This window comes from Parasutterella sp. St.1A3 (genome assembly GCF_059728705.1).
The window spans coordinates 1,093,993-1,151,663 of record NZ_BAAGFK010000001.1 but is presented as its reverse complement, the minus strand read 5'-3'; the positions used below and the strand labels follow the sequence as shown (position 1 = coordinate 1,151,663).

Annotated in this window: 44 protein-coding genes and 1 CRISPR repeat array (1 of these 45 running past the window's edge); of the genes, 26 read left to right on the top strand and 18 right to left on the bottom strand. The window is 48.5% G+C overall.

The window, feature by feature from the left end; genetic code table 11:
* The first annotated feature begins 329 nt into the window (after window positions 1–329).
* Together AC6I1F_RS05370 and AC6I1F_RS05365 are read left to right on the top strand one after the other, a co-directional pair.
* Window positions 330–3,362 carry a DUF3427 domain-containing protein gene (locus tag AC6I1F_RS05370; protein WP_289168142.1) on the top strand — a complete coding sequence of 1,011 codons (3,033 nt, stop codon included), beginning with the start codon at window positions 330–332 and terminating at the stop codon, window positions 3,360–3,362.
* 2 nt (window positions 3,363–3,364) lie between these two features.
* Complete coding sequence (locus AC6I1F_RS05365; protein ID WP_160335162.1) at window positions 3,365–3,766, top strand: (deoxy)nucleoside triphosphate pyrophosphohydrolase; 402 nt, start codon at window positions 3,365–3,367, stop codon at window positions 3,764–3,766.
* A gap of 33 nt (window positions 3,767–3,799) precedes the next feature.
* Here AC6I1F_RS05365 and AC6I1F_RS05360 read toward each other — a convergent pair whose 3' ends face one another.
* Window positions 3,800–4,039, bottom strand: a complete 240-nt coding sequence (locus tag AC6I1F_RS05360) for a hypothetical protein (protein ID WP_160335161.1) — start codon at window positions 4,037–4,039, stop codon at window positions 3,800–3,802.
* Window positions 4,040–4,163: 124 nt separating this feature from the next.
* On the opposite strand from AC6I1F_RS05360, the gene AC6I1F_RS05355 reads away from it, so the two are divergent.
* The 3 genes from AC6I1F_RS05355 to AC6I1F_RS05345 all read left to right on the top strand — a co-directional run bounded on the left by AC6I1F_RS05355 (window position 4,164) and on the right by AC6I1F_RS05345 (window position 6,730).
* A complete protein-coding gene (locus tag AC6I1F_RS05355; protein WP_160335160.1) occupies window positions 4,164–4,748 on the top strand; it encodes a LysE family transporter in 585 nt (194 codons plus the stop codon).
* A 63-nt stretch (window positions 4,749–4,811) separates the two neighbouring features.
* Window positions 4,812–6,320 (top strand): Y-family DNA polymerase, encoded by a 1,509-nt coding sequence (locus AC6I1F_RS05350; RefSeq protein WP_251450394.1) that lies wholly within the window; start codon window positions 4,812–4,814, stop codon window positions 6,318–6,320.
* Complete coding sequence (locus AC6I1F_RS05345; protein WP_251450392.1) at window positions 6,317–6,730, top strand: YolD-like family protein; 414 nt, start codon at window positions 6,317–6,319, stop codon at window positions 6,728–6,730. Before AC6I1F_RS05350 ends, AC6I1F_RS05345 begins: the two co-directional genes overlap by 4 nt.
* 60 nt (window positions 6,731–6,790) lie before the next feature.
* Here the strand turns inward: AC6I1F_RS05345 and AC6I1F_RS05340 are convergent, their stop codons facing one another.
* The 6 genes from AC6I1F_RS05340 to AC6I1F_RS05315 all read right to left on the bottom strand — a co-directional run bounded on the left by AC6I1F_RS05340 (window position 6,791) and on the right by AC6I1F_RS05315 (window position 12,455).
* Window positions 6,791–8,350: an FGGY-family carbohydrate kinase gene (locus tag AC6I1F_RS05340; RefSeq protein WP_251450390.1), complete on the bottom strand. Its 1,560-nt coding sequence runs from the start codon at window positions 8,348–8,350 to the stop codon at window positions 6,791–6,793.
* Window positions 8,351–8,665: 315 nt separating this feature from the next.
* On the bottom strand, window positions 8,666–9,328 hold the full coding sequence (locus AC6I1F_RS05335; RefSeq protein ID WP_497801630.1) for an EamA family transporter: 663 nt from the start codon (window positions 9,326–9,328) through the stop codon (window positions 8,666–8,668).
* Between the two features lie 21 nt (window positions 9,329–9,349).
* Window positions 9,350–9,523, bottom strand: a complete 174-nt coding sequence (locus AC6I1F_RS05330; protein ID WP_251450386.1) for a hypothetical protein — start codon at window positions 9,521–9,523, stop codon at window positions 9,350–9,352.
* A gap of 15 nt (window positions 9,524–9,538) precedes the next feature.
* A complete protein-coding gene (gene queC, locus AC6I1F_RS05325; protein ID WP_251450384.1) occupies window positions 9,539–10,234 on the bottom strand; it encodes a 7-cyano-7-deazaguanine synthase QueC in 696 nt (231 codons plus the stop codon).
* Window positions 10,235–10,349: 115 nt separating this feature from the next.
* Complete coding sequence (locus AC6I1F_RS05320) at window positions 10,350–10,751, bottom strand: peptidase dimerization domain-containing protein (RefSeq protein WP_251450376.1); 402 nt, start codon at window positions 10,749–10,751, stop codon at window positions 10,350–10,352.
* 9 nt (window positions 10,752–10,760) lie between these two features.
* A complete protein-coding gene (locus AC6I1F_RS05315; protein WP_497801629.1) occupies window positions 10,761–12,455 on the bottom strand; it encodes a zinc-binding metallopeptidase family protein in 1,695 nt (564 codons plus the stop codon).
* Between the two features lie 318 nt (window positions 12,456–12,773).
* On the opposite strand from AC6I1F_RS05315, the gene AC6I1F_RS05310 reads away from it, so the two are divergent.
* Complete coding sequence (locus tag AC6I1F_RS05310; protein ID WP_497801628.1) at window positions 12,774–14,672, top strand: IS1634 family transposase; 1,899 nt, start codon at window positions 12,774–12,776, stop codon at window positions 14,670–14,672.
* Between the two features lie 267 nt (window positions 14,673–14,939).
* Window positions 14,940–16,049 (top strand): hypothetical protein, encoded by a 1,110-nt coding sequence (locus AC6I1F_RS05305; RefSeq protein WP_251450372.1) that lies wholly within the window; start codon window positions 14,940–14,942, stop codon window positions 16,047–16,049.
* Between the two features lie 499 nt (window positions 16,050–16,548).
* On the opposite strand, the gene AC6I1F_RS05300 is transcribed toward AC6I1F_RS05305, so the two are convergent.
* Window positions 16,549–18,345: an IS1634 family transposase gene (locus tag AC6I1F_RS05300; RefSeq protein WP_497801627.1), complete on the bottom strand. Its 1,797-nt coding sequence runs from the start codon at window positions 18,343–18,345 to the stop codon at window positions 16,549–16,551.
* 163 nt (window positions 18,346–18,508) lie between these two features.
* Window positions 18,509–18,877: a hypothetical protein gene (locus tag AC6I1F_RS05295; RefSeq protein WP_497801626.1), complete on the bottom strand. Its 369-nt coding sequence runs from the start codon at window positions 18,875–18,877 to the stop codon at window positions 18,509–18,511.
* Window positions 18,878–19,040: 163 nt separating this feature from the next.
* Between AC6I1F_RS05295 and AC6I1F_RS05290 the strand changes: the two genes are divergently transcribed.
* Together AC6I1F_RS05290 and istA are read left to right on the top strand one after the other, a co-directional pair.
* Window positions 19,041–20,159, top strand: coding sequence for an IS1634 family transposase (locus tag AC6I1F_RS05290; RefSeq protein ID WP_497801625.1), 1,119 nt, complete (start codon window positions 19,041–19,043; stop codon window positions 20,157–20,159).
* A 123-nt stretch (window positions 20,160–20,282) separates the two neighbouring features.
* Window positions 20,283–21,308 carry an IS21 family transposase gene (istA, locus tag AC6I1F_RS05285; protein WP_497801624.1) on the top strand — a complete coding sequence of 342 codons (1,026 nt, stop codon included), beginning with the start codon at window positions 20,283–20,285 and terminating at the stop codon, window positions 21,306–21,308.
* Here istA and AC6I1F_RS05280 read toward each other — a convergent pair.
* Window positions 21,294–22,706, bottom strand: coding sequence for an ISAs1 family transposase (locus AC6I1F_RS05280; protein WP_497801576.1), 1,413 nt, complete (start codon window positions 22,704–22,706; stop codon window positions 21,294–21,296). The genes istA and AC6I1F_RS05280 overlap by 15 nt on opposite strands.
* Window positions 22,707–22,823: 117 nt before the next feature.
* Here AC6I1F_RS05280 and AC6I1F_RS05275 point away from each other — a divergent pair, with 117 nt between their 5' ends.
* The 3 genes from AC6I1F_RS05275 to AC6I1F_RS05265 all read left to right on the top strand — a co-directional run bounded on the left by AC6I1F_RS05275 (window position 22,824) and on the right by AC6I1F_RS05265 (window position 25,352).
* On the top strand, window positions 22,824–23,414 hold the full coding sequence (locus tag AC6I1F_RS05275) for a Mu transposase domain-containing protein (RefSeq protein WP_497801790.1): 591 nt from the start codon (window positions 22,824–22,826) through the stop codon (window positions 23,412–23,414).
* On the top strand, window positions 23,386–24,171 hold the full coding sequence (gene istB / locus AC6I1F_RS05270; RefSeq protein WP_281523620.1) for an IS21-like element helper ATPase IstB: 786 nt from the start codon (window positions 23,386–23,388) through the stop codon (window positions 24,169–24,171). Before AC6I1F_RS05275 ends, istB begins: the two co-directional genes overlap by 29 nt.
* 308 nt (window positions 24,172–24,479) lie before the next feature.
* Complete coding sequence (locus AC6I1F_RS05265; RefSeq protein ID WP_497801623.1) at window positions 24,480–25,352, top strand: IS1634 family transposase; 873 nt, start codon at window positions 24,480–24,482, stop codon at window positions 25,350–25,352.
* A 69-nt stretch (window positions 25,353–25,421) separates the two neighbouring features.
* Here the strand turns inward: AC6I1F_RS05265 and AC6I1F_RS05260 are convergent, their stop codons facing one another.
* The 3 genes from AC6I1F_RS05260 to AC6I1F_RS05250 form a co-directional block, all read right to left on the bottom strand.
* Complete coding sequence (locus AC6I1F_RS05260; RefSeq protein ID WP_497801622.1) at window positions 25,422–26,285, bottom strand: hypothetical protein; 864 nt, start codon at window positions 26,283–26,285, stop codon at window positions 25,422–25,424.
* 638 nt (window positions 26,286–26,923) lie between these two features.
* On the bottom strand, window positions 26,924–28,717 hold the full coding sequence (locus tag AC6I1F_RS05255) for a [FeFe] hydrogenase, group A (protein WP_289163791.1): 1,794 nt from the start codon (window positions 28,715–28,717) through the stop codon (window positions 26,924–26,926).
* 2 nt (window positions 28,718–28,719) lie between these two features.
* Entirely contained in the window at window positions 28,720–30,717 is a 1,998-nt protein-coding gene (locus AC6I1F_RS05250; protein ID WP_289163793.1) for an FAD-dependent oxidoreductase, read from the bottom strand.
* Between the two features lie 268 nt (window positions 30,718–30,985).
* On the opposite strand from AC6I1F_RS05250, the gene AC6I1F_RS05245 reads away from it, so the two are divergent.
* Window positions 30,986–31,867, top strand: coding sequence for a patatin-like phospholipase family protein (locus tag AC6I1F_RS05245; protein WP_251450364.1), 882 nt, complete (start codon window positions 30,986–30,988; stop codon window positions 31,865–31,867).
* A 204-nt stretch (window positions 31,868–32,071) separates the two neighbouring features.
* Here AC6I1F_RS05245 and AC6I1F_RS05240 read toward each other — a convergent pair whose 3' ends face one another.
* On the bottom strand, window positions 32,072–32,908 hold the full coding sequence (locus AC6I1F_RS05240) for a formate/nitrite transporter family protein (RefSeq protein WP_289163795.1): 837 nt from the start codon (window positions 32,906–32,908) through the stop codon (window positions 32,072–32,074).
* A gap of 233 nt (window positions 32,909–33,141) precedes the next feature.
* Here AC6I1F_RS05240 and AC6I1F_RS05235 point away from each other — a divergent pair, with 233 nt between their 5' ends.
* Genes AC6I1F_RS05235 through AC6I1F_RS05225 form a run of 3 tightly spaced genes read left to right on the top strand, consistent with a single transcriptional unit; the run spans window position 33,142 to window position 35,381 of the window.
* The gene (locus AC6I1F_RS05235) at window positions 33,142–33,597 is read left to right on the top strand and encodes a hypothetical protein (RefSeq protein WP_160336268.1); all 456 of its coding nucleotides are present in this window, start codon (window positions 33,142–33,144) and stop codon (window positions 33,595–33,597) included.
* A 14-nt stretch (window positions 33,598–33,611) separates the two neighbouring features.
* Window positions 33,612–34,586, top strand: a complete 975-nt coding sequence (locus tag AC6I1F_RS05230; RefSeq protein WP_289163796.1) for a homoserine kinase — start codon at window positions 33,612–33,614, stop codon at window positions 34,584–34,586.
* A gap of 48 nt (window positions 34,587–34,634) precedes the next feature.
* Complete coding sequence (locus tag AC6I1F_RS05225; protein WP_289163798.1) at window positions 34,635–35,381, top strand: BPSS1780 family membrane protein; 747 nt, start codon at window positions 34,635–34,637, stop codon at window positions 35,379–35,381.
* 232 nt (window positions 35,382–35,613) lie between these two features.
* Here AC6I1F_RS05225 and AC6I1F_RS05220 read toward each other — a convergent pair whose 3' ends face one another.
* On the bottom strand, window positions 35,614–36,360 hold the full coding sequence (locus AC6I1F_RS05220; RefSeq protein ID WP_289163800.1) for a 4Fe-4S binding protein: 747 nt from the start codon (window positions 36,358–36,360) through the stop codon (window positions 35,614–35,616).
* Window positions 36,361–37,165: 805 nt separating this feature from the next.
* Between AC6I1F_RS05220 and AC6I1F_RS05215 the strand changes: the two genes are divergently transcribed.
* A complete protein-coding gene (locus AC6I1F_RS05215; RefSeq protein WP_251450354.1) occupies window positions 37,166–37,582 on the top strand; it encodes an META domain-containing protein in 417 nt (138 codons plus the stop codon).
* A 70-nt stretch (window positions 37,583–37,652) separates the two neighbouring features.
* On the opposite strand, the gene polA is transcribed toward AC6I1F_RS05215, so the two are convergent.
* A complete protein-coding gene (gene polA, locus AC6I1F_RS05210) occupies window positions 37,653–40,463 on the bottom strand; it encodes a DNA polymerase I (protein ID WP_289163801.1) in 2,811 nt (936 codons plus the stop codon).
* 237 nt (window positions 40,464–40,700) lie between these two features.
* Between polA and AC6I1F_RS05205 the strand changes: the two genes are divergently transcribed.
* Together AC6I1F_RS05205 and AC6I1F_RS05200 are read left to right on the top strand one after the other, a co-directional pair.
* Entirely contained in the window at window positions 40,701–41,015 is a 315-nt protein-coding gene (locus AC6I1F_RS05205) for an H-NS histone family protein (RefSeq protein WP_160335953.1), read from the top strand.
* 326 nt (window positions 41,016–41,341) lie between these two features.
* Window positions 41,342–42,544, top strand: a complete 1,203-nt coding sequence (locus AC6I1F_RS05200) for a M20 metallopeptidase family protein (protein WP_289184796.1) — start codon at window positions 41,342–41,344, stop codon at window positions 42,542–42,544.
* A gap of 55 nt (window positions 42,545–42,599) precedes the next feature.
* On the opposite strand, the gene AC6I1F_RS05195 is transcribed toward AC6I1F_RS05200, so the two are convergent.
* Complete coding sequence (locus tag AC6I1F_RS05195) at window positions 42,600–42,785, bottom strand: hypothetical protein (protein WP_251450348.1); 186 nt, start codon at window positions 42,783–42,785, stop codon at window positions 42,600–42,602.
* 213 nt (window positions 42,786–42,998) lie between these two features.
* Here AC6I1F_RS05195 and AC6I1F_RS05190 point away from each other — a divergent pair, with 213 nt between their 5' ends.
* Complete coding sequence (locus tag AC6I1F_RS05190; RefSeq protein ID WP_160335950.1) at window positions 42,999–44,189, top strand: Fic family protein; 1,191 nt, start codon at window positions 42,999–43,001, stop codon at window positions 44,187–44,189.
* Between the two features lie 1,079 nt (window positions 44,190–45,268).
* On the opposite strand, the gene AC6I1F_RS05185 is transcribed toward AC6I1F_RS05190, so the two are convergent.
* Window positions 45,269–47,626: an ATP-dependent helicase gene (locus AC6I1F_RS05185; RefSeq protein WP_289163873.1), complete on the bottom strand. Its 2,358-nt coding sequence runs from the start codon at window positions 47,624–47,626 to the stop codon at window positions 45,269–45,271.
* Window positions 47,627–47,869: 243 nt separating this feature from the next.
* Between AC6I1F_RS05185 and leuS the strand changes: the two genes are divergently transcribed.
* The 6 genes from leuS (at window position 47,870) to AC6I1F_RS05155 (ending at window position 55,840) form a co-directional block, all read left to right on the top strand.
* Entirely contained in the window at window positions 47,870–50,503 is a 2,634-nt protein-coding gene (gene leuS, locus AC6I1F_RS05180) for a leucine--tRNA ligase (RefSeq protein ID WP_289163875.1), read from the top strand.
* A 60-nt stretch (window positions 50,504–50,563) separates the two neighbouring features.
* Window positions 50,564–51,127: an LPS-assembly lipoprotein LptE gene (locus tag AC6I1F_RS05175; RefSeq protein ID WP_251450342.1), complete on the top strand. Its 564-nt coding sequence runs from the start codon at window positions 50,564–50,566 to the stop codon at window positions 51,125–51,127.
* Window positions 51,127–52,137 (top strand): DNA polymerase III subunit delta, encoded by a 1,011-nt coding sequence (gene holA / locus AC6I1F_RS05170; protein ID WP_251450339.1) that lies wholly within the window; start codon window positions 51,127–51,129, stop codon window positions 52,135–52,137. Before AC6I1F_RS05175 ends, holA begins: the two co-directional genes overlap by 1 nt.
* Window positions 52,138–52,142: 5 nt before the next feature.
* On the top strand, window positions 52,143–53,426 hold the full coding sequence (locus tag AC6I1F_RS05165) for a glutamate-5-semialdehyde dehydrogenase (protein ID WP_160335946.1): 1,284 nt from the start codon (window positions 52,143–52,145) through the stop codon (window positions 53,424–53,426).
* 82 nt (window positions 53,427–53,508) lie between these two features.
* The gene (locus AC6I1F_RS05160; RefSeq protein WP_289077628.1) at window positions 53,509–54,723 is read left to right on the top strand and encodes a THUMP domain-containing class I SAM-dependent RNA methyltransferase; all 1,215 of its coding nucleotides are present in this window, start codon (window positions 53,509–53,511) and stop codon (window positions 54,721–54,723) included.
* Window positions 54,724–54,733: 10 nt separating this feature from the next.
* A complete protein-coding gene (locus AC6I1F_RS05155; protein ID WP_289163877.1) occupies window positions 54,734–55,840 on the top strand; it encodes a M20 peptidase aminoacylase family protein in 1,107 nt (368 codons plus the stop codon).
* A 254-nt stretch (window positions 55,841–56,094) separates the two neighbouring features.
* Window positions 56,095–57,671: direct repeats of the CRISPR family, unit length 29 nt; unit sequence CGGTTCAACCCCGCTTGCGCGGGGAACTC; it runs 1,630 nt beyond the window's last position.

Sequence of the window (57,671 nt, the reverse complement as noted above, 5' to 3'; positions counted from 1 at the left end):
CTTTCTCCAATTTAAGGGACCAATATAAATCGTTCCGTTACATTTTAAGATTTGCATCTTTAGATACACTTCTCACGTCGAACCATTCAACAGGAATTTGAGAGTATCTCTTTTATTTCAATGCAAAACACCTCTGTTAAAAGGCTCTCCTCAAGGATCTTATATGCAAAATATCCCACCCAGCGGATCATACAATTCTAGTCTCATAGCTTTTTTAGACTATTAAGGCGACTTCATTTTATCCAATTAAAAAGCCACCAATAACCTTGTCATCGGGGTTTTACCACCTCTTTCCGGTTAAGATATGAAAAAAGCTGAAAGACCTTCGTATGCCAAAAATCAAACTATCCGACAATGATTTAGTAGAGGCACTTAAGACCTCTTTTATCTCAAAGGGATTTATTGATTCCGATCCCCTTTTACGCGTTCAATTACTGTTTAACCAAAAAGGTGATCAGACTCATTCTGTAAAAAAAATAGTTTCTGAAATCATTAAAGAACTTGAGGGCTGCGAGTCTTTTGACTTCAGCGTAGCGTTCATCACGGATGCCGGAAGGCAACTTCTTTATAAAACTCTGAGAACTCTTGAAGAAAAGGGAGTGCCTGGGAGAATTCTCACAACGGACTATAACCTCTTTACACAACCATCCGCCCTAGGCAGGCTATCCGAATTCAAGAATATAAAAATAAAAATGTTCCGATGCGAGGAGCAACAAAAGTTCCATACAAAAGGCTTTATCTTCCACCATAAAGATAAAACCACAGCCATTATTGGAAGCTCCAACCTTACCCAGGACGCTTTATCTTCAACAAAAGAATGGAACGTTCGACTGGTATCTAAAAAGGACGGCGAGTTTATCAGCAGCTTGGAGCACGAATTTAATGAGTTATGGAACTGTTCCCAAAGCCATGACCTTGAAAAGGTGTTAGACGACTACACGGTCGAATACGAAAAAAAGAAAAAGGACGAACGCGCAGCTCGCGAATTGCTGAAAAATTCTGGAAATGCTGAGCCTACGACTCGGCTTTATCCAAATACAATGCAGAAGCCTTTCATTAAGAACCTAACCAACTACTACATCCACGGCGAAACCAGAGCCATGCTCATTTCTGCCACAGGCACGGGTAAAACCTTTGCAGCGGCATTTGCGATTCGCCATTTAATGAACTTGAAACCTTCAGATTGGCCAAAAGATTCCGTTATCCGTAAGTCTCCCAAAAAAATATTGTTTGTCGTGCATAGAGAACAAATTGCAAAGCAAGCGTTGCGGAGCTTCAAAAGAATAAACGGTGCCAATAAGACATATGGCTTGTTAACCGGCAATGGGAAAAAGCTAGACAACGATTTCACGTTCGCTACCATCCAAACAATAAGTCAGGATATTGTTTATAAAAATATCGATGCTAACTATTTTGACGTCATCATCATTGATGAGGTTCACAGAGCTGGCGCTAAGTCCTACAAAAAAATCATGGAGCACTTTAAGCCCGAATTTTGGTTAGGCATGACTGCAAGTCCTGATAGAACTGATGGTGAAGATATTTACAGTCTGTTTGATCACAACATCGCCTATGAAATTCGTCTGCAAGATGCCTTGAACGAAGATCTCCTATGTCCCTTTCACTACTACGGAATATCGGATCTCACAGTTAATAACAAACCTTTCTCAGAGCTCTCCGAATTTAATTGTCTCGAATTTAAGGAGCGAGTTAAGCATGTTCTACGAGCTGCGCACGACTACGGATTCTCCGGAAAACGAGTTAAAGGGCTAATTTTCTGTTCCAGAAACGATGAAGCAAAAGCCCTAGAAATTGAACTGAATAAACAAGGGAAACGAACCCTTGCACTCTCGGGGAAAAACTCGCAGCAAGAACGCGATATTGCTATTCAGAGACTGGTAAGTGATGTAGATGACCAGTTAGCGCTGGATTACATTATTACTGTCGATATTTTCAACGAAGGTATCGACATTCCTGAAATCAACCAAGTTTTGCTGTTACGCCCGACCGAAAGTTCAATTATCTTCATCCAGCAATTAGGTCGTGGATTGAGAAAGGCGAAAGATAAAGATTATGTTGTCGTTATCGACTTCATCGCAAACTACGAAAAGAACTACCTCATTCCCATCGCACTTTCTGGTGATAACTCTTATCAGAAAGAGTCAATGCGCAAATACATTGGTAGTGGTACAAAGATCATCCCTGGTGCCTCAACCGTAGAATTCGAAGAGCAAGTCAAACAACAAATTCTCAATTCAATTGATAGAGCCAAAACAAATTCAATTGGATTGATAAAAGAATCCTACAACATTCTGCGCCATAAGCTCGGTCGAATTCCTCGTCTTGTTGAATTTGCCGAGCATAACGCAATCACTCCATTAAAAATCTTTCAAAATAAGCAGTTGCTGTCTTATTACAACTTCCTTGTCCACGCAGCGAAAGAAAATCTTCCTTTTGTGCTGGATCAGGAACAAATCGAGTTCTTAAATTTCTTGTCCATCCGTGTAGCCGACGCAAAACGCATCGCCGAAGCTGTTCTTCTTGAACTTGTAGTTGAAGCCAAGCCAGGAGAGAAGTTACGCTCAGGATTAACGTCTAAGCTAAAAGATCTCTGGAAAATTGACGCATCCGACGATCTAATCAACAACGTATTTCTTGTGCTCTCTGGTCAGTTTGCGATTACAGAAGCCGAAAGAAACCAAACTGTTAATTGGGCTGTCGTTGAACGAACGGGTTCTGATGATTTTTCTGTAACTGAGAAATTCAGGCGAGCCTTAGAGCAAAGTAAAGAGTTTAATGATCAAATCCAGCAGATAATCGACTTTGCCAAGCAACGTTATTTGGCTAAATTTAAGTATCGCTACAAAGATACAAGTCTGGTCCTCTATGAAACCTATTCATATGCAGATACTTGCCGCTTGTTAAATTGGCCAAAGAACCTAAATGGTCAAAACATCGGTGGCTATAAGTACGATGCCGCCACTAAAACTTTCCCCGTATTCGTCAACTATCGCAAAGATGACGATGCAATCGCCTACGAAGATCATTTCGAATCCGATCGGCTACTGGTAGCGATCTCCAAGACAAAACGATCGGTAGACTCCCCAGATGCGGATCGCATTTACAAGAGAAAGCCAGAAAACAAGGATAATCGGATTTTCTTGTTCGTTAGGAAGAACAAAGAAGATCAAGAGGCAAAATTGTTCTATTTCCTTGGTGAAATTGAAGCTGAAGGTCAACCTGAGAAGATCCTACTTCAAAGCAAATCTCAACCAGAAAAAAAGGACAATGCGTTTAAAATCAGGTACAAGTTAGAGACAGCCGTAAGAAGTGATATCTACGACTACATCACTGGAGAATAGTTTTGAAGACAATTGAAGTAGTTGCCGCGATCATCCATCACGATGGCAAGATTCTAGCCACACAACGTGGCTATGGTGAATTCAAAGACGGCTGGGAGTTCCCCGGCGGCAAAATGGAACCGGGCGAAACCGCTGAAGACGCAATCATCCGCGAAATCAAAGAAGAACTCGAGGTAGAAATCAAACCCGAAAAACTGCTGGTCACCGTGGATTACGATTACCCGAAATTCCACTTAACCATGCACTGCTTTATCTCGTCTATCGTCTCTGGACACATCCTCCTCACCGAGCATGAAGCGGCTAAGTGGCTGCTGCCTAGTGAACTGGAAACCGTGGATTGGCTCCCCGCTGACGTCGAAGTCGCGGAAAAACTCAAAGAGTACCTTGCAGGAAAAAATCACTAAAACGATTCGGGCCGCACTTATGCGGCCCTTTCATCAGGCTTCAGAGGCGTAACTCAGAACTGTCGGACTTTCAATGTCGACGCCAAACTGTTTGGCACGCTTGAGAATCGCTTTGGCAAGCTTAGGCTTAAGCTCCTCGGGACAATATCTGAAATACGCTTCCGCGGCGCGTACATGCGCCGCATCCGGCATCGGATATTCTCTTCTTTCCGGAAGCCCGAAAACAGAGTCCGGAAGCTCTTCCTTTTCCTTATAACTGATTCTGTCGCTCATCGTTAAAGCTCCTTAATTGATTCTTCGAAGTATAAAAAATCTGAGATTGGAGCCCGTATAATTTTCGACAGAAATGGGCATAAAGCCCGCTAATTAAACTACAGACTTTTAAAACCTCATTGCCATGTTCCCTTGGGCCTCTTTTCTTCTTTATACGTTCGTGACTTCTATCACGCCCGGACCGAACAACATCATGTCGATGTCGCTCGGACTTAGAGTTGGCTTTAAGAAGACGCTTTTCTTTAATGCGGGCGTACTCACAGGCTTCTGCATCATTACCAACCTGTGCGCTTTTTTCTGCGCAAAACTCAATGAGCTGATCCCGGGCATCATGATGCCGATGCTGATCCTCGGTACTCTGTACCTGCTTTGGCTCGCTTGGAAAATCTGTCAGGCAACCTATAACACCAACGCCGTAGAACCCAAAAAAGGACAGGCTTACTTCTCCGGCCTCTTCCTGCAGTTCGTTAACGTGAAGGTCTTTGTCTCTGCCATTATGTCGCTGCAGATGTTTGTTCTGCCCTATTACCAGTCCTGGGAAGCTTTGGTTTTCTTCGCGACATTCATCGCAATCTGCGGAACAAGCTGCAACTTGGTGTGGTCGGGATTCGGCTCAATCGCGGCCTCCCTTTTCGCCAAATACACCAAACTCATCAACACCGTCCTCGCAGTATCTTTAATCTTCTGCGCGGTATGCCTTTGGATCTAATTCCCTAATCGCCTTTTTCTGCTCCGCAGATATAATCAATTCAAACCACTATCGGAGCAGAAAATGAAGGAACACAGCCAAAAGGTCTATGCCGCCATTGACTTGAAGTCCTTTTACGCCTCCGTCGAGTGTTTCCAAAGAAACTTAGATCCGCTGGATGCGATGCTGGTTGTCGCGGATCCGACCCGCACTTCTAAAACTATCTGCCTGGCTGTCTCACCGGCCCTAAAATCATTAGGCGTCAGCAGCAGGCCCCGCCTCTTTGAAGTAGAAGCCAGAGTCAAAGCCATTAACGCTCAGCGCAGAGCCGCGCTTAAAGGCAAACCTTTCAGCGGCAAAACCGAAAGCTTTAAAGAGTACGCCTCCGACCCGACAAAGGAACTCTCATTTGTGATCGCACCGCCGCAAATGGCGCAGTACATTAAAACCAGTACAAAAATCTATGAGACCTACCTTGAACTGATCGCGGCCGAAGATATCCATGTGTACTCTATTGACGAAGTGTTTATCGACATTACGCCGTACTTGGAAACCTATGCCCTGAGCGCACACGACCTCACAATGAAACTTATCCGGCGTGTGCTTGCCCGTACCGGGATCACCGCGACGGGCGGCATCGGCCCCAATCTCTATCTCGCTAAGATCGCGATGGATATCATGGCAAAGCATATCGAAGCGGATAAGGACGGAGTGCGTATCGCGGAACTCACGGTTGAGAGCTACAGACAAAACCTCTGGTCTCATCGGCCGCTGAGAGATTTTTGGCGCGTCGGCGCGGGCTACGCCCGATCGCTCGAAAAATACGGCATCTTCACGATGGGCGATATCGCGCGCTGCTCTCTCGCAAATGAAGAACTCCTCTACCGGCTCTTCGGCGTTAACGCCGAACTTCTCATTGATCATGCCTGGGGTTATGAACCGTGCACGATCGCGGAAATCAAAGCGTATCGGCCTGAGGGAAAAAGCGTGGGCTCGGGGCAAGTGCTCCAAGACCCTTATACGAACGAAAAAGCGCTCCTTGTCACAAGGGAAATGGCTGATTCGCTCGGATTCGATCTTCTCGCCAAAAACCTTAAAACGGCAAAGCTCGTCTTAACCGTCGGCTACGATATCGAAAATCTGACCAATCCGAGCATCCGCTCCCGCTATCACGGAGAAATTAAAACCGATAACTATGGAAGGAGTGTCCCGAAGGCTACGCACGGAACCATTAATTTGGACTATGCGACCTCTTCCTCGGTTCTCATCCGTAAAGCGGCCGAAGATCTCTTTAATCGTATTGTCAATCCGATCCTCCTGGTGCGCAGAATCAACATATCGGCTGTCATCACGGAAGAGTCGGAACAAAAAACGCAGGACTCGGAAGCTCAGCTCGATCTTTTCGGAAGTTTCGACGAAGGACCGGCGCCGCAAAAGACCAGTGCTCAGGAAGAAAAAGAAGATAAAGTCCGCAAAGCCATCCTCGCTGTGCGGGAGAAGTTCGGTAAAAACGCGCTGATTAAGGGCATGAACCTCGAAGAAGGCGCGACCGGACAGCTGCGCAACAACCAAATCGGAGGACATAAAGCGTGAGCGGCCCCTACGACGACATCATTCATCTTGATCGGCCTGTCTCTAAACGTCATCGGCCGATGGAACGCGCCAAACGCGCGGCACAGTTCGCGCCGTTTGCGGCTCTGACCGGGTACGATGACTGCATCAGCGAAGCGTCCAGATTTGTCGATAAACCGCTCGAACTCGATGAGCAGGCGTTGGAAGAGCTGAATCAGCGCCTGAGCGACACGCTTTCCGATCCGAGCAGCCGTGTGCGCTTCACTATCTTTAGGCCTGACCCCCTGAAAGAAGGCGGCGTCACCGAAGAACTCATCGGGCAAATCAAAAAGTTTGATGAATACACAGGCGTCGTCACACTACAGAGCGGACTAAAGATTTACGCGCAGCATATCCGCGCAATCGAAATCCTTAAAAGTCCTGAAGAATAAGACAATCCCGCCAAAGACTTTCATCTCGGCGGGATTCTAATCAGAAATTCAAAAAAGCGGTTATTCCGGTTTCAGAATCTTCTTAACGCGCCACAGCTCAGCAAAAGCTTCATTCATTTCTTCCTTAATGAGCTTTTTCTGAACGCCGTAAACTTCTCTGTAAAGCTTGGTTTTTTCTTCGCGCGGCGCATATTCTTCATCAACCACCAGAATCTTCTCAAGTTCCGTAATAATCTCCTTCACGTCTCCGGCGGCATAAGCGGCAAAGAGGCAGTTCGTCACGACCGCGCCGCCTTTGTTCTTATAGCGCACGACTTCCGCGTCCAGCATGTCGGATTTAATCTGATTCCACAGCGAGTCGCGGCTTCCGCCTTCCGTCACGGTAATACGGTCAAGATTGACACCGGCCGCTCTGTAATAGTCGCAGATCTCCATGTAGTCGTATCCGATGGACTCCAGAACAGAGCGCCACATCACCGCCTGATCGTCTTCAAGCGTCAGTCCGAGAAAACATCCGCACTTCTTCGCGTTCTCATCCTGTCCGCCCGTCAGATACGGAACAAAGAGTACACCGTTGGAACCGGCGGGGACTTTAGCTGCCCGCTCGCTCAGATCCGTGTAATAGACCGCGTCGTTCGCCTTGTGGCAGACCGAATCCTTAAACCATCTGAGCGCAAGACCGCCGGTGCGGATCATGCCCCAATAGAAATAGGTATCGGGAAGAGATCCGGAATTAAAGATGAGATTCATACCCTTTTGGCTGAGCTCCGGAATAATCCCTTTTGTAGAGACACAGAACATCGCGCAGGTACCTGCGACGTCCACGCCCTTGCCTGCTTCGTAGTTGCCGGAGCCGATCATGGACTGCATGGTGTCGCCCGCGCCGCCGCAAATCGGTGTACCCGCGGCAAGACCGGTTTTTTCTGCCATCTCGGGCGTCAGATGCCCGATGATGTCCCAGGGCTTCACAATACGCGGCATATAGCGCTTATCAATGCCGAGAATCTCAAGCTGCTCGTCCGACCACTCTTTTTTCATGACGTTGTAGCCCATACCCCAGCCGGACATGGCGCCCCAGTCAATAAACGCGTCCTTGCCCTTAAGCCCCGCGAGATGCGCGAGGATATACGGCGCGTTGTGCATGAACTTAACGCCCTGCTGCTGGAACTTGGTGCTGTTTTTCAGGAACCAGCGCGCAAACATTGCCGGGAACATAGTCGAGGACTGAGGGTTGCCGGTTTCTTTATTCCAAATATCCAAGTCCAGAGAATTGATATAGCGAACGTCCTCTTCGGTTCTGGTATCCAGATAGTTCACGTAAGGCGTGATCGCGTCGCCCTCTTCATTAACGCCCGCAATACCGCAGATAATGCCGTCGCCCATCACGGCCCGAATGTCTTTGGGATCGTAGCCGAGCGCCTTAATGTCTTCCGTACAGCGCTTGATGCATCGAATGGTGATATCCAGAAATTCATCCAGATCCATTTCTACCCAGCCGGGATTCGGATAGCGAAGAATCGTAGGAAGACTCTGAGAGGTCAGATTATTGAGGTTTTCGTCATACACCGAGACTTTCACACTCTGTGTACCGGCGTCAAATCCGAGATAAAGCTTTGGCATCCGCTGCTCCTTTTCCCATGCGTTTGAGGTATTGGATTTTCATCAATCTACCTGCGTTATGGTACACACCGAATCACTTTATTTACAAGTGTATGAGCGTTTATCCGAGTTTGGTCTGCGCTTTAGTCATTCAAATCCGCTCAGCGCCTTAACTTTTTTCTATCAGTTCACACCGCAGATCTTTGCCGATTCAAAGTCTGTCAGCCGCTCATTCGACGTGCAAAAAATTGGCTCAATTATCTCGCAGACAATCAGGGAACAGGACAACAAAAAATAATCGTCCTTCTAAGCGTCTATCGGTGCTGCCGGAGCCGCTCACTTCGCGAGCGCGAGCAGAATGACGCCCGCAAGCATACAGACCACCCAAAAAATCTTATGCGCGGTGATTTTTTCTTTTAGGGCCGCCGCGCCAATGAAAAGCGCAAGCAGCATCGAAATCTCTCGAGTCGGTGCGACATAAGCCAGCGGCGCATACAGCAGCGCAAAGAGTACCAGCAGGTATGCGGCAGGATGAGCCGCGCCGATAAAGAGCGCGTATTTCCAGCGCTTCTGCAGATCTTCCTTAAAGGCCGCTCTAGCAGACGGGCGCAGTAAAACCGACGGCCCAAGAAAAAGCAGACGGACAAACATTCCGGGCACGTAATAGATAAGGGGCGCCATTCCGAGAAGCTGAATCGCAAACCCGTCCAGACTGGAATAAGAAGCGATGAAGAATCCGGTTAAAAGCCCCCAGAACACACCGCTTCCCAAACCGCCTTTAATCGTCTTGTCCTTGTTCGGCATCGCTAAAAACACAATACCGGCAAGGACTGCGCAAATCCCGATGACGCCGAGCGCGGAAAGCTCCTCTCCAAAAACACAGACCGCCACTAAAGCCGTCAGCGCGGGTCCCGTCCCTCTCGCGGTCGGATACACCACGAAGTAATCCGCCTTTCGGTAGCCGGTCTGCAACACAACCGTGTATATGACATGCAGCAAAGCGCTTAATACAATCAGCAGTCACCCTTCGATCGGCAGGCGTGTGAGCTTATTGAAGTCCGCAAAAAACAAAAGCGGAAAGTAAATCAGAAGCGCAAAGATTTCGTACAGAAGAACAAATTCAGAGCCGGCTGCGCTCTTTTTAGAAACGAAGTTCCAGCGCGTGAAGCACCGCGGCCAGAACCACCAAGGCAAGCGCTGCTGAACTCATCAGTCCTCATAGTCAATCGGATCTTCACATCCGTTGGCACGGAACGCGGCAAGACGATCAATACAGGTCGCGCATTTGCCGCACGCCTTCTCCCCGCCTTCATAACAGGACCAGGTAAGATCATACGGAACGCCGAGTTTTAAGCCCTCAGCGACCACCTGAGCTTTGTTCAGACGATTAAGCGGCGCATGAAGCTTCACCAGCTCATAGGTGCCGATGCTGATCGCGCGTCCCATGGACTCGTTAAAGGCGACAGAGCAGTCCGCATATGCGTTGCCCGCCGCATCATCGGCATGCGCGCCGATCCAGATGCCGCATTCTTCTTCCGGATAGAGCGACTGGGCCAGCGCGGCTGCCGCCGACAGCATCAGTCCGTTTCTAAACGGTACATAAGTCGAGACTTTGCCTTCTCCGTCACGCGCGATCTGATCGGCGTAACTCATATGCTCCGGCTTCTCTTTGCTCGAAGAAAGCAGCGAGCAGTCGCTGTAAGCAAAAATGGACGTTAAATCGTATACGTAATGCGCCAAACCGTAGAAGTCGGCAATCTTTTGCGCACTTTCCAGCTCCTTCTCGTGCCTTTGACCGTACTTGAAGGAAAGTGTGACGACATTTGCGGAACCGAGTTCGTTGACCGCCATTGCGACGCATGTTGTGCTGTCCACTCCGCCGCTGCTCAGAACTACTGCTTTCACGATGAAATACTCCTATGAAACTCAGCGGAAATTTTAGACCTTCATTACAAACTAAATAGGCGAAAGCCCACTTTTTTAGGGCCTTCGCCTTTCGTCAGCAAGACTTTTAAAGGTCTTACTTCAGCTCTTTAATGCTGAACTTGATGTCGGCAGGGAATCCGCGGACCATGTCGCCCGGTTTAACACCTCGGAAATTGTTTTCGAGATCAACGCCCGCTTTAACCGCCTGAGTCAGTGTCTCAAGCACGTTTGCGCCGCAGCCGTCGGTGTTCACTAAAAAAGCGGCGTCGGCAGCGATCGCGTTTACGGTCGCGCCGCCTTTAAAGCTGCTCATCGACGCGCATGGAAGCAGTTTTTCTATCTGCAGAACGGCTCTGCTGCCCGCATGGACTGCATTTGTGTTGCCGTAATTTCCGTTGGAGTGTCCGCCGGGGCCTGTGATCGAGACTTCGTAGGTCGCAGCCGAAGCGCCCGCGCTAAAAAGTCCGAGCGCGATAAGAATGAGAGATTTTTTCATAACTGTCTCCTACTTATAAATGTCTTCGGTTGTTCTGTTTCCGATCGGTCCGACAAGCGGCTGAACCACTTTGCCGTCAGAAGTATTAAAGCCCGCGTTCATCAGTCCCATCAGAATCATGCGGTAAACACGTTTGCCTTCATCTTCGCCGTTTCCGGGGATTCCCCATTCGTACCAGGCATGCCCGCCGCCACCGCCTGCGTTCGTGCCGACGTTGATATTAACGGTGGGTACGCCGACCGCGGCCGGAACGTTGTCATTCAAAGAAGAAGCTCTCTCGTTGAGTTTTTTTCTTTCATCAATGCCGACCGTTTTAGCTGACTGCCAATACGCCTGCATTACACCGTCGTTGTAGTTCTTTCTCTGATGCGCGGGACGATCTCCGAACCAGACCAGTTCCATCTTCACCGCTTTCGGATCCGTATTCTTCAACCCGAATTTAGCGTTTTCCTCGTCCCTCGCTTTTTGGAAGACCGGTTCGATCTTGGCGCGAATGTCGTTTAACGGTCCAGGTGTCGGGCTTCTCATATCCACAAGCAGCGTGCAGGACTGACTGCGCTCGCCGGGTTTTGCCTGTTCGCAGCTGCCGACTCCCACGGTGTAGGTTGTTCTTTCCGCTTTCTTATCGGCATCCCACGATGTTTTGAGATTCGAAATTCTCTCAATCGCACGTGACATCGCCATCATTGCCGAAGGACCTTTTGCGTCAATTTTGAGGCCTGCCGGTTCCGTGTACTTGATTTCAAAACGGTAAGAACCGAGATAATTGACCGTACCCGATTTTGGAGAAGTGCTGTCCGCACCCACGTTCGCTACAAAGTTAAGGGCATTATTGCCTTTGCCCGTGTCCTGGTTATAGCCGTAGAGCTGCTTCATGCCCGCAAGATTGCCTTTGCCTTCTTCACCCACGGTCCCGCAGACCCAAACGTCATAAACCGGCTTAACACCGTATTTGTGCATGAGATACGCCATCTGCATGACAGCGGCGGTGTTGATCATCGCGTCGTTATAGCCCGGCACATAAATTCTGTAGGCGCCCTCTTTCTGAGCTGATTCGTAATCCTGATAGCGCTTATAGGCTTTGCGGTAGTTTTCATCTTCAATGATTCTGCCCTTCTCATCAAAGTGCAGTTCATCCGCAAGCGCTTCAAGCTCTTTGGGCGTCTTAACGAGCTGCTGAGCAGAAGGCTGCAGCTTTACCGGCATATAAGGCGAGGACTCCGGCGGAAGAACCGGCGGATTTACCGTATCAATGTGGCCTTCAAGAAGAACTTTCGGAAATTGTCCTTTATAGGACTGCGCATCCTTTTGAGAGGCGTAGGTACCCGGGATACGGACACAGGCGTTGTACACAGGAAGCCCGTCAACCTTTTGAAGTCCCGCGCCTGGCAATACACCGTCAAGGCGTGTGACAACTTCCTCAGGCGTAAAGCCCCACTCCTCAACAAAGCGGCGCATGATTTCTTTCTGGCGACGCATTTCGCTGCGTGAAGGAGAAGCAATTCGCGTAATTTCCATCTGCGTGTTAAAGCGCCACTTCTGACCCTCGGGGCTCATCGCCTCTTTTAATATTTTCTGCATAATCGGATCAGAGCTGATCTGAGCGGCTGACTGCTCGGCCTGGGGGCTCACCTCAGGCACGGCGGCCTGAACCGTCCACGCGGCCGCCAGCAGCGAGGCCAATAAGGTATATTTCATCGGCATTGTTCCTCCTTAGTAAATACCGGTTATGCAGGCATTCTACTAGGCCTGTAAAAAAAGCTAAACCCCCTGGCATGCACATGCTTCTTTTAATGCTCTTATTATTTAAAGGCTATGTAAGCTCAAAAGTTTGTCTTATGAAACTTCTCCGGTATCAATGCAAATTCCACCCGCCTGAAGTTTTTTCCTGTTTTTTACACTTTTTAGCTAACTAAAAGCCTCATGAGCCCCGATGGGCTCTTATTTTTGCGCTTATTTTACTATTTACTTCTACGTATTACCTGTAGTATAATAATAGAGGCTTTATCAAGGTACGTACTCATGCACTACAGAATCGGATTCAGCTCTAAGAAAGAAAGCGCCAGTGTTTACATTGAATGCTCGGTAAGAAAACCGGGCGTCAACCACCCGGTACGAGAGATTGTTAAACGTCTTGGAAAGAAAAAAGATCTTCTTGAAAAGGATCCAAACGCACTTGAGAAGATTCAGTTGGAAGTCGACGAGATGAACCGCGGTGTCCAAGGCAGGAAATTTGTCTCGACACCGGCCACTCTGGAGAACTTAAACTCTGAGCTGGCGGAGCTGATGCAAAATCAAAGTCTAATGAAAGATGCTCGATTCGATAACCGATGCGCCGGGTATCTTATCCTCAAGAGTATCTACGATGAATTGAATCTGGATTACAAACTGAACTACATTTCTAAGGATGCCGCTTTCAAGTATGACTTGGCAAAGATAACTAAGGATCTGGTGCTTCTCAGAGTCTTAAACCCTGCCTCGAAGCGGCGTTCCTCCGTTCACGGTCCGGCTGAGTATTTAGGCTTTTCCTCGGACAATGTCAACCACATCTATAAGTCCTTAGATGTTCTATGCAGGAACAAATCTGCAATCATTGATTACGTTAATAAGCAGTTTGGTAAGCAAGTCCCGACAAGAAATACAGCTGTGTGCCTGTACGACATTACGACATACGCATTTGAAAGCACAGACCAGGATGCACTTCGTGACTTTGGATACTCGAAAGATAAGAAGTTCAACGAGGTACAGGTGGTGATGGCTCTTGCCACGGATCAGCAAGGATTACCGCTGGATTACTCTCTGTTCAAAGGAAATCAGGCGGAGGCGGCAACCATGGTGCCCTTCATATCCGAGCTCAAGAAAAAGTTCAAGGTATCAAACTTTACGATTGTCGCCGACAGAGGCTTAAACAGCAAAGCCAACATTGACGCACTGGTTAAGCTTGGCAATAACTACGTTCTATCCTCAAAGATCCGAGGCGCCAGTGAAGACATCAAAGCTCAGGTACTTGACCCTGAGGGGCGCAAGCCGCTGATCCGTACAGGCAGTGACGGTGAGGTCATTGAAGAAGGCTGGTACAAGGAACTGCATGTTACGGAGCCGATTCTTTATAGATATCCGAATTATGTCTTTGAGCAGAATGATGAGAAAAAGCTGGAGGATTTAGAAAATCAGCTCAATCACAAAACAACTAAGTCGGCAAAGAACGTTAAAAGCACGATCAAACGCAGATACATAATCACGTGGACTCCGTCTCGCGCCGCCAAAGATAGAAAGGATCGAGACAGGCTAATCAGGAAAGCCAACTTGCTGATAGCGTATCCCTCCAACATAAAAGCCAATTTCAAACGAGGCGGAAGAAGCTTTGTGATTGTGGACATGCAGCTGGAGACGGCCAGACTGGACAGTAATCTCATTGAAGAGCAGGAACAATTTGACGGAATTCACGTCGTGGAAACTTCCTTGGACTCTCCCGCACAAGAAGTCTTAGCGATTTATGGGAATCTGTGGCGTATAGAAAACAGCTTTAGAAACCTGAAAAGCTCTCTGCAGGCAAGGCCGGTTTATGTTCGACTGCCGGAACATGTCAGAGGTCACTTCTTAACCTGTTATCTGGCGCTGTGCATCAGTAGATACTTAGAGCATAAATTGAATGAAGCCGGCAAACATAGGACTCCGGATGAAATTGTCCATAGCCTAAATTCAGCCAGAATTGCATTGATTAATCCGACCCCAAAAGTTGAGTTCTACGGGACAAGCGGATTTAATGAGACAGTTGCGGACATTATGTCCGTAGTCGGGTTAACGGTCCCTGACACATTTGAACAGCCCTGTACACTCAGGAGAAAGCTGAAAGTCTTTGCTGCTATGAGAGACCTATTTACCTCTACTACGACAAAAAATAAAAAAGAGAAACCCTAGAAACATTGATAATACGGGCTTCAAGGTTTTTTTATGACTCTAAAAGTGTAGAAAACAGGTGCACATGCTTCTTTTAATGCTCTTATTATTTAAAGGCTATGTAAGCTCAAAAGTTTGTCTTATGAAACTTCTCCGGTATCAATGCAAATTCCACCCGCCTGAAGTTTTTTAAGCTGACGATCAGTTAAGATAGGCATATTGTTGGTATCGGGACTGATTGAGTCTCGAGCAAATGATGAAAGAATAACGATGCTGGCACCTGTTCGAATGATAGTTACATATCCTCTCTACTTTGCTTTGGAAAGAGCGGTTTTCTCTTCCCAGACGTTCGAGAAGACTTGGTCTAATTTAAGGCCCAAGCTTGAGAGAGGCGTCGATCTGATCGCTCAGGAAGTTCATCCGCAGGGCGGAAGCTTCGTCAGACGTTATGTCTATCAGGAACCTGCAATCAAGAGAATCTGCACCGAATGCTTCCACGAGATGTTTTCCAACGAAGTAATGATGCTTCTTACTCAGGTTTCCTCAATTCGCAAAGACATTAGCAAGCGACAGAAACAGATCATTGAGTGGGAAAAGGATTTAATCGCCGCTCCTAAAAAAAGCTGGAACCCGCTTAATTTTTCTCAGAACAAGCTGAAAGAAAAAATCTCGCAGGGAAAGGCGAAGATCGCATCCGACGAGAGCCGTATTGCCGAACTTTCCAAGAAAGCGCTTAACTCTCTGCACGCCCGGGGCGTAAAGATGGAAAGCGGTCAGCTTGAGAGTCTGCTTGAAAGCGTGGACGGAGAAGATATTGCATCCGTTCTGTCGGTTGCCGACGTGGTCAGCCAAATCTTCAGCCGTTTGGAAGCGCAGCTCTCTGAAAGCAGCGCAACTCCGGAACTCTCCAAGACCTACGCCGGTTTCTACATGATGTGTTCCAGACTTTATCTGGAAGCCATCAATCGCGCACTCGACAGAATCGGCAAGGTCTACCTGAAGCAGATCGCCGGCATCGAGCAGCAGGCATTCCGTCAGATCAACAAGGCCGAGGAAAAGCTTGCCCTGCCCGATCTTGCGGATTCTGCCCGCACAACGTTAAAGAACAACGTAGAAATCAACCGTCAGGTGCTTGAAGTTGTGAAGTTCTATACGCGTCATCTGAATAAACGCGCTAAGGAACTGATTGAGCTGCAGACAAAAGCGACTGTTAATTACGAAATCGCGCTCAACACCTTCCTCACCATGAAGATCGGCGCTTCGTTAGCCGACTGCATCTCGCAGGCGGAAAAGGACATGGCACAGATTTTTGAATTTGAACCGCCTTCTCTGTCCCAGCTTTATGATGCCGGCTTTAAAGAGCAGTTCAAAGCGGTCACTAATCAAATCCGCAAATAAACTTGAGGGGCTCAAATCGAGATCCTGATTTTTTTACGCTTCCGATACCTTAACCGAGTCTGTAGGCGCACCGGGCGTTCGCAGTAGGATGTATGCATGACGTTAAGGAGGTATTCTCTAATTTCAAGCAGTAAAAAATGCCGGAACAAAAAACTCATTCCGGCACCGATCGGCGTTATCGTCTGAGAATAAGCAATAGCGCCGCTGCTCCAATTATCGCAAGAGAAATAGAGCCTTCAATGTTGACAACAATGTCACCATTGACGGATAATCCCTCTAACACGATAAGGAGCAGAAGTAGTCGTGTATTTTCAAACGTCATACGACTATCCTCCTTATTTACTGGGACTCTTCCCGCACCGGCTAGTGCAGGTCGAGTCCCGTGTTTTTCTCCTCATAAGAAAGTCATCTTCTTTCCAGAAGATGACCCCTGACCTGAAATATTGCAGAATCTAGAGCCTCTAGCAGAGGCTCAGCTTTTAATCTGAAGGCATCTTCTTTAGAAGTCTGTCTCTTCTTCGTCGTCTTCGTAGACCTGCGCCTTTTCGGGCTCTGCATCAGGAACCGGAACCCCGAGGGCTTCAAATAACATCCGTCTTTTCCCTGCGATTTCACCGAAGTAGTAACCTCCGCAGAATCTGGTCTGCATTACATTGTTCAAAGAGTCCAGAACTCTGCAGTCACTGTCATACACCATCGGCAGACTATTATTCTTTTTGCACTCCTCACTGTATTTTCTCAGCCTGGTTCTGACAATCATCGCAATAGAGGTTGCCAGGAACTGTACAAACGTTTTACCAGTCAATGATTCGTTGTCCGAGACTCGATTTCTTGAGCAGCCCAAGCGGGATTTGAGTGTTTTAAATGTATCTTCGACTATCCAGCGTTCCTGGTAAGCGCACCAAGCTTTTCTAGCATCGGATATTTCGTCGCTTACCAGTACCCGGTAGCCTTTGTAGCGGAGCTTTTGATCCACTTTTTTATTGTCGACGCTGTAGCTGACCGTGCCGTCTTTCTCATGTTTTACAAACACCTCTTCTAGTAATGTTTGTTCGTTTTCATCGAGAGACTTACCGGCGGCCATCTTTTCGCGTATACGAATGATTCTCTCAAACATCCCTTGTCTGGCATTCTCAGCAATTTGTCGATCGAAATAGATATGCCAGTAAAGCTCCGCAGTTTCCTGCGTCTTTTTTGTGGATCTCTGACCCGTTACAGGATTAGGTTCATAAATCCAGCTGATCTTCTTTGTCACCTGAAAGACCTGAGTAAACCAATCCATTCGATTTAAGTCCTGGAGGTTAACTCTTTCTTCATCAATGAGCTCTTGGGTAAGGCTGCCTGATATTCCGCACTTCATGTTGAACAGAAAGCCAACTTTATTTCTCAGGCAGTCATTGATGTTTTTTGTACCGCTGTAACCTCGGTCAGACACAAGAACAACGTTTTGGATGCCTAGTCTGGAGTTGTCAGCAATGACCTGCCTGACGGTTTGTACGTCCGGAACGTTTCCGTCGTAGGCTCGATAGAAGATAGGCAGTCCGCTTTTGGACTCGACCAACATCAGCAGATTAATTTGAGGAAGGTTGTCCTCGTCTTTATTCCTGCCTCTTTCTACATTTGGCAGCTTATTTGCGTAGCTCGAAATGGAGGTCGAATCTAAAGCCAATGTCAGCCTGTCGTCGTCCCCATTTTTTTTCTTCTGCTCTATTAATCCCTCCTGGATGGCAGAAAAGTAATTTTCTATTTGTTGTTTTTTGATTTTCCTAAAAACTCTGCCTATTGAGGAAGGATGCAAAGCCCCGCCCCATGGAAGACGAGTCGCCTCGGCAAAGGTCGGATATTTAGAAATATTGTTGTCCTGATTGAGGATTATGAAGTAGGCAATCGACAAAACTTTTAGATAGTCTCGGCGCTGTGGGAAGGCCCTTTTAAGAGCTTCTCCGATAGGAGATTGCGCAACGAGCTGATCCAGCGCCCACGTGGCTCCCGCATGCAGTTGTTTGACATCCATTGCTTGAGAAAGAGTAAAACCGCCTTCACTCACCGCAGTGAAGATATAGTCTTTGCCCTTGCGTTGGCAAATAAAATCCCTTAATTCAGGGCGCTCAGCTAAAAAGTGTTCGTCCCAGCGGATTCGGCCTTCCTTCTGGCCGGAGGTAACAGTACCGACCTTCTTGAAGCTAACTCGATAACTTCTCTTTTTCTCGGAATCCCACTTATTTTTATAGGTGTAAACGTAATAAGCCGAAGGGCTCTTTTTAATAATGAGCGGAGGCAGTTTTGGCGTATTCATAATTACAATCGATTATCTAATTAGGTAATCTAGTATAACACGAAAAATCATTTTATTCCACTGAAATAAAATGATTTTTTGTGATTTTTAAATTTTTAGTTCTCTAGTTCTGCAATTTTTCAGCCTGACTTTTTCCTATGGACGTTTATCTTGAATACGGCCGTTATTTAAAAATCTCTGATGCGGAAACGTTTTGGCCGTTAATAGTAAAGCTTGACTTGCTCATGTATTTTCCTTCAAACCATGGATACTTGTGATCATTTAAAAGAGCTTCTAAATAAGTTCTTATTTGAAGATATGTGAGGTTTGTAAACACTAAAAATTTGCACTCTTCACCTGAGCATGAAGTCGGATATAAAATCCAATATTTACCCTTGGTATTGGTCCACATATCAATTTCCTGCCACGATTCAGCATGTGAACCGTGTGCACTTAAATAGATTACATCACCGCTGTCCGAAGTATTAAGCAATGGGCTGCCAAGTCCGTCCAGATAGTTAAAAATAAAGCTATAAGTTCCCTTCTTAAGCAAGTCATCCCTCCTGTCTTTAGCCTCGTAAATTCTTCCCCAACCCCCGTGGTTGCTTAATTGTTCCCATTTTTTTAGAAGACAGATTTAACTTATATTTACTTTATATTATACTTAGGTTTTACTTTTATGATATAATGAGTAAAAATCTGATTCCGGAGAGTCTATGCCTACAATTACTCTGCAGCACTACAAACGAGGTTCTCACTACTACGCCAGCATCATCGAAACCTTTCGAGACCCGGTTACCCGCAAGAACTCTTCTCGGACTTTGGAAGCTTTAGGAGATATTTCTGAAAAAATGAAGGAGGATCCAAACTACCTTCAATCTTTAAAAGACAGAGTCAAAGCTCTGCGCTCGGATGCCTCACGTGCAGAACAACTCCAAGAGGCTGCGGTTCGGCGGATTGCGCCTGCGGTTTCTGATTCTTCGGCAGCTGCCTCAGCTCCTCGGCTGCATTACGGGATGGCTCCCATACGAAAAGTCTGGGAAAAGCTTGGCTTAAACGCATGGTTCCGTAAGGCCGGATACAACAGAAAACTTTCTTGGGATTTAGATTTGGCCGTGTTCTATCAAGTGGCCAGCCGCATTCTCAGTCCCATGAGCCGGCGGGGAATGAGAAGACAATGTCCGCGCCATTTGTTCAAGTTTGACTCTGTATCACTGGATCAACACTACGAAGCTTTAGACATTCTTGCTGCTTCTAAAACGACCATCATCAAAAAACTTGATGAAGCTGTATCCAAGGAAATTGCGCGGGATTGTTCCTTAGTCTTTTATGACGTAACCACTTTCTACTTTGAGAGCTTTGAACCTGATTGTTTACGCGAAAGAGGCATGAGTAAAGAGCACCGGACTCATGAGACACAGGTTCTTCTCGGTTTATTAATTGATCGCTGCGGCATTCCTCTGGACTATGAAGTTTATCGCGGCAATACGGCAGAAGTTAAAACTTTAATGAAGGTTGTTGAGTCGTTCCGGCAGAAATGTCCGCAGGGCAAACCCATCGTTGTGGCTGACAGAGGACTTAACAGCAAAGAGAATCTTTCCAAGCTGATTGAAAACGACTGTGCCTTTATCGTGGCGCACAGTCTTCACCGGCTCAGCAGCAAAGAGTTGGATAACTTGTTTAGCGAGGACGGCTGGAAATATAAATTTGATTCAGAAACAGGCGAGATGTCATGGAAGATGAAGACAATGGACTGTCCTGAAGCGGTTAAACAAAATGAATTCTCTCAACCATTCGAACGGTGTTCTCAAGTGTTCGAACGCCCCCTCTCATAATAGTAGCTAGCTAATTGTTCTGCCAGTTGAGTACGGTGTTCTCACTGGTTCGAACGCTTAGCATGTTTCAGTTTTTTCCGTTGGATTGTAGTCTGAGGTCCTTAAATTTTTTAGGGACAATTTATGGAACAATCTTCAATGGAAAAGATCAAGAAAATTGCAGCTCTGCTGAACTTGAATCAACCGTATTCGAAAATTGCAGCTTCCGTCAGCGTATCGAAGTCAACTGTCTCAAAATACGCAAACCAGATCAAAGCATCCGGCTTGACGTACACGGAGATCGAAAAGACTGATTCAGCCGTATTGGAAGAGCTGCTGTGTTCTCACATTGACGCAAAGTACCGAGAAATCGATACAGATCACGTCATAACTCAGCTTGCAAACGTCAAGTATGCAACCAGACAGCTTCTTTACGAAGCATACAAGGCATCTGACCCTAGCAGCGCCTGCTCGTATCCGACGTTCTGCCGTCAAATAGATAAGGCAATGAAAGCTAAAGCTCCGAAGGAGGTTTATACCAACTTGGAGCGAGTACCCGGCGGCTCGATGGAAATCGATTTTGCCGGCGAGCTTATCAATTGGGTCGACAAGCATGGGAAAAGCCGCAAATCCAAACTGTTTGTTGCCACAATGACATTTAGTCAGAAGATGTTTGCCTGCGCTTTTGACGATGAAAAACAGCACTCCTGGATGCAAGGGATTGTCAAAGCCTTGGAGTTCTTCGGCGGCATTCCAAAGACGCTTATAGTCGACAACGCCAGGAGCCTTGTCATGTCGCATAAGCAAAGCAGAATCGATTACTCTCCAATCCTGACCAATCTGTGCGAATACTACCGGATCAACACCTTTGCTTGTCGGCCGCGAAGTCCAAAGGGCAAGAACCGCGTAGAAAACAGCGTTTTACACTTCTATCGGCATGTGATAGCGCCTCTGTCGATGCAGGGTCCGATAAGAGCGTTTGATCTGTCTGATCTGAACGAGCAGATTCTTGAGAAGGTACGTCAGTTCAACGAGCGTCCGTTCACAAAGAATCGCCAAAGCAGTCGCGAAATTGAATTTGCGGCGCACGAGAAAAAAGCGCTGGCAAGTCTTCCCATCCTTGCCTTTGAAGTCGGCCAGGGCGTACGCATGAATTTATTTGTTAATTAGTGAGGTTAACGCCTCCAGAGCTGCTGTCGGAGACTGCAGCTTAGCCATGATTCGCTTCACGCTTTTAGCCTCTTTGCCGGTTTCGGTTTCCTCTTCTTTTTGAAGTTTTCTGATCATCCCGAGCGCCCATTTATTCAAGAGGACTCTGTTTTGCAGATAGTTGGCGTTTTTGCACTGTGTTCTATCTTGGTAGAAGTTAACATCCAGGACGTAGTGGAGGTCATTTTCAATTCCCCAGTGACGTCTAACGGCTCTGGCACATTGTTCTGCGATATGGGCATTCAAGAAGTTCAGGGAGCTAATGTAGTAGCGATCAAGAGAACTGATCTCGCCGGTTGTCTTGTTAACGCTCTCTGTTGTAGCTTTAATGATCGTGCCCTCATCCAGCCCTATCCACTTCTTCAATAAGGCTGCGGGCAGGCAACTTCCGGGAAGGACCGAAATCTTTCTTGTCTCGATTCTTCCATGTCCGAGTTCAACTTTTTCGGTCTCCAGCGTACGGGTTTCGGTGCGGTCCACGAAGCTTAACTGCATGTCATAAAACAACGATTTGTGGTTCTGTTTCACCGCAAGGCAGTAGTCTGCCTTTCTTTGGATTAAAGCTGAAGCAAACTTTTCCTGCGTATTGAGTGCATCGGCCGTAACAATACATCCTGCCAAATCGAGTCCCTCAACCATGGAGGCGGCGTGCGTGATCTCATTTTCCTTGCTCCCGATGAGCTTTTGTCCTAAAGCAATTCCATTTTCAGTGTCATAGAAGGTAAGGATGTATTTACCGGCTCTTTCTGCGCTTTTTCTGGAGGCTTTGACCGCTTGACCGTCCACTGCAACAATTCGAGAAGTAAATTTATGAAGCAGAGGTTCTACAAGTCTGCCGTAAAAGCTTTGGAATTGTTCAGGATCTATCAGCATAAGAAGACGCCGAACGGTATCGTGAGAAATATCCTGCTTAGGAAAGTCTTCAAATGCTGTTTCCAGGGCTGCCCGATGGTTGCTCCAATAATCTGCGATTTGCACACAACTTGTCTGCCCGGACAAGGAGCTGAGCAAAGCGACTAAATACACGTACGCCAAAGGATATTGAACCTTCGCAGCCTGACGAGGGTCAACGACTTCATTGGACAGAATTTCAGAGGTTTTGTTAACGATTTCTGCAGTTGAAGACTTAACCTCCTGCTTCAAGTCCTTGATTTGTTGTTTGAGAAGGTAGCTTTTGGCATAAGTAAATACGCCGTTAACGATCGTACCGACCTGGGTGCGCTGTTCACGAGATCTTTTGTGTTCCTTACTGTAGTAATAAGTGGACTTATAAACATAGAAGCGTTGTTGTTTCTCGTTCCAGTTGACCTTGCAGCCTTGCGGGATAAGGTCGAGGATTTCCTTGCTGACAGCCATCATGCCACCTATTAAATTATAGACATATATATTATATGCTATATTTCAAAAAAAGTCAACCGTTTTTGTCGACTTTTTAACGAGTTAAGGATGTTTTGTTAAAAATTTTGTGCGTTCGCCCTGGAAGTCGGCAGCTGGAAGTACTTAAAGGTTGACAAAGGGCACTGTATCAGGCTCACTGAGGACTGTGGTCATCGTTACAGCGTTCCTGCCAGCCACGTAGGTAAAAGAGTCTCCGTGCTGAAGACAGCCGAAAATGTCTTCATTTACGACATTGAGACCGCCGTCTGCATTGGCAAGCACAAGAGATTGCTTGAAGCTTCAGGCCAGAAGACGCACATTCTGCCTGAGCATCTGACGGCAAAGGAAAAGCACCAACGGCTCAGTAAGGATGAATGGGCACAAGAGCTGATCGACTGCGGCTACAACGAAAGTACGGTTGTAAACGTCTTGGAGATCAAGTGGGAATCCGATCAAATGAACGCCCGCAGATTCTGCTCCTGCCTAAGGCGGCTTGCAAAAATAGGATCGAACCGGCTTGCCAATGAAGCCCTCGGCGTTGCGCTCGAACAAAAGTTCCTGAGCTACAGCTTTATCGAGAACTTTGTGAATATGCGAAAGAAAGAGCTGCTTATGGGCTTAGATAATTCCGACAAAGACCAGGACTATAGGACTGTTGAACATGAAAACATCAGAAATAACTACTCATGATAAAAAAATTCTGCGTCTCAGCGAGTTGTGCAAGAGGCTGAAAATGCGTGCCGCTTATGAGCGCTTCAGTGCGATTCTTACTGACCCTGACGCCTGTCAAATGCCTTTGCTTGACTGCGTCATCGAAGGGCTGGAATATGAGGTTGAAAAGCGAGACTCGAATGCACTAAACCGTCGTCTTAAAGAAGCAAAAATCTGCTTGCCAAACGCTCGTCCTGACACAATCGACTTCAGCATTGAAAGAGGATTAGATAGAAATCAGGCAGAGGCGCTCCTCACGATGCAGTGGATGGAAAGGCACCAAAACATCATTATTACCGGAGCTGCCGGATGCGGTAAAACCTTCCTTGCGTGCGCCTTAACTAATCAGGCCTGCATGAAAGGGAAAACAGCAAGGGTAGTCAGAATACCCCTGCTGCTTAACCAAATGTCTGCGTCACATCAGATCGTCGAAACATACTTCAAAAAACTCAAGGAGTATAAAAATGTTGATCTGCTAGTCCTCGATGACTGGGGCATCGGACAGTTAGACGCCAGATCCAGAGAGGATCTGCTGGAAATAATAAACGAAAGATACATGTACGCAAGTACTATCGTCACAAGCGTACTGCCGGTCAGTAAATGGGCTGAATATATCAACGACCCGACTTACTCCGACGCAATCCTGGACAGACTCGTCAGTGTCTCCCACAGAATCGAAATGTACGGTGCCTCAGTCAGGCAAATGGAACAATATGGAGGCGTGCAGAAATCCTAAAGGTCAATAGAAGAAGTTAATTGCAGGGCCAAACGCGTTTTAACGCTTGTCGCCGCCTGTTTTTAAGGCCGTTAAGCAGTGTGCTTAACGGCCTTTGTACAGCGTATTAAAGAAGAACGGCGTCAAGCCACTTTCGCGGCATAATGCTGTAACCTCGCTGGCGCTCCGTTACAACTTATCCCACGTTGGCTTGACACCGTACGTGCTCGCAAAATCACTGCAAACAACTATAAAAATAGCTATCACAAAATCTTGTAAACTACAGGTCGGCCCAACGGTTAAAACTGAGCGTTCGAACCTGTGAGAATTTGATTTACCTATCAACGTTGACGCATCAGCCGACACTGAAAATTAGCTCCGTTCGAACGCTGAGAATCGTCGTTCGAACCATTGAGAATACCGTTCGAATCGTTGAGAGAAATCAACAAAAAGAATCACGAGAGGTTGTTAACCCGCGTTTGATAGTGACTTGGTCGGCTAAGCGGTATGCCCACGACATGAAGGAATTAAATTTGCAATGGGAGCAAGCCAAGAAGATGATGAGCGCCGGCAGCGGCAGAATTGATGCCTCATTTAAACGAGGCTCGAGACAATTTCTGAAAAGAGTAAAGCAGTCGGATCCGGATAAAAAAGCTCAAGAGGAGCGTTATGAACTAAACCGTGAGCTTTATGAACGGAAAATAAGATTTGCAGGCTATTACGGGTTGATTACTTGCTGCGAAGACTTAAGTGATGAGCAGATTTACTCGAGACTGAGAGAATTATGGAAGATAGAGAACTGCTTCCGAGTAATGAAGTCAGTACTGTGTACGAGACCGATTTATGTAAGAACAGAGGCACATATCAGGGGTCACTTTGTTGTTTGTGTTCTGGCATTGGCTTTGGAGAGGTTCATGGCATTTAAGCTTCGTGAGGCAGCTATAGAGTACTCTCCGGAGATGATGGTTGAATTACTGATGTCTCCGACAGTCTCTCCGATTGAAGGGGTAAAAAACAAGGTGAAGCTGTACCTTAAAACGGGAGAACAAGAGCTGGAGAAACCGGAAAGCAGCTACTCTAAGAGCGTGGATCTGAACCAAGAAGCCGAAAAAGTGATGGCTGTCTTTGGGGTTGAACCACTCCCAACACTCACCACCGTGGTTGACATTACAAAGCGTCTCGGAGTCAGATTGCCAATATAAGTGACTTTTGTCTGCTCAAAAAATGATATAACCCTCTGAATTAAGAGGGTTTTGTTTCATTTTTACAAACTAAAGACGAGAATAAGTTCTTATTTGAAGATATGTGAGGTTTGTAAACACTAAAAATTTGCACTCTTCACCTGAGCATGAAGTCGGATATAAAATCCAATATTTACCCTTGGTATTGGTCCACATATCAATTTCCTGCCACGATTCAGAATGTGAACCGTGTGCACTTAAATAGATTACATCACCGCTGTCCGAAGTATTAAGCAATGGGCTGCCAAGTCCGTCCAGATAGTTAAAAATAAAGCTATAAGTTCCCTTCTTAAGCAAGTCATCCCTCACTGCCGGTATGAGAATAAGAGCTACGGGCGGCAGTTCTTTACCGGCAACGTCATCAAAAGAAGTGATCGTCGACATCAGTGCGTCCTTCTCAATCTTCTTCTCCTCGTGTATCAGTTCTCCGTTTGGATCAAGCTCTGCTGTCACTTTAAAAGTCCGATGCCCCAGGTACTCAGGAAAAACAACCTTTACAGTCTCACCGTCCTTATAAAACTTTGAGCCGTCGCCTTCAACAGACTTAAAGCTCGTGCACGATATGTCGGTAAGCCTCCACGTTTTATCTTTGCCGACCCGGACGACGTAGTACTGGTTGGGTGTAGCGTTCCCGCCGGGATTGGACCTAACTAGAACAAAATCAGCTTCATCGGAAAAATGAACCTTCCCGACAAGCTCAAGATAGTAATTTTCCGCAATCGGCAAATTGGAAGAATTAAGAACGAGCTGACTCGGATCTGTTTCAAATGTTCTAATCGTTAATTTACCGCCTACGGTATTAACTTCATTGGATCCAATGCCGGTGTCTGTCTCGGCTGATGCTATCGAGGAGAAACTGAACAGTGCGGCAAACAATAATTCTTTAGTCTTCATCTCTTGCTATCGCCCTAATAGTTAATTGGCTTTGTCCTTCAGCTGACATTCCTAATTTTAATAGCAGCTTTCAAACGCACAGTAATGGATAAAGAGAAGCCCTCCTTAGCGAATAATCATCGCGCCATAAATGACACTCTCTTAAAATTCAGAGTTGTGTCAGCTTCCTATCCTCAAGCATGAGCTCTGTATATTTGTCGTCGTGGTCATGCTGAGTACCGCTAACGATACAACTAGCGTAATAATCGCACTCGTACTCTGTGTTTGCGGTTACCTCGAACGCAAAATCCTCAAAATAAATTTCTTCATACGGAATTTTTGGATAGTAACCTTTGGCGCTCAAGCTTATCGCTCCATGAACGTAATACTTAATCTTCTTAGCTCACTCTTCTCGGGGTTTACTGCTTATTGTAAAAGATTATGTCCGGAGCACTAAAATTTTTTTATCCCCTTGCTAAAACTAAATTAAACCGGCCTGCCCGCTTCCCTCACAGCCATTCGGCAAAGGATGATTCAGAGATTGTTTTTGAAGAATTTTTCCCTTTCCATCCGACAGTTACGCTGATTCTTCCAACTATAGTAAAAGGCCCCCGAACAAATGCACTTTGTTCGGGAGCCCATGTTTGCGCAGTTTCGAATTAGCCGAGTTTTATCTTCTGCCACACCTCTCGGATCGAAGGAACTGCCGGTTCTTTCTTCCGATTGTCATAGGTCGTATGCAGCAGCTTGTGCGCCTTGTGCGAGTTGGGCTCGCCAAAGAACTCGCGATACGCCTGCTGAACCATCGGGTTATTGTGTGACTGGCGGTATACGCAGTTCTCGTCCGCTTTTTCAAGCGCTTCAAATCGCTGCTCGGTAAAGTTCAGGTACTTGCCTCTCTTGCGGAAGGTGCCCCCGCCGTTCACACAGCCGCCGGGACAGGTCATCACTTCAATAAAGTCATACGAACTTGTTCCGTCTAAAACCTGACGCGCGACTTCACGAGCATTCGCTAAACCATAAACTACGCCGATCCGCAGCGTCTTGCCGCCAAGCTCAAGCTCCGCTTCTTTAAAGGCGTGGGGATTTTTGGCCGCATGGAAAGGAATGGAATTCACCTCTCCAGCGGTCAGAACATGATAGAGCGTACGCGCTGCGGCTTCCGCAACACCGCCGCTCTTGCCGAATATCACCGCTGCACCCGTACCCTGACTCATGAACGGTGTGTCAAACTCACCGTCCGGAATCGTCTTTAAATCAATGCCGCGGCTCTGGAAAAGACGCGCAAGCTCACGCACAGTCAGAACCAGATCTGTATCGGGAACACCGTCCTTAGCCAACTGCGGACGAGCCGCTTCAACCTTTTTGGCGGTACACGGCATGATCGAAATCATGCGGATCTTGGAGGAATCCTGACCGATCTTCTCGGCAAACCAGGTCTTAACCATTGAACCCATCACAGCCTGCGGAGATCGCGTCGAAGAAATGTGATCCAAAAGCTCCGGAATGTGCTGCTCAACATAGTTGATCCAGGCAGGACAGCAGGAGGTAAACATCGGCAGCTTGGCCTGGGGATCATTCAGTCGTCCGAGCAGCTCCGTCCCCTCCTCCATAATAACCATGTCAGCAGAGAAGTTGGTGTCCAAAATATAATTAGCGCCCATCATCTTCAGGCCGGTAATGATGCGCTTTTCAACATTGGTTCCCGGAAGCAGACCAAACGCGTCGCCAAGCGTTGCGCGAACGGCAGGCGCAAACTGGACAACCGTAATGACCTCCTCATCTTCCAGCAGCTCACGAGCCTGTTCGACATTGTCGCGCGCCATCAGAGCCCCAGTCGGACAGACCATAATGCATTGTCCGCAGCGGACACATAGATTCGAATCAATCCACTTGTCCGCCTGATTGACACAGACGCCCGCGGAGGTGCCGACATTGTCTATGCGCAGCGCGCCAATACCGTGAAGCTGGCTGCATACCTCAACACAGCGCAGGCAGCGCACACACTTGTTGCCGTCAAGCTGGATCGCTAAATCGGAAGTGTCAACGGTGCGCTTCGCGGTAAATTTGCCGGTGTACTGAGCGCTCTTAACGCCAAGGTTTCTCGCAAGCTGAAGCAGCTCGCAGTTGCCGTAGCGTCCGCAAGTCACGCAGTCCTGCTCATGATCAGCAAATAAAAGCTCAACCTGCTTTCTCTGAAGCTTCTTCACAGCCGACGAGATCGTGTCCACATGCATGCCGTCCTCAAGCGGCGTTTTGCAGCTGGTAAGCGTCAGCTCCTGTCCGTCAGCACGGATAACTCGCACGATACAAACCGCGCAGGTGCCCGGGGTGTGATTCAGAGGCTGGAAGGCGCAAAGCGTCGGAATAAAAAATCCCATCTTGCGCGCCGCTTCAAGAATTGTGATCTCTTCATCAAAATCAAAGGGCTTATTGTTGATATACGCTCTCATTTTTATTCTCCTTGCTTCTGAGCCCAATGATCGGAACCAGGAATCGGAAGCTGTGTCACCACCGAGAACAAACGATAGCAGCGCATGCAGCGCTCAGCTTCTTTCTTGGCCTGCTCGGCCGTTAATCCCAGTTCAACCTCTTCAAAATTCTTGCGGCGGATTGCGGGGTTAAGCTCCCACATCTGAACTCTTTCTCTGTGCATGGAAGGAAGACAATTCTCAGTGTCTGTCAAAAGCGCGCACCTCTTAATCATCTGAGTCATGCGGGCTCTCGGTTCAAAACCGACCGAACCGCGGGTAAGGTACTCGTGAATGGATTCAGCTGCCGTCTGACCCTGAGCCATACCGCCGATCAATGTGGTAGGCCCTGTCGCGCAGTCTCCGCCCGCGAATACTCCCGGACGACTCGTCGCCAGGGATTCCGTTACGGAAATATTTCCGCGCTTATCAAACTGAATTTCATCCTTATCTTCAAAAATGCTCTGATCAATGCGCTGTCCGATCGCGCTAATGACGTTCGAGCACGGAATGATAAATTCCGTTCCCGGAATTTCAATCAGCTTAGAACGTCCGTTAGGCTCGCTCTCACCCTCTTTCAGCTTGACGCATTCAAGACCGACAACCTTGCCGTCCTCAACAACGAGGCGCTTCTGAGCAGTGAGAAAATGAAATTCAATGCCTTCTTCTTTAGCGGCATGAATTTCTGCCGGATCCGCAGGCGCCTGCTTCTCTGTGCGCCGATAAATAACGTGAACCTTCCCATCGGTCATTCGAACCGCGGAGCGTGAGCAGTCCATGGCGACGTTGCCTCCTCCGACAACTACAAAGTCTCCGGAAAATGTCGGACACTCGCCTTCCACCACCCCGCGCTCGACCTTAAGTAGGAAATTAAGGCCGTTGCTGTAGCCTTCAATGTTCTGAGCGTCTTCCGGGAATCCGAGCAGCATGCCCTTTGAGCATCCGACTCCGATAAATACCGCGTTAAAGCCTTCGCTAAAGAGATCGTCTATCGTGAAATCCTTCCCCAGACGGTGTCCGTAATGGAATTTACCGCCAAGCTTTTCAATAACCTTGGCTTCTTCTAAAAGAATACCTTTGGGCAAACGATACTGAGGAATGCCGATAAGCGCCATGCCTCCGGCTTTGCGCTGAGCTTCATAGACTTCGACTTTATAGCCCTTCAGAAGCAGATGGTAGGCGCAGGTCAGACCCGCAGGCCCGGCACCGACAACCGCGATCCTCGGCGAAAATTCATTGGGTTGAGCAGCCGCCCCCTCAAACATTTCTTCGACGGTGTAGTTCAGAGAGTCTGCGGCAAAACGCTTCAGATTCTTAATGTCAACCGGCCCCTCTAGCTGCTGTCGACGGCATGCATGTTCGCAGAGACGAACACAGACACGGCCGCAGGAACCGACAAGCGGATAATGACGAAGCACAACTCCAGTCGCAAGATCAGTCCGTCCCATCTTAATGTAGTCAATATATCGGGGAACGTTCACATGTGCCGGACACGCTTCAATACACGGAGCGGTCATAACTTCATAATGACCGAAGGCGTTATTCGGATTAGGCGCTTTTTTAAGATCATTAGGAAACGTCTTAATCGCTTCAATAAGCGCAACCGGACAAGTCTGCCCAACGCCGCAGAAACTGGTATTGCGCATCATACGGGCCACATCAATCAGCGCGTCCCAGTCAATTTCTTCTCCCGAAGCCGCTTTTTCAAGCATCTCGGAAATAATGATCGAACCGCTTCTGCACGGCGTACATTTTCCGCATGAATCCTCTTCAACACGCTTGTAGTAATTTCTTAACGCTAAAAGAAGATTGGCATGCGGATGAAAAACCAAGAATCCCCGATGAGACACAAACGTCATCACGGGATTGCCGTTATTGAACTGAAGAAGATTCTTTATGTCGAGACCTTCAGGCTCGAAATACTCCTCAGTTTCCCGGTTGTCGTAGACGACACCGTCCCAAACTCCGTAGTAGAGACGCATTTAGGTTCCTTGAGCAAATGATGGGTTGATCTGTTGTTCGGTTGTATTTTAAATCGGAGAGCCGAAGCCTTCTAGAATTTGAATTTATGTTTTCCCTATATAAAAAATCTTTTTGCATTATGAAATATTCTCAAAAATGCATCAGATAGAACTGAGAATCAGGACTTTTACAAAAATAAGCCCCTAATTGTCCCCGAATAGAGAACTTTTGTTCAAAGAAAACAGATTTATAGGAGATAGAATCAAGAGGGAAAAACGGAGGAAAGAAATGAAACTCGGACTTGCGTTAGGGAGCGGATCAGCAAGAGGATTCTCGCATATCGGGATCATTGACTGTCTGCTTGATAACGGCATTATTCCAAGCGTGGTTGCAGGAACTTCGATCGGAGCGATCGTCGGTGCCGCTTACGCCAGTGGTCATCTGGAAAATCTTCGCCGTCAGGCGCTTGCGATTAATCGGCTGAATTGGACCTCTTTCTTTAATCCGAGTTTCTCCATCGACGGCTGGATTAATCTGAAGCAAATGCAGCTCTTTTTGCTTAAAAGCGGCGTGCTCCGCAAAGAAAAGATCGAAGGGCTTCAGATCCCTTTCGGCACCGTTACCTGCGACCTAATGACCGGAAAGGAAATCTGGATCACCAAGGGTTCGGTTTTTGATTCCGTATGGCCGTCCATGGCCATGCCGGGCGTATTCCCTCCGGTAGAGGGACCGGACGGCCGCTGGTTCATTGACGGGGGCATCGTCAATCCGGTTCCGGTATCGCTTTGCCGCGCGCTTGGCGCGGACATCGTGATCGCGGTGAACTTGAATAACGATCTGCTGCGCAGAGTCGATGTCATGCATGAAGAGAAAAAAACGGGAGAAATCGCAAAACTTGTTGCTAAGGCTAAAAAGCTTCTGCCGAAAAAAAATAAAGAACCGATCGGACCTCAGCCTCCGGATTTCTTTGAAACGATTTCCCGCTCTATTAATATTGCGCAGGACAGAATCACTAAAACCCGTCTGGCGGGCGACCCTCCCGAAGTAATCCTCTGCCCGAAAGTCGCCGACATCGGTTTGTTGGAAACATACCGCGCAGAAGAGTCCATTAATGCCGGTTATCGCTGCTGCGAAATGAATATTGAGGCGATTAAGGACGCGGTGCGATAAAAGCTCTCGTGTGCCTTTTCGTGCGCTCACTCTCCGCCTAGACGAACGAAATCCTCCGCAAAATGCACGGAGGATTATCGTTTATAGGGGCCGATCTTACAAAACAGTGCGTTACGCTGCGCCCTCTTCTTCTCAGCTAATTGTCTTCTCTTTCGCCGATCAGCTCGGCAAAGATCCATTCGTTCTGCCGCGAAGAGGCAAGCGCTACTTCTTGTTGGCGGCTAAATAAAGCATGCCGACCAGTACCGCGCCGCCTACAATATTTCCGAGCGTCACCGGAAGAAGGTTCGATACAAAGAAAGAATAGAAGTCCGCTTTAAGCGGCAGCGCCTTCCCGGCCTCGACAAGCGCTGTGTAGCGAGGATCGGAGCCTGTGAGAATACCCAGGGGAATAAAAAACATATTGGCGATACAGTGCTCCATGCCAAGCGCGACGAACGCCATCGTCGGGAACCACAGAGCGGCGATCTTGCCGGCGGTCTCGGTAGAGGCGGCCGCCGCAAACACCGCAAGACAAACCAGCCAGTTGCAGCCCGCGCCTCTCAGAAAAGCTTCCGTGAAGCCTAAAGAACTCTTCGCATTGGCAAGATTGACAGCCGCGCTCGCATAAGGAAGCGTGCCGCCCGCGGCATCAAAAATCAGACCCGAAAGGTAGGCAATGAAATACGCGACAAAAAGCGCGCCCGCGAAATTTCCAATCCAGGAACTCGCCCCTGTAAAGAGCGCCTGACCCAAGGTAATTTGATTCCGAGCTCTGGCGGTGGTCAGCGTCATGCAACTGCCGGTAAAAAGGTCCGCGCCGCAAAGAACGACCAGCATCAGCCCGAGCGGGAAAACCGCACCAAACATAAATTTGCCAAACCCACCCCAAGTTTCCCACGGCAGCGTCAGACCGACGCGAATCGCTAAAAAGCCGCCTATTGCGATGTACATACCCGCTAAAAAAGTGTTGGCAGCTCTCGAGAGCGGACTCTGCCCCGCTTTAGAAGCGCCCATTCGGACTGTTGCATCGAGAATTTCTGAGGAGGTCAGCGTCGACATAAAGACTCCGTTATGAAGGGTTGGTGCAGAAGATTTATTTGATGATGTGCACGAATTCTAACGAACGAATATTTCGTTTAAGGCTCAATGAATTAGAAAATCTTACATAAAAAGCACAATCCCGTCGGCGGCATGCGCCGCCGCAAGCCGCCCAAACTACACACCAATTTGCTGACGGAGGATTTTTAATCCTCTAAAATAATTTGCAACAATGCTTTAAAAGGAAAACTATTATGAAAGCGACAACCCTTCTTTCAGTCCTGCTAAGCGCCGGTTTTATGTTTACCGCGTCCGCCGGTCAGCTCGACGCTCCGCCGCCCGCCATTAATGACGCGCCGGACAATATTCAGAATCCCAACGCTAAGGCAAGAACCGTTGAAGAACGCGTTACGGACATGAATCAGCGTGCCAACAAGCACGAGGAAAAAGAAGTCGCCAAGGAAAACATGGACAAAGCCAGATCGGACCTCGACAAAGCGAAAGTCCGCACTTCCGATACCTCGATGTGGCCGAAGACAAAGATCGAAGAAACCGTGAACAATCATAATCAGGTCACGGAAGTTAAAGTGACGCCGATGTCCACTCAGATTCCTTACGTGATGACGCGTGAAGTGCCGTCCAACAAGACTCCGAGCGGCAACAAAGACGGTGATATGACGGTACCTAAATTTATTAATTTCGGATTTTAATTGAGAGAGTAAAGATGGCTGTTTTTACGGAGGTCGGCCGAGAAGAGCTGAACCGTCTATTGAATCAATATGACATTGGAGAAGCTCAGCGTTTCGAAGGCATCTCTTCCGGAATCGAGAATTCCAATTTCTATCTCGACACGGATAAAGGCAAATACGTACTTACCGTATTTGAGCGACTGAATAAGGAGCAGGTTCCTTACTATTTAGAGCTCACGCATCACCTCGGTAAGAAAGGATTAAATGTCAGCGCGCCGATCCCCGCTAAAGACGGCAGTCTTTCCTCAGAGGTCTGCGGCAAACCCTGCTGTATCGCAGCGTGCATCCCCGGACAATACGTTGAGCTTCCTTCGGCGAAGGTATGCGGAGAGCTTGGCGCCGTTCTAGCTCAGATGCACTCGGCTGTAGAAGATTTTCCGCTGGTTCAGGAAAATACCAAAGGATCCAAATTCTGGCTCTCCGTGATGCCTGGATTAAAGCCTTATCTTCCCGAACGCCTTTATGAACTTCTTGAAGAAGAAGTTTCCTACCAGGTTGATCTGGAAAACTCTCCCGCTTATAAAGCGCTTCCCAACGGAGCAGTCCACGCCGACCTTTTCCGCAACAACTCACTGATCGAAGTGAACGGTAAAGAAGAAAAACTCGGCGGAATTATCGACTTTTACTTTGCCTGCAATGCCCCTTTCCTCTACGATCTTGCCGTCGTACTCAATGACTGGTGCATCAATCTGGAAACCGGTGAAATCGATATGCCTAAAGCACAGGCGCTTATAGATGGTTACAACTCTGTCAGAGCGCTTACAGAAGCCGACCGAGAACTCTGGCAGGATATGCTTCGACGCGCCGCGCTTCGCTTCTGGGTTTCTCGGCTGTACGACTATTACATGCCGCGTCCTGCTTCCCTGCTTAAGCCGCATGATCCTTCTCACTTCGAGAAGATTATGCTTTTACGCAGGAAGGCCAAAGCGTCGGACCTTCCTTGGATTTAGTTTTATTTTGATTTCATGAACAATAATCGTCTGCCCATGAGCACGGGCATGGAATGGCTGAGGCAGTCCTGCCGAATTATGGCCAAGGCTCCGCTTGCCATTTTCGGTGTACTCGGCATTTATATTCTTCTGCTTTTCATCGCCAACATTCCCGGCGAATATCTCAAAATTCCCTATGCCGGCATTCTAATCAGCTCGATTGTTACGCCCTTCAGCGCCCTCGCCTTCGCAGGATGCGGACGAGAGCTGACTCAGGGACGCATCCCGACCGCGATCGGCTGTTATGCCGAAGGCTTTAAAAATCCCGCGGTACGCAATAAGCTCATTCTTCTCGGGCTGATTTACGGCCTGTGCGTTATTGTGATCAACTTTATCGTTCAGGCGCTTTCCGCCCCTGCGATTGAGCAATGGGAAGCAGTCAACGGTGTCTATGACACCGCCAGTATCCTCTCGCACCTTCCCTGGGCCGGTTTAATTGTCGGCAGCGTTCTCTATGTTACCCTTCTTGGCGTCACCTGCTTTTCTCCGATGCTGATCGCCTGGCGCGGCATGCCGATGGCTAAAGCCTTCTTCTTCAGTCTCATTGTCTGCTTCCGAATTCTCGGTCCGATTGTGACACTCGGCCTGCTTCTTTTCCTCATGGCGACCGGAGGCGCGGTGGTCTGCTCTTCACTCGGCGGCTTCGGCGAGATGCTGGTTATCATTTGGGCCCTCTTCATCACAGCCCTTTCTTACGGTTCGCTCTATCCTATGTGGCGTTCTGTCTTTGAGCCGGACACTCGGCCGATTAGTTAAGAAGAATGTTCCTGAAGGTCTGCTCCGACGCAGGCCTTTTTTATTCCTGATCCTTCGTCTGCTTTCGAGAAAGGCTGTGAGCCTTGGACACCGTTTCATTTGAACGTAAAACCGCCTGCCGAGATACGGCTGCGCGTACTCAAACAGCACAGAGAAAGTCCCGCAAAACCGAACTTTCTCTTCAAAAATTTACCAACAAGATTCGTTTAGTCGAATAATCAGGCGTCACAGACTACAGATAAAATTCGTTTGGACGAGGCACCGCGAGTTTCTCCGTCATCATTGCGGCCACTTGCTTGTAAAGATCGGAGTCCGCAAATTTACCTTTCATCGGACAATGTCGAATGCAGCGGAAGCAGGAGATGCATTCCTCAGAGATTGTCGCGCAGTCTTCTGCAATCGCGCCTACAGGACAATCTCTCACGCACATGCCGCATCCGACGCAAAGTTCTTTTTTGGTTTGGGGACGGAAGCGTCCTTTAACGCCTTTTGCGAGGTACGGCCGATTTCCGGGCAGCGCTAAGGCTTCTTCCTTACGTTCTGAAGCAAGAAGTCTTTTCATAAAATCACGCGCTTCTTCAAGGTCTGCCGCATTGGGTCGGTCCGTCTGTATTTCGCCGAAGGTATGACGTCCGATAACCGCGGCGGCTCCCTGAGGTAAAAAGCCTTGGGCGCTCAAAATATCCTGCATCTGAACCAAAGCGTCGTCATAGTGACGATTACCGTAGGAAGCCACGATCACAGCCGGAGTGCGCGTTCCTTTGAACTTGGAAAAGCGTCTTGCAGCGATTTCAGGAATAAGACCTCCATGGACCGGAGCGCCGAAAACCACCAGCTCATCCGGACCAAAAACACGTTCCTCACTGTCTCGTGACGTCACATTAATAACTTCCGGCATTTCTCCGGTCGCCTGAACCATTTCTGTGACATATTTTTCTGTATTTCCGGTGGGAGAGAAGATGACAGCGGTAACTTTCATGTTTGACTCCTTGGGGGTGCGTGTTCTATTGCTTTTTACTATTGGGATATATCTGCATCCTTCTGTTTCAAGGCGGCAGAACATCTTATTTTCAAAATACATTGTTCTCGAGCTCAGTTCAAGACTTGTGTTTCAGGTGCTTCTGCAGCCAAAGGTCGAATAGCGTTCGTCGTACCGACCGCGGATAGGATTCGATTCGTTTGCCTGTCACAAAAAGATCCGAGAACTGTCCCGGTGTAATTTTTCCCTAATCCTCTACGCGACCCGAACAAAATAGCTGAGAGCCACTCCCTGGAAATTATGAAGCTCTGATTGTCTAAAATCTGCCGCCTCCCTGCTTCCGCAAGTGCGTAATCGTGAAAATTGAGCGTTTTCGTTTCGACAGCCGCTTAATCGCTGAAGTAAAAATCAAGAAATACTGCATGGATGCCGGAATATCACTGCCGCGTCATCACACCCAGCCTCAGTTATTTGACAGATCGCTAATCCGCTTTTTTCTAAAAAAGTGATAAATAGTCAAATAATTACACAGCGTTTTGAGTGATCCGATTACTTTTTGTGTTCGCTGATTTTCCTCTTTTCAATGCGCTTCCCACAGACCGCGTCTTCCTTCTCGCTGACGTCTTCGAGCAAACTAAATCTAGATTAGGCAATTTTCCAAAGGGCTGCGCCAGTTGATTTATTCGTCCTTCATTCAAGCGATCAGCCTATGGATAAATTTGGTTGCACATTAAAGATCCGCTTTAACCCTGAGCTTTTTTGAATTCTATTAAGCTATGAATCAACAAATGGAGGTTATATAAAAGTGCATAAAATCATTGCGACTCTGGTTCTTTCCGCGACGGCTGCTTCTGCGTTTGCCATCACAGCGGAAGATATTTCTGCAAATTCCTGGATGCCTCTTGTAAAAGAACAGTCCTCTAAGTGCGAACTCCCCGCTACGATCACGTTTCATAAAGACGGCAAGATCTCCGGAGAACCGGGATGCAACTATCTCACCGGTACATATCAGCTGGATGCGGACGGCAAAATTGATCTGTCCGGCATGGGAATGACACGCAAACTCTGCGCTAAAGAATATATGGAACAGGAAGAAAACTTCCTTAACCTGCTTAGCCGTACCCACTACCTGCAAAAAGCAGATAAGCAGCTGATCCTGCTCGACGCCGATAAGAAAGAAGTCGGTCGCCTTGTGCCGGAAAAGGCTAAAGCCTGCGATTAATCAAACAGTTAAAAGCAAAAAGCCAAGCTCCACGCTCGGCTTTTTGCTGTCTGACTTCTCGAAGGACGCTCTAGTGAGCCGCTTCCCAGTTGTCGCCTGATCCGACTTCGGCGATCAGCGGAACATGAAGCGTTACAACGGAATCCATGATCTTCGGAAGATTTTCCGTGACCAATGCCACTTCGTCTTCAGGAACTTCCATGATCAATTCGTCATGAATCTGAAGAATCAGCTTGCTCTTGAGCTTTTTGTCTTCAATCCATTTCTGAACCGCAATCATGGAAAGCTTGATCAAGTCTGCCGCTGAACCCTGCATCGGCGCATTAATGGCGGCTCGCTCCGCGGCAGCCCTGCGCATACCGCCCGCACGCATGTCCGGAAGCCAGAGCCTTCTGCCCAGCGCTGTTTCAACATAGCCCTGTCGATCGGCCAGCGCTTTAATCCGGTCCATATAGTCGCGAACGCCCGGATAACGCGCAAAGTACTTTGTAATGTAGTTCTTAGCGTCCTGACGATCAATGCCGAGATTCTTCGCAAGCCCGAAAGCGCTCATACCGTAAATCAAACCAAAGTTAATCACTTTGGCGATTCGTCTGTCGTTCGGCGTTACCTGATCACGCGCCTTACCAAAAACTTCCGCCGCTGTGGCCGTATGAATATCCGCATTATGCCTAAAAGCGTCCACCAGCCCCGGATCCTCAGAAAGATGCGCCATGATACGCAGCTCAATCTGGCTGTAGTCCGCACTGATCAGCTTGCAGCCGGGCGCGGCGATAAACGCTTCCCTAACCTTGCGTCCTTCCTCTGTGCGGATCGGAATGTTCTGCAGATTCGGGTTTGTTGAGGAGAGACGACCCGTCACAGCAACCGCCTGCTCAAACGTCGTGTGAATGCGGCCATCTTTCTTATCCACCATATGCGGAAGTTTTTCCGTATAGGTTGTCATGAGCTTGCTCAATGTACGGTATTCCAGTGCGATCTTGGCGAGCGGATAGTCCGCCGCAAGCTCGGAAAGTACCTCTTCACTCGTAGAGTAGTTGCCAGAAGCCGTTTTCTTGGGCTTTGAGCCCGCGATCACGACGCCCATTTTGTCAAACAGAATTTCGCCCAGCTGCTTCGGAGACGAAAGTTTAAAAGTCTCTCCTGCGGCCTCGTAAGCCTTCTCTTCCAGTTCTTTCAGCTGAGCCTGAAGTTCTGCCGTTTGTTTATTGAGAAGCATGGAGTCAATCAAAACTCCGTTCTGCTCCATCTTAAAGAGCACCAGAGAAATCGGAAGTTCAATATCCCGATAAATCGATTCCAGCTTCTTATCGTCTGAAAGCGCTTTATTAAAGAGGCGATTCAGTCGGGCTATGACATAAGCCCTTTGAGAAGCAAACTCAGCTGTTTTTTCCGTACCGACGTCACGGAAAGACTTCTTCTTGGCTCCTTTGCCTAAAAGAGATTCCTCGTCTGCGAGTTCATACTGAAGCCAGTTCATCGCAAGCTTTTCGATCGCGTGCGAGCGATGCGCTTCCAAAACATAACTCTGAAGCATGACATCGTCCTGCATGCCTTCCAGCGTCAGACCGACGTTGGCGAAAACATGGCGAGTCTGCTTAATGTCGTAGCCCGCTTTGCCAAACTTGGGATTATTCAGCACATTCTTAAAAATATCGCCAAACACTTCCGGCGCGATCGCGTCACTCATCAGAATGCCGTCTTCTATCGGGACGTACCAGCTCTCACCGTTTTCCCTGCCGAATGCGGCGCCTAATGGCTGAAGGCTCTGCTGTCCCTCGCCTTCACTGATCACATACATGGAAATCTCTTCCTGACCTGCGAGCTTTTCTAGATGCTGAGCGAGTTCTTTAGCCTGAGTCTCATCCTGAATAATCGTGAGTTTCCGCTCGGGCGCGGCCTGAGACTCCGAAGCAAAGAGATCCAGCGTCTCGCCTTCAATCGGAGCCGCGCCGACCACAGCGCGTTTAGAAGCTGAAGAAGCAGAGTCCAGAGATTTAACCTCGCCCGCGGCCGAAGATTTTTTCAGCTCGCGAGCCCAGGTTCTGAATTCGAGCTTGTTGTAGTAATCCATCAGCTCTTCGCGATTAGGTTCCCGCAGCCTGAGCGTTTCAAAGGTCGGCACCTCCTCAGACAAATCCGCGTCGGTTTTAATCGTCACCAGTGCGCGCGCGGTCGGTAAGAATTCGAGTGAATTACGAAGATTTTCTCCAATCTTGCCTTTAATTTTGTCCGCGTTCTCAATCACGCCGTCCATCGAACCATATTCATTGATCCACTTAACAGCGGTCTTCTCCCCGCACTTAGGAACACCCGGTACGTTATCGATCTTGTCACCCATCAGCGCAAGATAGTCAATGATCCTGTCGGGCGGCACGCCGAACTTCTGAATAACGCCTTCTGTGTTCATCCAGGTATTATCTTTGCCCATTGTATTAATAAGGATGACGTCCTCATTAACAAGCTGGGCATAATCTTTGTCACCTGTGGCAATCACGACGGTGAAGCCTTCGGCGGTCGCTCGCTTGGCCAGTGTACCGATCGTGTCGTCGGCTTCAATACCGGGAACCTGAAGAAACGGAATTCCTTCCTTTTTCACGCCTTCAAAAATCACAGGGATCTGAACCGCTAATTCTTCCGGCATAGGCGGCCGGTTGGCTTTGTATTCGGGATAGATGTCAGAGCGGAATGTCTTTCCCTTCGGATCAACCACACAGGCCACGTACTCGGTCGGCACATCCTTCATCAACACGCGAAGCATGGATAAAAAGCCACGGATCGCATTTGTGGGGCGGCCGTCGGAAGTCGTCAGAGGCGGTACCGCATGGTACGCACGGAAGATAAAGTTGGATCCGTCAATTAATAAAAGCGTTTTTTTCAAGATTCCTCCGACAGTCACAGTTCACACAGATTGCCGAATAGATTAACAAATCAGGTTAATTTTTGCGATTTTAGACACCTGAACGGGTATCTACGGATATTTTTATACAATTATCAAAAATATTTTCAAAAAAGACTTTTTTAAACATATTTAATTAAAAATAAAATATTTTTAAAAATAATTAATAAAAAATGTGATATATTTCCGCTATAAAATCAATTGAGCGAGATAACCAAAATGGCAGAGTTAGACGATTTATTGAAAGAAAGAGAAGCGCTGGAGGAGAGAATTAAAGAAGTCTCACGCAGGGACCGCCTTGATGCTTTAAATACCTGCAGAGACCTTATTAAGAAATTTGATTTCCAGCCCGCCGAACTCGGTTTAAAACGGATTATGCGCAAGGGAGCGGCTGTGCCGAAATATATGGGCCCCAACGGACAGACCTGGGCCGGCAGAGGCCGCAAACCGGTTTGGCTTCAGGAAGCTGAACTGCAGGGAAAAACGGCAGACGATTTCAAAATAACCTCCCTAGCAGAAATTATCGGCGATTAGCCGAATTTTAATAAAAAGGTCCCAAACGGGACCTTTTATTTTTTATCTCAATTTGTTTGTTTAATTAACAAATTCACATGGTTATATCAGTGTGTAAATAATTTCTATCTCGTCCCATTTAATCAGTATTAGATAAAAGTAGTATTAGAAAAATCATTTTTTATCGATAAAAATACAAATCTTCAGGAAATTCCGCATAAAAAAATATTTTTGTGCAAATCTTTTTTTGTTCAAAAAAACTGACAAATTACCTCGAAGTGTTGAAAAGGTTACCCAACAAGCCTATCCTTTCGATATTACAAACTAATCATTATCAGGAGAATCCCATGGACAACCCCGTCCGACAAGACGTCTGTTTCCCGGAAATCACAGCAATGTATGACGAGCTGAAAGAGTTCCGCCGAGATATTCACGCTCATCCGGAATGCGGCTTTGAGACAGAAAGAACGATTGGCAAAATTCGCGAATTCCTTCTCAGCCACGGCGTTGCGGAAAAAGACATCGATACGACCACGAGCAAAGGCTCTCTCTTTGCGCTCATTGGAGGCAGCAAGCCGGGTAAAACGGTTGCTCTTCGTGCCGATATTGATGCGCTCAAGATGAAGGACTTCGGCGGCAAACCATGGTCTTCTCAAGTTGAAGGGCGCTGCCACGCCTGCGGCCACGACGGTCACCAGACCTGGCTCCTCGGCGCCGCGGCCTACCTTGCAGCTCACCGGGATTTTGTGGGACGCGTGCTTTGCGTCTTCCAAGCGGCTGAAGAAACCGGTCAGGGTGCGCTTGCAATCGTCAACAGCGATGCGCTCGAAAAATATCAGGTCGCAGAAATCATCGGAGCGCACGATGAACCGGGTCTCAAAAAGGGACAGATCGGCTTTAAAGTCGGACATATCCAGGCCGCTTCCGACAGCTTCGCGATCAAACTGATCGGCAAGGGCACGCACGGAGGAAGACCCCATCAGGGCGTAGACCCTATCCCTGCCGCCTCCGAACTCTATCAGGCGCTCCAGACCATCGTTTCCCGCAAAGTTGATCCGCTTGAATCCGCTGTGGTTTCTATCTGCTATTTCTCAGCAGGCATGGTCGGCACATACAATGTGGTGCCGGGAGAAGTCCAGCTTGGGGGCACTGTAAGAACATTTCTTCCCGAGCTCAGAGATTTATGCGAAACAACCATCCGCAGAATGGCTGAAGGAATCGCTCTGGCGCACGGCCTCACGGCTGAAGTTGACTACATCCGCCTTATTCCGTCGGTAAATAATGACAAGGAAATGACAGAATCCGCCATTAAGCTTGTCACTGAAATGCTGGGAGAAGAGAATGTAAACCCGTCCATCGGACCTTACATGTCCAGTGAAGACTTCAGCCGCTATCAGGCAAAGATTCCTGGTACGATCTGCCGTATCGGCATCGTGGACGACGAACACAAAACGCCGCTGCACAACCCGAAATTCGACTTTAATGACGAAGTGCTTCCGCTTGCCTCCACAGTGCTGGCCAGACTCGCACTTTCTCGTCTGGCTAAGTAACAGATGCTGCAAGAGCCCGATAAATCGGGCTCCTGCTGAGATGAAAAGCTTGAGGTTAAATCACCGTTTTCAGTTTGTCCGCCTGCATCCAGGGCTGCGATCTTGTGTCGAGCTTTCCGCGCGTCTGATAACGCTGATAGCCGAGCATGAAGAGCGAGCGTCTGCGGGCGCCTTCTAAAGAAAGCGTAATGTTGTGCGGCGCAAATTTCTGAAAACGATGTCTGGTACCAAGTTTGTTCACGTCATCCTCCGGTTTCGACACCGGAATAATAAAACTTTTTCCGGCCGAAATGAGCATGTTTTTTTTCGCATGTTATCAAATTGCAACAAGGTAATTTGAGAGAGACTGAGACTCTGAGCTTTGAAGCTCAGGCGATGAAGCAAACCACTAATTCTCGGGTTGAATTACAATACCAAACTTAAAAACATATAGAAACATAACTAATCGGGACCTATGCACTTTCAAGAGATTAGACAAGCGGCCTCTCAAGGAACGATAAGTCTTCCGCCGCCCTCCAATTCGGAAGGGCTGGAGAATGAACTTATTCTAAAAACATGCCTTAAAGTTGTCCGCGAACTCTCCGATTTCAGATACAGCTTTGCCACTTCGCGCATCCCTGAAACTTCATCAAGACTGATGACGATTGTTGAGGCAAAGAATCAGCTCATGAAGCGGGATCATCAAGTCTCCCTGAGTGATTATTTTCTTTCGGAGATCGTCCCTAATCCGGGTGTAGAGTCTTTGGTGCTTCTCGACGATTATGTTAAAGCGCTTACCGTCGGAGCGGAGTCTGCGCCCTTCTCTCCGGTTTCTGTTAAAACCATCATTCAGATCGCAAACCAGTTTCCGGCGGACCAAATTACGTGGCGACAGAATAAAGACATCGGCGAGCGTCTTTTAGCTCCGGACACATTTCCGGACAGTAAAGCGGTTCAGTTTGAACTGGTTCGCTGGGATAATTACTGCCGCACACCGAACGATCTCGACCCGCTAGTGCATTCGCTTCTGTGCAATCTGTATTTCATGGCGATTGCGCCGCTTAGCCGTCACAATGAACGAATCGGTCAGATTCTTCTGCAGCTTTCGCTCATGGGCCGCGATCTTAATTCCCCAGCGCCCTGCATTCAGCTTGGCAAAGCGCTCGTCACCAATGCGCATTTTGGAATTGAGGAAAGGCTTTACGGTTTGCGCACGCGTCAGTGGTCGCCATATCTTCAGTACATGCTTCGCACACTGCTGAAAGCGACCTCGATGAGTATTGAACTGCTGCGCAGTATTGACCGTTTATACAATCAGACGGAAGACTATCTGAAGAATATCGGTCTGTCATCGCACATTGCTTTCCTACCGGCCATATTTATGCATCCGGCCTGCCGAACCGGTGAGCTTTCGAGCTACATCAATACACGCAGACAGGTCGCAAGTCACATTCTCAATGACTTAGCGCACGCCAATATTCTGTCCAGAACCGAGGACGGCCGCGATCGAGTCTTTTACAACAAACGTTTGATAGAGCTGCTTGAAAGCGACAATTACTCGTTTACGCCGCTACCGACAGCGATTACACCGTTTATTCCGCTTTACCAGAAGGGCACGCCCGGAAGACAGCGCAAGTCTCTTAAAGAAGAGCCTGCGGAAGAATAACGCCTTCATGCTATCAGCCGGCTTAGATCAATGACATATTAAGTCAGCGGTTCAGAGAACAGTGACGGTCGACGCCGGCCATGAGAAAATCCTGACTATATTCTGAGCGGACATCACTGTCGCATCATCAGCCGACGAGTCAGCTTCAAAATCAAAAATCTATCATGAGGGGACTCGTGTTCTTCAACTATTCTTAGTCAGCCTCATCTCGCGCTGAAATCTAAATATCATGATAGCCGGATCTAAATAATTAGATCATTCAATTACAGAGTAGATAAATGATTTTCATCATATCGATCTTGATTAATAAATTATCCTGTTCAGATTAATAGAAATTTATCCATACAACAGATAGAAATTTTAACTTATATAATTAAGTAAATTGATATGAAATAATTCAATCAAAACCGAAATAATAGTAATGAGACAGAATATACAGCTAATATTTATATCTATTGTACAAATCATTATCTTCTTGTTTACATCATCAGCATCCTGCTTTCATAGTTATTCAATAAATACTAAACATAAAGAACTATACTTATCTATAAACAATAAGATAACATAATTATAATTTTTCTAAATAAATATTCATCATTATCTTATAAAAATACTAGATTAGTTAAAAATTTCTAAACTGTATATCTATTTAATTTACATAATTTTTATAAAATTTTTCTCATATTAGTAAATTATTTTATAGATATGTAACTATAACAATCAACGATACAAATATAACATATATTTACATTTAGTCATCCATTGTGATTTAACTGATTTATACAAATTATTTCCTGTGTTTTCAGATAGATATATCAGAGCGAATCAATTTAAAGTTTTACTTTAACTTTAGTATTTATATAGACATTATATCTATCACTATTCTTTACATGATAAGACTTCGTATACATCATTTGTTTCTTATAGATATAATGATTTATCTAGTAACAATTTATTTACACAACGTGAACTTAAACGACGTTCCATGCTTCTTTTTTACTTTGAGCAGTAATCAAGATAAATAAAAACGACTTCTTGATTTAATTCAAGAAGCCGTCTAATAACGGGATTTTTACGACTTAAATATCCGATATCTTTTTCTTCGCAATACGATATAAAAGGTCTTTTACACCTGAGCTGTCGAACTTAATTTTAAGGACTAACTCCTCCCCTACCCCTTTTGTACTGAGCACGGTTCCCGCTCCAAATTTTTCATGAAGCAGACGATCACCGGATTTATATGGAGAACCATTGTCGATTTTTGCTCGTATTTTATTCTCTTGCTGTTTTTCTAATTTTCCGCCAAGTATGCCTTTTGCCCATTCAGGCATATTGGAATTGTAAGTGCGTCCTGATTCGCGGTAATTGTTATTTGACCAATCGCTGCTTCCGCGACGGCTAAACTTGCTTCCGCGCGCAAAACCATAACCGGATCCGCCGCTGCTGTAGCCGTCAGAATCATCCGAGTCGGTATACTCGGGTTTGGAAAGCCACTTGAGATTCTCTTCAGGCAGCTCCCTAAGGAACATGCTCTGAGAAGAATATCGGGTCGTTCCGTGCAGCATCCGACGCTCGGCAAGCGTGATGTACAGATTCTTTCTTGCGCGTGTGATCGCGACATACATCAGTCTGCGCTCTTCCTCCAGATCCTTATTGCTGCCCATCGAGTTCCCGTGCGGGAACAGTCCGTCTTCCAGGCCGGTAATGAAAACCAGATTAAATTCCAAACCCTTGGATGCGTGAACCGTCATCAGCTGAACCGCGTCCTGATCCGCTTTGGCCTGATTTTCTCCGGCTTCCAGACTTGCGTGCGATAAAAAGCCCTGAAGCGCAGTCATATTCTCGTCGCGAACACTCTCCTCTTCATCTTCTTCATCAATCGCTTCGGCATCCACATAACCGGTCGCCGCTGACGTCAGCTCGCGCAGATTCTCTAGGCGCTCAGAACCGTTAGGATCAAGCTCATACATTTCCTTCAGACCGCTCTTCTCTACCGTATAGTCGACAAACTTCGATAAAGGCAGCTCGTCCTTCTTCTCGCGCAGATCCTCAATAATGGCGCGGAAAACTTCCAGCTTGGCCGCGGCCGCCCCTTTGGCATAACCGCAGGCGTCATACAGAGAAATGCCGTTGTCGCCTGCAAAGTTAATCAGGGTTTCAATGGTCTTGGCACCGATTCCGCGGGCGGGCAGATTAACAACGCGCAGAAAAGCGGAGTCATCCGCGGTGTTTTCCGCTAAACGCATATATGAAATCGCGTTCTTAATTTCCGCTCGATCGAAGAATCGGAGGCCGCCGTACACACTATAGGGAATGCCCCGGCGCGTAAACTCGGCTTCCAAAACACGTGACTGCGCGTTTGAACGATAAAGGATCGCCATCTCTTTATAGGGCGTCCCTAAATCCGCATACTCTTTTACCGTATCCACCACGTAAGCGGCTTCATCCACGTCTGAAGGCGCGGAATACACCCGGACTTTGTCGCCTTCACCGGCCTCTGTCCAAAGCTTCTTGCCCAGTCGCTGAGAATTGTTGGCGATCAGACCGTTGGCCGCGGCCAGAATATTTCCCTGCGAACGATAGTTCTGTTCCAAACGAATCGGCTCTCCGATTTTGAACTCACGCACAAAGTCCTGCATGTTGCCGACATTGGCGCCTCGGAACGCGTAAATCGACTGATCATCGTCGCCGACCGCAAATACACTGTTGGGACGACGCCCAGGCTCACCAATGCCGGAAAGCAGCTTGATCCAGCGATACTGAAGCTTGTTGGTATCTTGGAACTCGTCAATCAAAATGAAATGGAACCGATTCTGATAGTGCTCAAGAATCAGCGGATGATTTTTAAGAAGTTCGTAACTTCTTAAAAGCAGCTCCGCGAAATCACAGGCGCCTTCACGAATCAGAATCTTTTCATATAAGTCATAGATCTCTCTAAAGGCAGAGCCGCGCTGGAAATTAATGGGCGCGTCTTTGGCTCTGAGCCCTTCTTCTTTACAACGGTTGATATAGTTCTGGACTTCTCTCGGCTTGAATTCTTCATCGGAAATGCCGTTGGCCTTCATAATGCGCTTCACCGCGGAAAGCTGATCACTCTGATCAAGAATCGCGAACGAAGCCGGCAGCCCCGCTTCATTGTGGTGCAGACGCAGCATGCGGTTGCACAGTCCATGGAAGGTACCGACCCACATCGCGCGCACATTCACCGGCATCATGGTCGATAAACGCGTCAGCATCTCTTTGGCGGCTTTGTTGGTAAAAGTCACCGCTAATATCTCACTGGGATAAGCCATGTCCGACTGAAGCAGATAAGCAATTCGGCTCGTCAGAACACGCGTCTTCCCGGATCCGGCGCCCGCTAAAATCAAAGCTGATTTTTCACCGAGCGTCACCGCAGCTTTTTGCTCCGGATTCAAAGAGTCTAAGAGATCATTCATATCGTTTCTTCTTTTTTAAAGATGCGAAAGTCTAGCAAACGATTCTGAAGACTGCCTTGAGAAAGACGCGCAAGTTTTACGCTTAGCCCTGAATTCCGCGCTGAGGAACTATTTTTCCGGGTATGTAACGAGCGGTATCTATATATTAGAGGCACACGCTTCTTTGACTTCGCAAGTCCTCTATGGACGAGACGGATAACCTATAATTGACTCATTTTCTAGTTCGACAAGTTAATGAGTCTCATGAGAGAAACATACGATCCCGCGGAGGTTGAATCCGTACAACAAGCCCATTGGCGCAAGAACGATGTCTATCGAGCGGTTGAAAACGCATTAGACGCCAACGGCAAACCTAAGAAAAAATTCTACGTCTGCTCCATGCTTCCTTACCCTAGCGGCAAGCTGCACATGGGACACGTCCGTAACTACACGTTAAATGACGTCATGTACCGCTATCTGCGTATGCGCGGTATGAACGTCATGACCCCGATGGGCTGGGACTCCTTCGGCCTGCCCGCTGAGAACGCCGCGATTGCTAAAAAAGTCGCGCCCTCCAAATGGACCTTCAGCAACATCGCGGATATGAAGTCGCAGATGGAGCCGCTCGGCCTCGCTTTTGACTGGTCCCGTGAAGTGACCACCTGCAAGCCCGATTACTACCGCTGGAATCAGTGGATGTTCCTCAAGATGCTCGAAAAAGGCATCGCATACCGCAAGACTCAGATCGTTAACTGGGACCCGGTTGACCATACCGTACTCGCCAACGAACAGGTGATCGACGGAAAAGGCTGGCGAAGCGGCGCTCCGGTGGAAAAGCGTGAAATCCCGGGCTATTACCTCGGTATCACTCAGTACGCCGAAGAACTGCTCAAGGACCTCGATCAACTCGAGGGCTGGCCGGAACAGGTCCGCCGTATGCAGGAACATTGGATCGGAAAATCCTACGGCGTCAATTTCGCATTCCCCTATGAAATCGACGGCGAAAAGAAAGAACTCCGTGTCTACACCACCCGCCCCGATACCATCATGGGCGTCACCTTTGCCGCAATCGCCGCGGAACACCCGCTTGCGGAAAGACTCGCAAAAGACAAACCCGAACTGCAGGCCTTTATTGAAGAATGCCGCAAAGGCTCTGTCTCCGAAGCCGATATGGCTTCAATGGAAAAGAAAGGCGTCAGAACCGGGTTCTTTGTGAAGCATCCGCTCACCGGAGAACCGGTTGAAGTCTGGATCGGCAACTACGTCCTGATGTCCTACGGCGAAGGCGCTGTCATGGGCGTACCGTCTCATGACGAACGCGATTTCGCTTTCGCGCTCAAGTACGGTCTGCCCATCACACAGGTCATCGCTAAAGAAGACCATGAGTACGACAATACCGTCTGGCACGATTGGTATGCAGATAAGGAAGGCACCTACTGCATCAACTCCGGCAAGTACAACGGACTGAATTTTGAAGAAGCCAGAGAAGCGGTCGCTAAAGATCTCGAGGCGCTCGGACTCGGCCGACTTGAAGTTCAGTACCGTCTGCGCGACTGGGGCATCTCCCGTCAGCGCTACTGGGGCACTCCGATCCCGATCATTAACTGTCCGCACTGCGGCCCCGTTCCGGTTCCGGAAAAAGATCTCCCGGTTATTCTGCCGGACGACCTGATTCCTGACGGCTCAGGCAATCCGCTCGATAAGGACGAAAGATTCCTCAAGTGCACCTGCCCGAAGTGCGGCGCTGAAGCGAAACGAGAAACCGACACCATGGATACCTTCGTGGATTCCAGCTGGTATTACATGCGCTACTGCTCACCAGACTGCGAAACCGGTATGGTCGATGAACGCAACGATTACTGGATGCCGATGGATCAGTACATCGGCGGTATCGAACACGCGGTTCTGCACCTGCTCTACGCGCGCTTCTGGACAAAGGTCATGCGCGATCTCGGTCTCGTGAAGTTCGACGAGCCGTTTAAGCGCCTCTTTACTCAGGGTATGCTCACCTCCGAATGCTACTATCGCGAACTTCCGGGCGGAGGAAAGCGCTGGTTCTATCCGAGCGAGCTCGATATTGAATACGACCCGAAGGGACGCCCGATTAAGATTACAGCCAAAGAAGACGGTCTGCCCGTTATCAGCGGCGGCATCGAAAAGATGTCCAAGTCTAAGAACAACGTCGTGGAACCCTCCGTCATTATCGGCAAATACGGTGCCGATACCGCCCGAGCCTTCGTTATGTTTGCAGGACCTCCCGATCAGAGCGCCGCATGGAGCAATTCCGGCGCCGAAGGAACATTCCGATTCATGCGCAGACTTTGGAATTTCGGCTACAGCTGCAGAGACATCATCGCGGAAAACATTCCGCTGAATGTGAACGAGCTGTCCCACGAAGATAAAGCTGTCAGACGCGATATCTATACTTCGCTCAAACAGGCTCTCTTCGATTTGGACCGCATGCAGTACAACACCGTGGTCTCCGCCGCAATGAAGATGCTCAATACGCTTGAAGGCATCAAAAAGAGAGACGCCAAGGGAACGAAAGCGGTCATTAATGAATGCTTCTCCGTTCTTCTGAGAACCCTCTACCCGATCGCTCCGCATATTACAGCTCAGCTCTTCGAAGTTCTCGGTTATCAGGATCGTATCGGCACCTCTATCCTTGACGCATCGGTTCCGGAAGTGGATACCAACGCGCTGATTGCCGATGAGATCAAATACGTGATCCAGATCAACGGTAAACTGCGCGGAGAAATCAATGTTCCTGCAGGCTCCGACAAAGCGACAGTCGAAGCTGCGGCCCTTGCCAATCCTGACGCACAGCGCTTCATGGACGGCAAACCCGCGCGCAAGATCATTGTTGTTCCCAACAAACTGGTGAATATCGTCGTTTAACCCGCAGCGCGGCCGAGCCGGTCGATACCGGCCCGGCCCGTCTTAACCGAAGGTTTAATTTTGGCTAAAATACGAACAGAATCCTCACACTCGGCTGCACTCAGCAGAAGAGCCTTTATCGCCGCGGGCGCGGCGGGTCTCTTCACGCTCTCCGGCTGCGGCTGGCATCTCAGAGGCAGACAGACGCTGCCCTTTTCAACGCTCTACATCGCAATGGGCGAGAATTCTTTGATCGCGGCGACAATCCGTCGCAACATTGAAGCCCAGACGAATGTGAAGGTCGTCAAGGTCCGTGATGAAGCGGAAGCGATTTTTGAATTCCTCGGACAGAACAGGGGAACCGCGGTGCTCGCATACAACTCGGAAGGCCGGGGACGTATCTACAGCCTGCGCTTAACAAATACCTTCCGTGTCGTCGCGCAAAACGGCAATGAGATCCTGCCCGCAACTCAGATCTACGCGACTCGCGAACTGATTAAAGACGAAAGCGACTACAACGGTATCGCCAACGAAGAGCGCCTGCTCTATGAAGAAATGCAGCAGGTCCTGATCCACCAGATGGTGGCGCGGATGGCGCATATCTCTGAGGAACAGTTCCGACTCGCAACGGAAACCAAAAAATAATGGCCGTCAGAAATTCTGTCGATCAACTACTTAAATCTAAAGCCGGCGGCGCTTTGCCGCCGCTTTGGTTTATTTTAGGAGACGAACCGCTGCTTGCGATCGAGGCTCAGGATTCCATTCGGCGCGCGGCTTTCGCAAACGGATATACCGAACGCAAGTCATTCTCGTTTGAAGGCAATGCCGATTACTCCGAACTCTACGAGGCGCTCGGCGATATGTCGCTCTTCGGAGAAAAATCCCTCATCGAAGTCACCTTTCCCCGCTCCACAATCGGCCGAAACGGCCCTGAGGCGGTAAAGGCAATGATTAAGGCGGCCGATGAGACCAAAATCGTGGTCGTCAGCCTTCTGCAATACGATTGGACAACCGAGAAGAAAGACTGGTTCATTGCGCTTAAAAATAATGCGAAATTAATCAGCGCGGAGCCGATCCCGAGAAATCGGCTTCCTCTTTGGATCACCGAACGGATTCAGGCTGTCAGCGGCCAGGCGCTCTCAGCAGAAGCCGCGGACTTTATCGCGGAAAAAACCGAGGGCAACCTGCTTGCGACACTACAGGAAATCCAGAAACTCACACTGCTCTGCCAAAAACCGGAAATCGATCTCAATGATGTGATCGACGCCGTCTCCGATGTTTCGCGTTTTGATCAGGAAACTCTTTTTATCGCGTTCCTCGAGGGCGACGCGGGCAGAGTTTCTAAAATTATCGATTCACTCGAAGCGGAAAACACTCAGATCCCCTCCTTCCTTTGGCGGCTCTCCGACGATGTACGCCGAATGATTCTCCACAAGCAGGGTCGGAAATTTTCTAGCTTCGGCATCGACAGCAACCACATTTTCGCGCTGAAGAAAGCTGCAGGGCGAACCACTCTGAAACGGCTTGAGCTGATACTGCATCGCCTGAGCGAGGTCGATCGTCTCAGCAAAGGCCTATTTGTAGAAAAAAGCGACGGAAACGCCTGGCAGGAGCTGAAAGCCGCCTGCCTGCTGCTCGCCGCTAAAAAGAGGTAATTAATATGACCGAGACACTTAGCGCCGCAGATAAAATCGCGGTCATCGGAAAGGCGGCTAAAGCCGCTTCTTTCCAAATCGCAAACGCGTCTACCCAGCAGAAAAACGCTGTCCTTCTCAAATTGGCGGACCTTCTCGGCGACAATTTGGAAGATCTGATGAAGGCCAACGCGCTGGATTTGGATGCAGGCGCAAAGGCCGGTCTCTCCGACGCTTTTCTTGATCGTCTTGCGATCACAGATAAAGTCGTCGCTCAGATGGTTGAAGGACTTCGCCAAATCGCCTCGCTCAGAGACCCGATCGGCGAAGTTGTCGACATCCGTCCTCAGCCCTCCGGCATTGAAGTGGGCAGAATGCGCACACCGCTCGGCGTTGTGGCGATTATTTATGAATCCCGTCCGAACGTGACCATTGACGCCACCGCGCTCTGTATCAAGAGCGGCAACGCCGCAATCCTCAGAGGCGGCTCTGACGCCAAGCACTCCAACGCCTTTTTAGCTTCTTTGATCGCCCAGGCGCTTCAAGCCTGCGGACTTCCCTCAGACACAGTTCAGATCATTGCCGATCCGGACCGCGATCTGGTTGGTGAATTAATTCGCTGCCGCCACTATGTGGATGTTTTAATCCCGAGAGGCGGCAAAGGTCTGATTTCTCGCCTGATGAGCGAAGCGACCGTGCCGATGATCAAGCACCTCGAAGGCATCTGCCACACCTATGTCGACGAAACCGCTGATCTGTCGCTTGCCGTAAAAGTCTGCGACAACGCTAAAACTCAGCGCTATTCGCCCTGCAACGCGATGGAAACGCTGCTTGTGAACGAGTCCGTCGCGCAGGAATTCCTGCCTGTCATGTGCGCGCTGTATCTGAAGAAGAATGTTGAACTGCGCTGTGACCCTCAGTCCAAGTCTATTCTGAACGCCAAAGGCCTCACCGGCATCAAGGACGCAGCAGAAGAGGACTGGAGTACCGAATACAACGCGCCAATTCTCTCGGTAAAGGTCGTCAGGAATATTGATGAAGCGATCGCGCACATCAACACCTACGGCTCACACCACACCGACGCCATTATTACCAACAACCTTCAGCACTCGGAAAAATTCCTGCGTGAGGTGGATTCCTCAAGCGTGATGCTGAATACCTCGACTCGATTTGCCGATGGTTTTGAATACGGTCTCGGTGCGGAAATCGGTATTTCAACTGACAAGATTCACGCCAGAGGCCCGGTTGGAATCGAAGGTCTGACAAGTTTGAAATATGTTGTTTACGGACACGGCGAATTAAGAAAATAATTCTTATTCTGCAAGTGTTCCTACTAATTTTTTTCTTGGCGGGAAAGCTTAAAATCTCGTCAAAGTCTTATTGAGAAGTCTCGTGAATACACTATTGAAACCGTTTTACGCGGTCATTCCGTTATCACTGGAAGAACTCTTCGCTGAAGAGCTCAAGAAACTTGGTATTGAAAAATTCCGTGTACAAAAAGGCGGATGCTGGTTTGGCGCGGAAATGAACCAAATGATGAAGGTGAATCTCTGGACGCGTTATGCGTCCCGCATTCTCCTTAAACTTTCCGAATCGCCTTACCGCAGTGAAGACGACATCTATCGTCAGGTAAAGGCGATCAAGTGGGAGCAGTACTTTAAATCACGAAATTCCATCAAAGTGGAAGTTTCTGCACGTCACTCCCCGCTTAGAAGCCTGAATTTCGCAACGCTGCGCGTAAAAGACGCCGTCTGTGACTACTTCACGGACCAGGACGGCGAACGCCCTGACGTAGATAAGCACAATCCGGACATCCAGATCTATGTCCATCTGAATGAAAAAAGCTGCATCGTCTATCTTGACACATCCGGCGAGTCGCTCTTTAAGCGCGGATGGCGTGAAGCCAAAGGCGAAGCTCCCCTTAAAGAAAACCTTGCCGCAGGCCTTCTCGGTCTCGCCGGCTGGGAGCCCTCTATTGCGCTTCAGGATCCGTTCTGCGGCTCGGGGACCATTCTAATCGAGGCTGCGACGATCGCCGCCAATATTGCTCCGGGCATTAACCGCCGCTTCGGTTTTGAGAAGTTTGTCGGTTTTGATTCCAACGCTTGGCAACAGATGAAGAAAGAAGCCCGAATGGCTGTTAACTGGGATGCTGACGTCAATATCTCTGGAAGCGATATTTCCACGCTGATTGTCGATCGTGCAGGAAAAAATGCCGAACTAGCGGGACTTGGCCGCTGGCTCTCTGAAGGCAAACTTCGTTTCTCAGCCTGTGACGCGCGCGAAGTGCTTCCCTCATCAGAGACACCCGGACTGATCGTTGCCAATCCGCCTTATGGCGAACAATCGAATCCGAAATCCGCCAGTGTCGCCTCCATGATGAAAGACGTCGCAGACAACCTGAAGCATCATTTCGCAGGCTGGACGGTTTGGATGCTGACCAGTGACCGAATGCTTCCGAGACAGATGCGTCTGTCCGAATCCAGAAAAATCGTATTTTTCAACGGCCCTCTTGAATGCCGCTTCTTCCGCTTTAATATGACAGCGGGGTCCAATCGCAGAAAAGAGGATACAAAAACACAAGACTCAGTCAATAAATCTGAATAAAGGAGATTTCATGAAACCTAATGATTTTGATGTCGTTTCCATGAGAACTGAGCTCCACGAAATTCCGGAGCTTGGCTTTCAGGAGAAGAAGACCAGCGATTATGTTGCTGCCAAACTGACCGAACTTGGCCTTAAACCAATCCGCAATGTCGGCGGTACAGGCGTTGTGGCCTACATCGACGGTACAGAGCCCGGCCCCACAGTGATGTTGCGTGCCGACATGGACGCGCTGCCCTTCAAAATCGACGGCAAAGACGTCTGCATTCACGCCTGCGGCCACGACTCCCACACTGCTATGGGTCTTACCACAGCTGCTCGTCTCGTTGGAAATGTTAAGAAAGGCCGTGTAAAACTACTCTTCCAACCGGCTGAGGAAACACTTTTTGGTGCGCTTAAGTGCATCGAAGACGGTGTCCTTGATGACGTCGACTACGCTTTCGGCGCTCACGTTCGTCCGATTCAGGACATTCCTGACGGTACAGTCTGCGCAGCGGTTCGCCACACAGCGAGCACATTCTGCTGGGTTGATATCCACGGTGAGGTCGCTCACGCCTCCCGTCCGCATCTTGGCAAGAGTGTTGCAGAAGCTGCGGTTCTGGCCACTAACGCGGTGAACTCCCTCTGGGTCAACCCGAATAAGGCCTGGTCGGCTAAAGTGACAACCCTCGACTGCCGTTCCACAGCGAGCAACATCATTCCAGATAAAGGCCGTATGTGCTTAGACATCCGTGCTCAGGACAATGCGACAATGGATGAGCTTCTTGAAAAACTCAAGGTCGCGATCACAAACGCCTGCGCCTGCGTCGGCTGCACCTGCGAAATCTCCTTCCCGGGCGGCGTTATCCCTGCTGCGGAATATGACGAGGATCTCGTTACAGAAGTTCGAGAAACGATTAAAGAAGTCCTTGGTGAAGAAAAACTCGCTAAAGACTGCGGTGGCGGCGGCGAAGACTTCCACTATTTCGTTCAGAAGAAACCCTCCATCCACGCTGCTTACATTGGCGTCGGCACAGGTGTTACACCGGGTCTGCACAACCCGACCATGACCATGAATCCGGAATCTCTGCGCAACGGCGTTGAAGTTCTGACAAAACTGGTTCTGGACAAAGTCGGCTAATCCGATTACGCCTTAGACATCCAACCCGCCAATCATTTTGAGGCGGGTTTTCTTTTTAGTGAGCTCGTTTAACGTTTAGCTTTCCAGGGTAGACGATTTTGAATCGATCAGATTAGAACCTCTTGTCGGTATTCCGATTACCGCCCGCTCTCTCTAGATGTTGAGAACTAGTTTTTTTCACGACTGCGCCACCGTATGTAGTTAAACAGTCTTCGATGATTCTGCGACTGTGGCATTGCGTTTCTAGGATAAATAAGATATACCCCGCTTGCGCGGGGAACTCCTATTGATGAAGAACAAGACTTCATCGACGGCCGGTTCAACCCCGCTTGCGCGGGGAACTCCCAGTAGCGATTAGTGCCTGATTTGTTGTTGGCGGTTCAACCCCGCTTGCGCGGGGAACTCAATGCAACCTCTGACGGGCACAACCCAACCGCCGGTTCAACCCCGCTTGCGCGGGGAACTCTTTGATCTCATCGAGTACTGGAAAAAACAGGTCGGTTCAACCCCGCTTGCGCGGGGAACTCGACCGCAAGCAGCCGCCCAAAGAAACAGACGGCGGTTCAACCCCGCTTGCGCGGGGAACTCATGGAGCCAATGTTCTATGAGGGCGACATTGTCGGTTCAACCCCGCTTGCGCGGGGAACTCCGAACCAGTTCGCCATCACGGTTATAAAAATCCGGTTCAACCCCGCTTGCGCGGGGAACTCTTCACGCCACCGCCGCCAGCTAGAGAAATCGACGGTTCAACCCCGCTTGCGCGGGGAACTCGTCAGTGAGCATCGCTCTGACCTCGTTCGTCCCCAGTTCAACCCCGCTTGCGCGGGGAACTCACAGGAATCAGATAACCAGCATTCAGGGTTGTCGGTTCAACCCCGCTTACGCGGGGAACTCACAAAATTGAGACCGACGCACTGATGCAGGAACGGTTCAACCCCGCTTGCGCGGGGAACTCATTTGCGACTTTGTCATAAACAGAAACTAAAACGGTTCAACCCCGCTTGCGCGGGGAACTCTCAAGCTCTTGGCCCTTTAGGTTCAATTTCATCGGTTCAACCCCGCTTGCGCGGGGAACTCTCAAGCTCTTGGCCCTTTAGGTTCAATTTCATCGGTTCAACCCCGCTTGCGCGGGGAACTCCAGTGTCGAGGTGCACGGCCCTTACCGTTTTACGGTTCAACCCCGCTTGCGCGGGGAACTCGTGCCGAAATAATCAAGTTCCTGTCAAAGATGTCCGGTTCAACCCCGCTTGCGCGGGGAACTCGCAGACGGAATACCTAATAAGCCATTGGAGTCCGGTTCAACCCCGCTTGCGCGGGGAACTCCGTGCTACTGGCATAAATATCGGAAAACCAAACGGTTCAACCCCGCTTGCGCGGGGAACTCCGATTCCGTTTCTCCTCAAAGCAATCTGTCTGCGGTTCAACCCCGCTTGCGCGGGGAACTCCCTCGAATTTGAGTAACCATTTTAAAAATCCTCGGTTCAACCCCGCTTGCGCGGGGAACTCTTCTTGGGAGAGCTTGCTGGATCGGACGCTGCCGGTTCAACCCCGCTTGCGCGGGGAACTCATTATTTCGATAATTTGCCCTCAGACGTTCGTCGGTTCAACCCCGCTTGCGCGGGGAACTCCCTATTAACTCTCTGCCGTTCCGTGCCTATAACGGTTCAACCCCGCTTGCGCGGGGAACTCGCTTTCTAGTTCCTCTAAATTCCCTGGGTCGACCGGTTCAACCCCGCTTGCGCGGGGAACTCTCGTCGTCGTTATGAGGTTTTTGTTAATGGCACGGTTCAACCCCGCTTGCGCGGGGAACTCGATGTCTGGCATTTGGCCC

Coding starts and splice junctions, on each gene's coding strand:
- AC6I1F_RS05240 (WP_289163795.1), bottom strand. CDS start 32,908: ATGTCGACGCTGACCTCCTCAGAAATTCTCGATGCAACAGTCCGAATG.
- AC6I1F_RS05320 (WP_251450376.1), bottom strand. CDS start 10,751: ATGAAAAAATCTCTCATTCTTATCGCGCTCGGACTTTTTAGCGCGGGC.
- leuS (WP_289163875.1), top strand. CDS start 47,870: ATGAGAGAAACATACGATCCCGCGGAGGTTGAATCCGTACAACAAGCC.
- AC6I1F_RS05350 (WP_251450394.1), top strand. CDS start 4,812: ATGAAGGAACACAGCCAAAAGGTCTATGCCGCCATTGACTTGAAGTCC.
- AC6I1F_RS05310 (WP_497801628.1), top strand. CDS start 12,774: ATGCACTACAGAATCGGATTCAGCTCTAAGAAAGAAAGCGCCAGTGTT.
- AC6I1F_RS05340 (WP_251450390.1), bottom strand. CDS start 8,350: ATGCCAAAGCTTTATCTCGGATTTGACGCCGGTACACAGAGTGTGAAA.
- AC6I1F_RS05360 (WP_160335161.1), bottom strand. CDS start 4,039: ATGAGCGACAGAATCAGTTATAAGGAAAAGGAAGAGCTTCCGGACTCT.
- AC6I1F_RS05280 (WP_497801576.1), bottom strand. CDS start 22,706: ATGATGGCTGTCAGCAAGGAAATCCTCGACCTTATCCCGCAAGGCTGC.
- AC6I1F_RS05235 (WP_160336268.1), top strand. CDS start 33,142: ATGAAAGCGACAACCCTTCTTTCAGTCCTGCTAAGCGCCGGTTTTATG.
- AC6I1F_RS05315 (WP_497801629.1), bottom strand. CDS start 12,455: ATGCCGATGAAATATACCTTATTGGCCTCGCTGCTGGCGGCCGCGTGG.
- AC6I1F_RS05355 (WP_160335160.1), top strand. CDS start 4,164: ATGTTCCCTTGGGCCTCTTTTCTTCTTTATACGTTCGTGACTTCTATC.
- AC6I1F_RS05220 (WP_289163800.1), bottom strand. CDS start 36,360: ATGAAAGTTACCGCTGTCATCTTCTCTCCCACCGGAAATACAGAAAAA.
- istA (WP_497801624.1), top strand. CDS start 20,283: ATGGAACAATCTTCAATGGAAAAGATCAAGAAAATTGCAGCTCTGCTG.
- AC6I1F_RS05225 (WP_289163798.1), top strand. CDS start 34,635: ATGGAATGGCTGAGGCAGTCCTGCCGAATTATGGCCAAGGCTCCGCTT.
- AC6I1F_RS05185 (WP_289163873.1), bottom strand. CDS start 47,626: ATGAATGATCTCTTAGACTCTTTGAATCCGGAGCAAAAAGCTGCGGTG.
- AC6I1F_RS05250 (WP_289163793.1), bottom strand. CDS start 30,717: ATGCGTCTCTACTACGGAGTTTGGGACGGTGTCGTCTACGACAACCGG.
- AC6I1F_RS05245 (WP_251450364.1), top strand. CDS start 30,986: ATGAAACTCGGACTTGCGTTAGGGAGCGGATCAGCAAGAGGATTCTCG.
- AC6I1F_RS05205 (WP_160335953.1), top strand. CDS start 40,701: ATGGCAGAGTTAGACGATTTATTGAAAGAAAGAGAAGCGCTGGAGGAG.
- AC6I1F_RS05370 (WP_289168142.1), top strand. CDS start 330: ATGCCAAAAATCAAACTATCCGACAATGATTTAGTAGAGGCACTTAAG.
- AC6I1F_RS05165 (WP_160335946.1), top strand. CDS start 52,143: ATGACCGAGACACTTAGCGCCGCAGATAAAATCGCGGTCATCGGAAAG.
- AC6I1F_RS05290 (WP_497801625.1), top strand. CDS start 19,041: ATGCCTACAATTACTCTGCAGCACTACAAACGAGGTTCTCACTACTAC.
- holA (WP_251450339.1), top strand. CDS start 51,127: ATGGCCGTCAGAAATTCTGTCGATCAACTACTTAAATCTAAAGCCGGC.
- AC6I1F_RS05200 (WP_289184796.1), top strand. CDS start 41,342: ATGGACAACCCCGTCCGACAAGACGTCTGTTTCCCGGAAATCACAGCA.
- AC6I1F_RS05300 (WP_497801627.1), bottom strand. CDS start 18,345: ATGAATACGCCAAAACTGCCTCCGCTCATTATTAAAAAGAGCCCTTCG.
- AC6I1F_RS05230 (WP_289163796.1), top strand. CDS start 33,612: ATGGCTGTTTTTACGGAGGTCGGCCGAGAAGAGCTGAACCGTCTATTG.
- AC6I1F_RS05255 (WP_289163791.1), bottom strand. CDS start 28,717: ATGAGAGCGTATATCAACAATAAGCCCTTTGATTTTGATGAAGAGATC.
- AC6I1F_RS05155 (WP_289163877.1), top strand. CDS start 54,734: ATGAAACCTAATGATTTTGATGTCGTTTCCATGAGAACTGAGCTCCAC.
- istB (WP_281523620.1), top strand. CDS start 23,386: ATGAAAACATCAGAAATAACTACTCATGATAAAAAAATTCTGCGTCTC.
- AC6I1F_RS05190 (WP_160335950.1), top strand. CDS start 42,999: ATGCACTTTCAAGAGATTAGACAAGCGGCCTCTCAAGGAACGATAAGT.
- AC6I1F_RS05260 (WP_497801622.1), bottom strand. CDS start 26,285: ATGAAGACTAAAGAATTATTGTTTGCCGCACTGTTCAGTTTCTCCTCG.
- AC6I1F_RS05305 (WP_251450372.1), top strand. CDS start 14,940: ATGATAGTTACATATCCTCTCTACTTTGCTTTGGAAAGAGCGGTTTTC.